38 protein-coding genes and 1 pseudogene are annotated in these 45,130 nt (G+C 71.0%); 12 read left to right on the top strand and 27 right to left on the bottom strand.

What is annotated here, in order from left to right; genetic code table 11:
- Positions 1-497: 497 nt before the first annotated feature.
- From OG875_RS30930 to OG875_RS30885, 10 genes are all read right to left on the bottom strand, one after another.
- A complete protein-coding gene (locus OG875_RS30930) occupies positions 498-758 on the bottom strand; it encodes a hypothetical protein (protein WP_330177539.1) in 261 nt (86 codons plus the stop codon).
- A 710-nt stretch (positions 759-1,468) separates the two neighbouring features.
- Complete coding sequence (locus OG875_RS30925) at positions 1,469-1,903, bottom strand: hypothetical protein (RefSeq protein WP_330177538.1); 435 nt, start codon at positions 1,901-1,903, stop codon at positions 1,469-1,471.
- A gap of 906 nt (positions 1,904-2,809) precedes the next feature.
- A complete protein-coding gene (locus OG875_RS30920; RefSeq protein ID WP_330177963.1) occupies positions 2,810-3,808 on the bottom strand; it encodes an endonuclease/exonuclease/phosphatase family protein in 999 nt (332 codons plus the stop codon).
- 140 nt (positions 3,809-3,948) lie between these two features.
- Complete coding sequence (locus tag OG875_RS30915; RefSeq protein ID WP_330177537.1) at positions 3,949-5,079, bottom strand: sensor histidine kinase; 1,131 nt, start codon at positions 5,077-5,079, stop codon at positions 3,949-3,951.
- Positions 5,072-5,767: a response regulator transcription factor gene (locus OG875_RS30910; RefSeq protein WP_330177536.1), complete on the bottom strand. Its 696-nt coding sequence runs from the start codon at positions 5,765-5,767 to the stop codon at positions 5,072-5,074. The genes OG875_RS30915 and OG875_RS30910 overlap by 8 nt, the downstream gene beginning before the upstream one ends.
- A 17-nt stretch (positions 5,768-5,784) precedes the next feature.
- The gene (locus OG875_RS31095) at positions 5,785-6,126 is read right to left on the bottom strand and encodes a DUF3152 domain-containing protein (RefSeq protein ID WP_443079306.1); all 342 of its coding nucleotides are present in this window, start codon (positions 6,124-6,126) and stop codon (positions 5,785-5,787) included.
- Between the two features lies 1 nt (position 6,127).
- Positions 6,128-6,712 (bottom strand): DUF3152 domain-containing protein, encoded by a 585-nt coding sequence (locus OG875_RS30905; RefSeq protein ID WP_443079230.1) that lies wholly within the window; start codon positions 6,710-6,712, stop codon positions 6,128-6,130.
- A gap of 496 nt (positions 6,713-7,208) precedes the next feature.
- Positions 7,209-7,682, bottom strand: coding sequence for a group II truncated hemoglobin (locus tag OG875_RS30895; RefSeq protein ID WP_330177535.1), 474 nt, complete (start codon positions 7,680-7,682; stop codon positions 7,209-7,211).
- A 690-nt stretch (positions 7,683-8,372) separates the two neighbouring features.
- Positions 8,373-10,232, bottom strand: a complete 1,860-nt coding sequence (locus OG875_RS30890; RefSeq protein WP_330177534.1) for an FG-GAP-like repeat-containing protein — start codon at positions 10,230-10,232, stop codon at positions 8,373-8,375.
- 67 nt (positions 10,233-10,299) lie between these two features.
- A complete protein-coding gene (locus OG875_RS30885) occupies positions 10,300-11,010 on the bottom strand; it encodes a hypothetical protein (protein WP_330177533.1) in 711 nt (236 codons plus the stop codon).
- Positions 11,011-11,418: 408 nt separating this feature from the next.
- Here OG875_RS30885 and OG875_RS30880 point away from each other — a divergent pair, with 408 nt between their 5' ends.
- Positions 11,419-12,516, top strand: a complete 1,098-nt coding sequence (locus OG875_RS30880) for a hypothetical protein (RefSeq protein ID WP_330177532.1) — start codon at positions 11,419-11,421, stop codon at positions 12,514-12,516.
- A gap of 43 nt (positions 12,517-12,559) precedes the next feature.
- Entirely contained in the window at positions 12,560-13,048 is a 489-nt protein-coding gene (locus OG875_RS30875) for a hypothetical protein (protein ID WP_330177531.1), read from the top strand.
- A 47-nt stretch (positions 13,049-13,095) separates the two neighbouring features.
- Here the strand turns inward: OG875_RS30875 and OG875_RS30870 are convergent, their stop codons facing one another.
- Positions 13,096-14,622, bottom strand: a complete 1,527-nt coding sequence (locus OG875_RS30870; RefSeq protein ID WP_330177530.1) for an NHL domain-containing protein — start codon at positions 14,620-14,622, stop codon at positions 13,096-13,098.
- A gap of 520 nt (positions 14,623-15,142) precedes the next feature.
- Positions 15,143-15,925 (bottom strand): TetR/AcrR family transcriptional regulator, encoded by a 783-nt coding sequence (locus OG875_RS30865; protein WP_330177529.1) that lies wholly within the window; start codon positions 15,923-15,925, stop codon positions 15,143-15,145.
- An 89-nt stretch (positions 15,926-16,014) separates the two neighbouring features.
- Between OG875_RS30865 and OG875_RS30860 the strand changes: the two genes are divergently transcribed.
- Positions 16,015-16,968 (top strand): alpha/beta fold hydrolase, encoded by a 954-nt coding sequence (locus tag OG875_RS30860; protein ID WP_330177528.1) that lies wholly within the window; start codon positions 16,015-16,017, stop codon positions 16,966-16,968.
- Between the two features lie 514 nt (positions 16,969-17,482).
- On the opposite strand, the gene OG875_RS30855 is transcribed toward OG875_RS30860, so the two are convergent.
- From OG875_RS30855 to OG875_RS30840, 4 genes are all read right to left on the bottom strand, one after another.
- Entirely contained in the window at positions 17,483-18,010 is a 528-nt protein-coding gene (locus OG875_RS30855) for a hypothetical protein (RefSeq protein WP_330177527.1), read from the bottom strand.
- 364 nt (positions 18,011-18,374) lie between these two features.
- Positions 18,375-18,956 carry a hypothetical protein gene (locus tag OG875_RS30850; protein ID WP_330177526.1) on the bottom strand — a complete coding sequence of 194 codons (582 nt, stop codon included), beginning with the start codon at positions 18,954-18,956 and terminating at the stop codon, positions 18,375-18,377.
- A 116-nt stretch (positions 18,957-19,072) separates the two neighbouring features.
- Complete coding sequence (locus tag OG875_RS30845) at positions 19,073-20,332, bottom strand: hypothetical protein (RefSeq protein WP_330177525.1); 1,260 nt, start codon at positions 20,330-20,332, stop codon at positions 19,073-19,075.
- A 1,198-nt stretch (positions 20,333-21,530) separates the two neighbouring features.
- Complete coding sequence (locus OG875_RS30840) at positions 21,531-21,674, bottom strand: hypothetical protein (protein ID WP_330177524.1); 144 nt, start codon at positions 21,672-21,674, stop codon at positions 21,531-21,533.
- Positions 21,675-21,849: 175 nt separating this feature from the next.
- Between OG875_RS30840 and OG875_RS30835 the strand changes: the two genes are divergently transcribed.
- Positions 21,850-23,703, top strand: coding sequence for a hypothetical protein (locus tag OG875_RS30835; RefSeq protein ID WP_330177523.1), 1,854 nt, complete (start codon positions 21,850-21,852; stop codon positions 23,701-23,703).
- 386 nt (positions 23,704-24,089) lie between these two features.
- Complete coding sequence (locus OG875_RS30830; protein ID WP_330177522.1) at positions 24,090-24,536, top strand: hypothetical protein; 447 nt, start codon at positions 24,090-24,092, stop codon at positions 24,534-24,536.
- A gap of 117 nt (positions 24,537-24,653) precedes the next feature.
- Here the strand turns inward: OG875_RS30830 and OG875_RS30825 are convergent, their stop codons facing one another.
- Complete coding sequence (locus OG875_RS30825; protein WP_330177521.1) at positions 24,654-24,902, bottom strand: hypothetical protein; 249 nt, start codon at positions 24,900-24,902, stop codon at positions 24,654-24,656.
- 377 nt (positions 24,903-25,279) lie between these two features.
- Here OG875_RS30825 and OG875_RS30820 point away from each other — a divergent pair, with 377 nt between their 5' ends.
- A complete protein-coding gene (locus tag OG875_RS30820; protein ID WP_330177520.1) occupies positions 25,280-26,845 on the top strand; it encodes an IPT/TIG domain-containing protein in 1,566 nt (521 codons plus the stop codon).
- A gap of 234 nt (positions 26,846-27,079) precedes the next feature.
- Here OG875_RS30820 and OG875_RS30815 read toward each other — a convergent pair whose 3' ends face one another.
- Complete coding sequence (locus OG875_RS30815; RefSeq protein WP_330177519.1) at positions 27,080-27,487, bottom strand: hypothetical protein; 408 nt, start codon at positions 27,485-27,487, stop codon at positions 27,080-27,082.
- Positions 27,488-27,526: 39 nt separating this feature from the next.
- On the opposite strand from OG875_RS30815, the gene OG875_RS30810 reads away from it, so the two are divergent.
- The 3 genes from OG875_RS30810 (at position 27,527) to OG875_RS30800 (ending at position 29,092) form a co-directional block, all read left to right on the top strand.
- Positions 27,527-27,721, top strand: a complete 195-nt coding sequence (locus tag OG875_RS30810; RefSeq protein WP_330177518.1) for a hypothetical protein — start codon at positions 27,527-27,529, stop codon at positions 27,719-27,721.
- 90 nt (positions 27,722-27,811) lie between these two features.
- Positions 27,812-27,982: a hypothetical protein gene (locus OG875_RS30805; protein WP_330177517.1), complete on the top strand. Its 171-nt coding sequence runs from the start codon at positions 27,812-27,814 to the stop codon at positions 27,980-27,982.
- 297 nt (positions 27,983-28,279) lie between these two features.
- Positions 28,280-29,092, top strand: coding sequence for a phytanoyl-CoA dioxygenase family protein (locus OG875_RS30800; RefSeq protein WP_330177516.1), 813 nt, complete (start codon positions 28,280-28,282; stop codon positions 29,090-29,092).
- Positions 29,093-29,306: 214 nt separating this feature from the next.
- Here OG875_RS30800 and OG875_RS30795 read toward each other — a convergent pair whose 3' ends face one another.
- Complete coding sequence (locus tag OG875_RS30795) at positions 29,307-29,828, bottom strand: HAD domain-containing protein (protein ID WP_330177962.1); 522 nt, start codon at positions 29,826-29,828, stop codon at positions 29,307-29,309.
- A gap of 433 nt (positions 29,829-30,261) precedes the next feature.
- Here OG875_RS30795 and OG875_RS30790 point away from each other — a divergent pair, with 433 nt between their 5' ends.
- Positions 30,262-30,993 carry a DUF7873 family protein gene (locus OG875_RS30790; RefSeq protein ID WP_330177515.1) on the top strand — a complete coding sequence of 244 codons (732 nt, stop codon included), beginning with the start codon at positions 30,262-30,264 and terminating at the stop codon, positions 30,991-30,993.
- 910 nt (positions 30,994-31,903) lie between these two features.
- Here OG875_RS30790 and OG875_RS30785 read toward each other — a convergent pair.
- The 7 genes and pseudogenes from OG875_RS30785 to OG875_RS30755 form a co-directional block, all read right to left on the bottom strand.
- Positions 31,904-32,536, bottom strand: coding sequence for a LysE family transporter (locus tag OG875_RS30785; RefSeq protein ID WP_330177514.1), 633 nt, complete (start codon positions 32,534-32,536; stop codon positions 31,904-31,906).
- A 202-nt stretch (positions 32,537-32,738) separates the two neighbouring features.
- Positions 32,739-32,951 (bottom strand): annotated as a pseudogene (locus OG875_RS30780) (IS5-like element IS4811 family transposase); the annotation flags it as partial.
- Positions 32,933-33,127, bottom strand: a complete 195-nt coding sequence (locus tag OG875_RS30775) for a hypothetical protein (RefSeq protein ID WP_330177513.1) — start codon at positions 33,125-33,127, stop codon at positions 32,933-32,935. The gene OG875_RS30775 and the pseudogene OG875_RS30780, both read right to left, overlap by 19 nt.
- Positions 33,128-33,820: 693 nt before the next feature.
- Positions 33,821-38,275 carry an nSTAND1 domain-containing NTPase gene (locus OG875_RS30770; RefSeq protein WP_330177512.1) on the bottom strand — a complete coding sequence of 1,485 codons (4,455 nt, stop codon included), beginning with the start codon at positions 38,273-38,275 and terminating at the stop codon, positions 33,821-33,823.
- A complete protein-coding gene (locus OG875_RS30765; protein WP_330177511.1) occupies positions 38,272-38,661 on the bottom strand; it encodes a hypothetical protein in 390 nt (129 codons plus the stop codon). Before OG875_RS30765 ends, OG875_RS30770 begins: the two co-directional genes overlap by 4 nt.
- A gap of 55 nt (positions 38,662-38,716) precedes the next feature.
- Positions 38,717-43,045: a serine protease gene (locus OG875_RS30760; RefSeq protein WP_330177510.1), complete on the bottom strand. Its 4,329-nt coding sequence runs from the start codon at positions 43,043-43,045 to the stop codon at positions 38,717-38,719.
- Entirely contained in the window at positions 43,042-43,446 is a 405-nt protein-coding gene (locus tag OG875_RS30755) for a CU044_2847 family protein (protein WP_330177509.1), read from the bottom strand. Before OG875_RS30755 ends, OG875_RS30760 begins: the two co-directional genes overlap by 4 nt.
- A 294-nt stretch (positions 43,447-43,740) precedes the next feature.
- On the opposite strand from OG875_RS30755, the gene OG875_RS30750 reads away from it, so the two are divergent.
- Positions 43,741-43,920 carry a hypothetical protein gene (locus OG875_RS30750; protein ID WP_330177508.1) on the top strand — a complete coding sequence of 60 codons (180 nt, stop codon included), beginning with the start codon at positions 43,741-43,743 and terminating at the stop codon, positions 43,918-43,920.
- A gap of 174 nt (positions 43,921-44,094) precedes the next feature.
- Here OG875_RS30750 and OG875_RS30745 read toward each other — a convergent pair whose 3' ends face one another.
- Entirely contained in the window at positions 44,095-44,220 is a 126-nt protein-coding gene (locus OG875_RS30745; protein ID WP_330177973.1) for a hypothetical protein, read from the bottom strand.
- Between OG875_RS30745 and OG875_RS30740 the strand changes: the two genes are divergently transcribed.
- A complete protein-coding gene (locus tag OG875_RS30740; RefSeq protein ID WP_330177507.1) occupies positions 44,204-44,782 on the top strand; it encodes a dihydrofolate reductase family protein in 579 nt (192 codons plus the stop codon). The genes OG875_RS30745 and OG875_RS30740 overlap by 17 nt on opposite strands.
- Positions 44,783-45,130: the final 348 nt, after the last annotated feature.

Below are 45,130 nucleotides of genomic sequence, written 5' to 3'. Positions count from 1 at the left end.
GTACTATCGCTGCGCGATGTACAAGCGAAGGCATCCGCTTCGCGGATGCCAAGCGGTTCGCTGCGCTCCCCGCGTTCGCTGCGCTCCCGCGCCCCTTGCTTCGCAAGGGCCTGACTCCTGCTTCGGATCTGCTCCCTGCTTCGCAGGGACTGCCCTGCGCCTTCCCGCTTGGTCTCTACGCTGCGCTTCTCGCCCAGTTTCTGCGCTGCGCCTTCCGGCCTGCTCCCTACGCTGCGCTTCGGGACCGATAAAGCCCGTTCCAGGCGAAGCCGGCCCTGCCTGAACCCGGTTGATCGGTACGGAGGCTGAGGAGCGCTGCGCGCTCCTCAGTGGGTCCGCTGCGCTCCCCCACCCCAGCGATCCCTTCCGGCTGCGCCTCCAGAACCACTAAAAAGCCCCTTAGCGGGTGCGCCACGCGGAGCGTGGCGCACCCGCGGGACTGACGACTCGGCAGCAAGAAGGTGGGGTCGTGAACCCGGCCGCAGTCGTACGAGGGCTCACACCTGTTGAGGGTGGCCGCCGTCTCCCTCAACTACGAGCCGGTCGGTTCCGGGCTCCTCGGCTCCTTCCACCACCGTCACGTCGATCTCCCCGTCACCGGTGGTGTCGAACTGGTAGAGGTCCGCCTTGCCGTCGCCGGTCGTGTCCGTCATCCAGACATCGGGCTTTCCGTCACCGTTGGTGTCGGCGCTGAGGACGACATGATGCTCGTCCCCCTGGGTCGGAATCGCTTCTTCGGTACCCTCACTGGTTTCCATGACAGGCCGGTTGCCCCCGGGGCGTGGTTCGAAACCGTATCGTCTCGCAGCCAAGCAAGATGGAGTGATTCAAAATCTATGTCAGATAGGCTCTGGACTGAGGGGTAGGCACCTGATGAAGAGGAAGAGGCTTTTTGCTGTTCCAGTTGTCTCACTTCCGGTTCACGCGGTGCACGCTCCGCCAGGCGGTGACTCGCCGCTTCCAATTTGTAACTTCCCTTGTTTCTCAGGCTATTTGAGATGCGTCTCGTGAGTGTGGGTCCCAGAAGGTGGTGAGAGCGGAAGTGACGGCCGGAGAGTTGCGGTCTGGCCAACCTCCGCCGCAAAGGCGGCCTGGGCAAGGACCCAGACTCGCCGCCCTTGCAGCGCTCGGCACCAACTGGGCGGGACCGCCCCCGGCCGCCGAGGCCGCCCCGGAGCCGCCCGTCCCGCAGACCACGCCGTCGGCAGCCCCGACGAAGCGGCCGGTGCGGGAGCACCACGAGGAGTGTGACGAGGGCGGGAACTGCACCTGCTGGTCCATCAAGCGGTTCGGACCGCCCTCCGAGCGAGAGGGCTACGGGGACGACTTCTGACCGCTGCTCCCCCGCCCCGCGAGGCCCCGGACCCGCCGACAAGGCCCGGGGCCTCGTGCTGACTCGCCATGGGGCTCGATACCTGCGGGTGTCGCCCTCTCCCGAGCATCCAATCCGACATCGTCGCTGCAACGACTAGAAAGTCTCGCAGGAGATCTTCTCGTCCTCCGGCGCAAGCACCGTCTCGCCCAGCCACAGCAGTGGTATCGCGCGCATCGCCCAAGGCGCGATCTCCCGGCCGTCCTTGCACCCGTATGAGGCAACGAAGGAGGATGGAAACGCGAAGAGGAAAGTTGTTGCCAGGGGCACGAGGAATAGCCATCTGACTTCACGGTGGTAGATAGCGGCGACGATCGGCAAGAAGTAGCTTGCTCCCATCGCCGCGACTACATAAATGGTGATCAGAGCTGCGTTTTCGCCGACGAACTTACCTACGACACCGAGCAGCCCGATACCCAAAACCACTACCCCGAGACCCTGCATCGATCCGATGAGGAGCAGTCCCCCAAGGCAGCCCAGACCCGCTCGACTCATGTTGCCCCCCGGCGCCGTCTGACCGTGCTGCTGCACGGCTTGAGCCAGGGAGTCTGCCAGGCATTGCGGTGCTCCGTAGGTGTTACCTCCCATCTCGTAGTACGCACACTCTCGATCCGGGCCTTGTTCCGGGCGAACTCCCGCTCGGCCGCCGACAGCTGCCGGGCCGCACAGCCGCAGTGTCCCCCTTCTTGGCCGCCTGCGCCTTTTTGATCGCTTTGCGTTGCACCTTGCCTGGCCGCTTCCTCGGCTGCGGCCCGCGTGCCACCTTCACGGCCTCTGTACCGGGGCCTGTCCCACGCGCGGATCGTAGAAATGGGCGTTCGGCAGCCGACGCGCTCCACGCCACCAGACACCGGAACGGAGACAAACTCCGGCCCCTTCATACAACCGAGCTGATCGTTGAGGTACTGGCCGCGGAGCTGCTCGTCGGCCCACTGCCGCAGCGCCGCCTCGTGCTGGCCGGCCGGCCCGGTGAGTTCGAGGACGATCTCGTACTGGTGGCCGTGAATCCCGAGCGGTTCTGGGTCTCCGAACGGGAGATCGACCTCGTCTCCTCCTGGTCCTCACCGCCCGGCTGGGCCGTCACCGGCGGCCACGAGGAACCCCCGGGCGGAGCAGGTTCCTCATCAAGGTCGGCGGCCGCTCCGGCATCCGGAGCACCGGGCGCGCGGCGCGATCACCGTTTGTGGCAAGCCGTCTGGTGGCCCGTCAGATATGTGCGGCGCCATCTCACAGCCGGGTTCCGCGCTCCGGTGTGCGGGGCTCCCGCCGTGCGTAATGTCGTGGCCACGTCGCGGAGGGCGGCTCGGCGGAAAGGGCAGCGGACATGTTCCAGCGGACAGGCGGAGCCGTACTCACCGGCAGCGGCGACGCGTCGTGGCGGGGCGGGAGCGACAGAGTTCGCGCCGCAGGGCACGGATGTATGCGTTCCGGCGGCGATCACCAGTCGAGGCTGGCGGCCACCGGCAGGTGGTCGCTGCCGGTGGGCGGGAGCACCCACGAACTCGCCGGCTGTACGCCCCTGACGAAGATCTGGTCGATGCGCGCGAGCGGGAAGGCCGTCGGCCAGGTGAACCCGAAGCCGTCACCGGCCTCCTCCTGCACCGCGCGCACCCGAGAGGTGAGGCCGGTGAAGACGCGGTCGTCCGTGGTGCCGTTCATGTCGCCGAGCACCACCACCCTCGCCAGCTTCTCGTCGGCGACGGCCTCGGCGAGCTTGACCACTCCGGCGTCGCGCGAGTCCGTCCAGAAGCCGCCCCGTGGCATCACCCGGACCGACCCCAGGTGCGCCACGTACACCGCCAGCGGCCCACGGTCGGTGGTCACCGTGGCGCGCAGCGCCCGGGGGGCGTCCGGCGGGATGGCGGCCGCCCGTGTCCGGGCGAGGGAACCGACATCCCCGCGCAGGACGTCGACTGGCCGGGTGTCCGACAGTGGCAGCTTGCTCCACAGCCCGACGGTGCCCCGCACCTCGTGGTACAGGTACGTCCCCGCCAGCTCCCTCTCGTACGTGGCGGCGCCCCGTGCCGTCATCTCCTGGAGCGCCAGCAGGTCCGCCCCCGAGGCGGCGAGGTCCCGCGCGGTGCCGGCCGGGTCGTGGTTGTCGGCGCCGACGTTGTGGCTGACCACGGTCAGATCACCGCCGGGCCGTGACTTGTCGGCGAGCAGCCCGCCGAAGAGGCTCGTCCACGCGTAGGCGGGCAGCAGCAGCGCGACCATCGTCGAGGCGGAACGCCGCCACAGCCCCCGGGCGAGCAACACGGGTACGAGCAGGCCGAGCCACGGCAGGAACGTCTCCACCAGGCTGCCGAGGCCGCCCACGTCGGGTATGCCTCGGTGCGCCAGCATGACCAGGCCGAGGAGCAGGGTCAGCGCGGCCGACACTGGGCCGCGCCGCCAGGGGCCGGGTCGTGCGAGGGCGACTGCCGCCCGGCGTATCCTGGCGCGCCAGGTTGCCCGGCCCCGGGGATGACCGGTTCCGTACGGACCGGTTCCCTCGGTCCTCGCGTCCTCGGTGGCCGCGCCCCGCGCGCCGTCGACTCGCTGCCGCGCGTCCGCGGATTCCCGTAGGGCTTCGCTCACCGGTCGGTCGTCCTGTCGAGAGGTGCCGAGGGGGCGGGCAGGTGAACACGTACGCGCAGTCCGCCCTCGGTGCGTGGAGTGAGCGTGAGGGATCCCTCGTGTGCCTCGGTGATCCGCTGGACGATCGCCAGGCCGAGTCCGACCCCGGCGTCGTTGCCGCCGACGCGCTCGTTGCCCCGGCGGAAGGGCTCGGTGAGCGTGGCGACCAGCCCGGAGGTGAGCGGCTCGCCACTGTTCTCGACGGTGAGCGCCGTCGTCCCGGGGCCGTCGCCAGCGCCGGTCACGATCCGCACGGTGCCGTCGCCCGGCAGGTTGTGCACGATCGCGTTGTGCAGCAGGTTGGTCGTGAGCTGGAGCAGGAGCGCCTGGGATCCGGCGGCCGTGGCGATGTCGCCGGAGGTCTCGACGGTGACGCCGCGCTTCTCCGCGAGCGGGAGCAGCGTCTCGACGGCCTCGTCCACGAGCAGGGACAGATCGACCGGCTCCCGGGTGAAGGTCTGCCGGTCGGCGCGGGCAAGGACGAGCAGTGCCTCGGTGAGGTCGATCGCGCGGGTGTTGACGGTGTGCAGCCGTTCGACGATCCGGCCGAGATCCTGGCCCGGGTCGGCGCGGGCCACGTCGAGCAGGGCCCGCGAGACCGCGAGCGGGGTGCGGAGTTCGTGTGAGGCGTTGGCGGCGAACCGCCGCTGCTCGGCGACGTGCTCCTCCAGTCTGCCGAGCATCGAGTCGAAGGCGTCGGCGAGTTCGCGGAACTCGTCGTTGCGGCCGGGGAGCCGGATCCGGTGGGAGAGCGATCCCGTGGTGGCCGTACGGGTGGCGTCCGCGATCTGGGTCAGCGGCGCCAGCATCCGTCCGGCCAGGAGCCACCCCCCGACCAGCCCGAACACCAGCAGGAACGCCATGACCCCGGCCGCCCTCGGGGCGAAGACGTCCAGCAGCCGGGACCTGACGGGGAAGACGCCCCCGGTCAGGCCGTTCTCGGCTGTGCTGAGCATGGCGCGGTCGGGGACGTAACGCAGGAGGAACACCCACACCGCGGCGAGGAGCATGCCGCCGGCGACCATGAGGAATCCGGCGTAGCTGAGGGTGAGCTTGGTCCGTACGCTCAGTCCGGGTGTCCTAGGCACGGTGTCCTCCCTCGGTTCCGCCGGACCGCCGGATGTCGATGCGGTAGCCGGAGCCGGGCAGCGTGGTGATGATCCACGGTTCGCCCAGGCGCTTGCGCAGGGCCGAGACCGTGATGCGTACGGCGTTGGTGAACGGGTCCGTGTTCTCGTCCCAGGCCCGCTCCAGCAGCTCTTCGGCGCTGACGACCCCGCCCTCGGCGGCGATGAGGACCTCCAGGACGGCAAACTGCTTTCTGGTGAGTGCGACGTAGGCGCCGTCGCGGTGGACCTCTCTGCGGAACGGGTCGACCCGCAGGCCGGCGACTTCCCGTACCGGCGGCCTGCTGTGCGGGCGTCTGCGGTCGAGCGCCCTGAGCCTGAGGACCAGTTCCCGCAGTGCGAACGGCTTGGTGAGGTAGTCGTCGGCGCCGAGGCCGAATCCGGACGCCTTGTCGTCGAGCCGGTCGGCGGCGGTGAGCATGAGGATCGGCAGACCGCTGCCGGAGGCGACGATGTGCCGGGCGATCTCGTCGCCGGAGGGGCCGGGGATGTCGCGGTCGAGGACGGCGATCCCGTAGGTGTTGACGCTCAGCAGTTCCAGGGCGGTGTGGCCGTCACCCGCGACATCCGCCGCGATCGCTTCCAGGCGCAAGCCGTCACGGATGGCCTCGGCCAGGTAGGGCTCGTCCTCGACGATCAGCACGCGCATGATGGCGAGACTACGAGTCACCGCGTATCGGGGGCGTATTGATATCCCCCGGCGGTCGCCGTGCGCGCTCGCCGTGACCCGCCGTCTCGGCCTCCGCGCGGGCCGTCGTGGAACGTGCCGTCCTCGCCGTACGGCCAGGCGTTGGAGACACAGCCGTGCAGCCCCTTGATCTGCTGCATCATCACCGGGGCGGGCCTTCCGGTGCCGGGGCAGGTGCGGTGGCCGTACCCGAGCCAGTGGCCGACCTCGTGGTTGATGATCGGTGCCTGGTACTCGTCGGGCGGTCCCTCGAACTCGGGTGACCCGAGCTGCCAGCGCCGCAGGTTGACCACGACCGTCGGACCGACCCGGCAGTTCAGCTCACCGCCGGTGTCGAGGCCGCCGGTCGCGCAGATGCGGTCGGCGGTGTGCGGTGTGCGGTGTGGCGACGCGGATCACCAGGGTGGCGCTCTCGTCGGCGACTTGCCGGAAGGTGATGTCGCCGCCGTGCGCCCACCCCCGCTCGTCGTCGAGGACGGCGGCGATCCGCTCGGCGGTCTCGTCAGGGCTCACGCCGGTGCCGTCCTCGACCTCGACCCGGTACGGCCTCCCGGCGCCCACGCGCTCCGCACCGGATACGGCGACGGTGAAGGTGCCGGGGCCGGGGCCGGACGGCGGTACGGGCGTCACGGTCAAAGCCGGATCCGTGGAGCCCGGCGCGCGGCTGTCCCGGGGCTCTCCGGTCGACGGGGGGAACAGGCGGTCGGCCGGGCCGGGCGCTTCGCGGCCGAGCGCCAGGTGGACCGAGGCCGAGCCGAGGGCCACAAGCGCGATGACGGCGGTCGTCCCGCCGTGTCGCCGGTGTGCCCGGTGGGCGCGCGGCCTGGCGCGGATCTGTCCGGACGCGGGAAAGGGGTTCCGGGGCCGTACGGAGGTGTCCGTCTGCGACGAAGGGGTGCGGGCCATGTCTCCACTGGACATGGCGGGCTGTTGCGGCGACGTATCCGCTCTTCGATACGCCCGCGACAGACGGCCGTCCGGGGAGGCGCGCCGACCGGAGGCGGAGGGGTGCGCGACGGATCGGCGCGAGGCCCGGATCAGGCGGTTCTGGTCCGGGCCTCGGGGGCTCAGGCCCCCGGGCCGCCTGCTCATCCTCCGCGCGGGTCAGCGGTTCGCCGTCGAGCAGGCCCGCGCCGGACCAGCCGAAGACGACATGCGGCCCGCCCTTGCCGAGCAGAACGACGGCGGCCTGGCCGGTGTTGCCGGCCGAGTCGAAGACGATGGTGCCCGAGTCGTGCATTCTTCGAAGAACGACGGCTTCGGGGTTCTGCGTCGAGAGTTCTGCCTGGGGTCGGGATGCGCGCGATCGCCCGGGTGAAGTCCACCGGCGCCGTCTTCGAACGCGACGCCGGCCAGGGCTCCGCCCGGAGCCCCGCTCCGCCTGAGGGTGTAGTGGCGCAGGTCAGGGGCGGTCTTCGGCCCGGATAAGGCCGTTCCAGCCCCACCGGGGTGTCGGTCCCGGGTCGCCGAGATCCGCCCCCACCGGTTCGGCCGACACGTCCCGGGCGATCTGGGTGCCCCAGTCGAAGTACTCCATGACTCGGCGCCGCAGCAGTTGGTCGGCGGGCAGTTCCCTCTCGACAGCGGCGGTCATCAACTCCATCCAGCGCAGGCGCTGCTCCTCGGTGATCGACAATCCGAGGTGAGCCCGGAGCAGGGCCTGATGGCCCCCGAGGCTGTCGGTGAAGCCGGTGGGGCCGTTGAAGACCTCGGCAAGCCAGATGGCGACGTGTTCGACGTGGGCGGGGGTGAAGTCGACGAAGACCGGCGCAAGCAGTGGGTCGGCCAGAACAGCGTCGTAGAAAGTGCTGCTCAGCCGGCGCAGCGCCTCACTCCCGCCGACGGCGTCCACCAGCGGTCCGGAATGCTCGGTCATGCTGCTCCTCCGGTAACGGTCCCAGGGCGGCCTGCTGCTGACAGCACACCATCATGGCCGCTGCCGACCGCCCGCGATCGATGACACGGCCCTCGCCGACCGCGCCACCACCAACCCGATCCGACCCCGGGGCCCGGGGATTCGGGGTGTGGGCTCTTACCCGGCCGGGAGAGGCTTGGGATCTGTCCAGACGAGTGTGGCCGCGCAGGCGTCGAGTGGGCCTTGAGTGAAATGACAGAACCGCTGGTCACCGGCCTGGGCTAGGCCGACGCCAGCGGGGCGGACACCGTGCTCTCCGACAAGTCCCTCGCACCTGAGAACAGATGGCAGGTGAATACGAGAGGTCGCCCAGTATCAGCTCCCGACACGGCGATGCGGCGAATCCCGGGGCCAGGCCGGCCCCCGCCCCTGCGGCCAGGGCGAAGGCCAGAACTGCGCGTGGAACGGTGTTCCCCGTACCGCGCCATGGGCCGCGACCGCCTCGCCGATCCGGATCGGCATGCGGGCGGATACCTCACCGGCCAGCAGGTGTTGTGGTCGGCCGCCGCCCGCATGCCAGTCGCCTCCCCCTCCCCAACGGGCAACGCCGCCTCAGCCTGCGCGGACGCCACCCCAGCCACGTCATAGGCGCAGGCCGGCGGCTCCGGTGGCGACCTCGCCCTTTGACGTTGCGGTGGGGGCGGTCGGGGGTTATCGGGTCCTGAAGCGGCGGAAGAGGTTTCGGGCCACGTGCACGCCAGGGCCTCCGAAGCCGAGGAGGTCGAGTCGTCCGTCGCCGGTGATGTCGGCGAGGAAGCGAGGGTGACGGTCGACCCGCCAGCCGCCCGCGTCCTCGTGGTACCCGAAGCCGCGGCATACCAGTTGGGCCTGCTCGAACCGGCCGTCGCCGTTGTTGTGCGACACCCAGACGCCTTCGTCGCCGAAGCCGATGATGTCGGGGTTGCCGTCGCCGGTGACGTCGGCGAGGAGCCGAAGGTGCTTCTTGGCCGTCCACCGCTGGGCGGTCCCGAAGTCGTTCAGGACGAGCTTTGCGGGTTCGAATGTGCCGTCGCCGCGCCCGCGGGCGACAACGACGCCCTGAGGTCCGAAGCCGACCATGTCCGGTGTCCCACCATCGGTGGTGCCGACCAGGAACCGGGGGTGTTCCTTCACCGAGGCCCACCCCTGGTCGACGCCGAAGTCGTCGAGGACGTAGTACGGGTCGGCGAACTGCCCTTCCTCGTCCTGGAGTGACACCCAGACGCCGTCGCCGTGGCAGCCGACGAGGTCGAGCCTGCCATTGCCGGTGGTGTCGGCGAGGAAGCGGGGGTGCTTGTCGACCCGCCAGCTCCCCGCCTTCTCGTCGTGGCCGAACGCCCGGAGAACGGGTTCGTCGGGGAGCGGTGCGAATGTCCCTTCCTCGTCCTGGAGTGAGATCCGGAGGCCGTCGTCGTGGCAGCCGACGAGGTCGAGCCTGCCGTCGCCGGTGGTGTCGGCGAGGAAGCGGGCGTGCTTGGCGACCCGCCAGCCGCCCGCCTGTTGGCCGTGGCCGAACGCACCGAGGACGAGTTTGCCGCCCGCGGGCGCGAGCGTCCCGTCCTCCTCCCGGGAGGTGACCCGGACACCCCCGGCGGAAAGCTGGACGACGTCGGGCCTGCCGTCGCCCGCCATGTCCACGATCGTCCACAGGTCCTCGGGGCTCGGGGAGGGCCACGGAGGGTGGAGGACACTTTCGTCCTGGTCGAACGTGCCGTCGCCTCTGCCCAGCGAGGTCACGACGCCCTTCGCGGGTTTGAGGCCCACGATGTCGTTGCGCCCTGTTCCCGTGACGTCGGCGAGGAAACGGTCACCGGGCCCGGCCCACCGGCCCGGCTGCCCGAAGGAAGCGCCGGGCATCTTGGCGTCCTTCCACCCGCCGGCCTCCTGGTCGCTCCCGAACCGGTCGAGGACCAGCAGGACATCGCTGAAGGACGGCGCCGCGTCGGGTGCCGGACGCAAGGCGGTTGAGTTGACCAGCCGCCAGGACCGGCGGCCGTTCCAGTGGCTCAGCTGCGCCCAGCGCAGCACCGCGTCGCTGGTGCGCTCGGGCTGGGCCGGAACGAGCCGCCACCGCTGGCGCTCCGTCTGGTCGTCGTGCTCGCGCAGGACGATCGGGGTGCTGTCCTCGCCCGCCCCACCGTTCTCGCCGTCTTCTTCGGGATCGGGCAGGTCGAGAACGCAGCCGTCGCTCTCGCTCTCGATGAAGTAGAGGCCCGGTTCGCCGTCGACGGGGACGACATGCCAGTGCTGGCCCTTCTTGCCGGCGGTGGCGGCCCACTGTCGGACGCTCTGGTCCGCGGCGGCGGGGTTGTCGAGCACCTTGCCGCCGACCGCGTTGCGGATCACGTAGATGCCGTCGTCCAGTGCGGCATCCACGGGGGCGAGCTGCCACTGCTCCGGCCTCGGGCCGCTTTCGGGGAAGTCGCGGACGACGAGCGCCCCGTCCGCGTTCGGCGTGGCTTTCGTGCCGAGTGTCTTCCCCGTGGCGGCGTTGACGATCTCCAGCTTCAGTTCTTCCGTGGGCACGGGCATCGTGGTGCCTCTTCCAGGGGGTGCGGGCGTGGACTCGGGAGGGATACGGTGCGGTGATGGCCGCGGATCACGTGAAGACGTGGTGGTAGGGGACGTTCCACTCGCTGGGCAGCCGCGGGTAGAAGGTGTTGATGACCGTGCCGGTGAAGTCCCCGCCCCAGTTGTAGGTGAGCCGCACCTCGCTGTCGCCGGTCACCGCGTGGTCCTTGAACCCGAGGATGGCGTCGGGGTGGGTGATGGGCACGAAGGTGATCCCGCCCCACGGCGTCACCGTGACGACCCAGAGCTGGGTGTCCTCGGCCGCGCCGTTCTTCCCGCGCCACTTGTCACCGACCTTGCCGGGAAGGCCGACCTGGACGGTGTCGGCCGTGCTCTTCGGCGCCTCCTGGTGCGCGGTGATCCGCCTGCGCTGCGGCTTCGGCGCCCCGTCGTCACCGCGCCCGCCGTCGGCGTCGACGGGCTTGGGCGTCACCTGGCCGGCGGCGCTTTCGAGGTAGTAGAGCGGCCGTTGGCCGAAGAAGCCGCCGGGGGTGACGTACCAGAGGTGGCCCTGCGCCTCCTTGGTGGCCGGGTCGAGCGCGGTGGCCAGCTTGACCCCCTTGTCGTGGCTTTCCTCCTTCAGCTCGGCAGGCCGCAGGTAGCCGCCGTTGAAGGCGTGGACGAGCATGACCGGGCGGTTCTCGACCAGCGCCGCCACGATCGCGTTGTCGTAGCTGTTCACCGCCACCGGCCCGCCGACCACCAAATTCGACATAGTCGTGCGTTCTTGGGTGTACATCGCGGAAACCTCACCTGTCCTGGATGGGGAGAACAACGCATCGTGAACTCAGTGAAGTGGTTTATCACGGCCTATTGCCGAATGCCAGCCAGTCTCGATCGAAATGAATTCGAAAGCGAATAGGCGACCGAAGAAAATTCGCCCAAAGGCGGCAAATGGCCAGGCGAAAGCACTCGCAGGTGGAAAAGAACAGCATTTATCGATCGAATGATCGATCATCTCTCCGGATACTGTCTCCGACGCCTCGGAAAGCAGTCAGCCAATCGTCATCACCCGATTGAGGGTGGCGCCCGAAGATGTCTTCTCGGGCAATATGGCTCGTGATAGCTTCGATTGTCGGAACCTGCGCAGACACCAGTCTCCAATTTCACCGGGCGCAGTTCGACCGGATCAGTCTGAGGACATACATTGCCTTCCCACGCGTACAACCTGGACCGGGCCAAGCGCCTCCCGCTGACGAAGAAGAACCTGCGGGAACTGAACATCGAGCAGACCTGGCAGTCGGTCCTGGACCACCCCAACCTGGTCTACGTCGACGACTACGGGGTCCGGCACAAGCCCGTCGGGTTCTCCGTGAACAAGTCGCGGTTCGGGTCCTTCCCCGGGACCGCGACCCAGCTCGGCTGGCTCGCCTACATGAACCTCGGGGAGCCGCTGATCGAGGAGCGGCGCAACATCCACCAGCCTCCTCCCGACACGTTCTCCTCGCGCACCTACGTCAACCGCAGCCAGGCGACCCCGATGACCTTCACCGACTCGATCCAGTTCACCGTGTCGAACGAGGTCACCTGGACGCTTCAGGGAGATGCGCAGCTCACCTTCGGCGGCAGCGTCAGCGCGGAACTCCAGTTGCAGCTGCAGAACATGCTCCAGGTGGACCTCGGGACGCAGTTGCAGACGCAGCTCCAGAACGACGTGGCGATCAAGAACACGACCACCGTGACCAACGAGAACAGCAAGGACGACCAGGGGAGCGACAACGCCAACGCCACCGAGGTCGGCACGACGAACGCGGTGGCGAACTCGGCGGCGAACTCGGTGACGACCTCGGCGGCCTTCACGACCACTGGCAGCGCCACCGGCACCGCCGAGCTCAACGCCCAGCTGATGCTGGGCATCATGGGCTCCGTCGGCGGCACGCTGAACACCAGCTGGGCCTCGAACTCGCAGATCTCCGGCGAGGTACCGCCGGGCTCCCGCGTGGAGACCATCGCCACCCAGCGGCGCACCCGCAAGCAGTACTCCTACGAGATCCCGGTGACCTTCTCCGGACTGCTCGCGGTGCGGTACGACGTGCCCGTCGCGGTCCTGTCTCCGCCGCAGAACGGGGACTACCCCGGCCTCGCGGAGCTGGTCGCCCGCGACATCGGCGACCTCGACCTGGCGGGCGGCGGCTTCCGCATGAAGGGCCTGGCCGAAGTCGTGTCCGCCCTGGAGGTCCACCACACGATGTTCGACGTCGAAAGCCTCGCCGACAGCCGGCGAGCTCCGCACAAGCAGCCCTGACCGGCGCGCCACACCCCCACGACGACAACAAGGGACGAGGACCATGGTGTTCGACAACATCTTCAACTCCGCCGGCAGGGGCGCGGGGCTCTTCTCGGTGACCACCAGCGGCGCCAGGCCGGAACCGGGGGCGGGCGTCGACTTCGAGGACGCCGACGACGACACGTACGACGACCGGAGCACCAGCCTCTTCACCAGCGCGATCCACGGCGCCTCCTCCCGCGCGAAAATCGTGCAGGAACAGGCGCCCGAAGCACGGGCCATCCTCGGCTTCCTCGGCTCTTTCATCCAGACCACCCAGACATCGGCCGGGCAGCAGGCCCAGTACGCCCAGGACCCCGGCTCGGTGTCCGCCGCGGCCTCAGCAGGCATGCAGCAGTCGAGCGCGACCGTGACCGAGCACAGCGGACTCCAGAAGGACCAGGACCTGGAAGACCGGCCGAAGAAGAGCGACTACACCAAGGCTCCCAAGGCCCCGGAAACCCCCAAGGCCACCAAACCGGCCGCCGAGGACCCGCCCGCATCCCCGTGACCGGCCCCGTGGGGGCAGGGGCGAAGCCGCCCCTGCCCCCACGTGCGTCAGACGGGAAGCAACTCCCACTGCCGGCCCCGGTGGTCGCCCTCCGCACCGTGCTGCTTGATCGCCACCCGGGCGTTGGTGTCCACGCGCAGAAGCAGACCACTGTTCCGGTTCGCGATCTCGTACACCCGCTGAGAGCCGCTCGCCGAGCCCACCGGGATCAGCCTCCACTGCTGGTGACGCGCCTCACCGCCTTCGTAGGCACGCTGCGCCACGACCGCTCCGGCCCGCTCCTGTGCGTCGACGACCTCCAGGACCCTGCCGCTGCGCACGTTCTCGATCGTGTACAGGACCTCGCCGTCGTCCTGGCCCGCCACGACCAGCCGCCACCGCTGGTGGTCCCGGGGAGCGGGGAGGGCCTGGTGGATCTCGGCCCCGTCCTTGGTCGACTCACGCAGGACTCCCATCCGCAGCCTGCTGCGGACATTCGCCCAGGAGACCACGGTGCCCGACTCGGGCAGCCCGGCCATCCTCGCCGACGGGATTTTCCGGATGCGGTGATTGAGGAGGTCGCCGATGTAGAGGTTCTCCACGCAGTCCACGGCGAGCCCGGTCGGGCTGTTCAGCTGGGCCGAGGCTGCGGGGCCGCCGTCACCGCCGGAGCTCGCGGTGCCGGTGCCGGCGAACGTACTGATCGTCCCGTCCGCCGTGATCTTCCGGACCCGGTGATTCACGGAGTCGCCGATGTAGAGGCTGCCGGTGCTGTCCAGCAGCAGCCCGATCGGCTTGTTCAGCTGGGCCGAGGCGGCCGGCCCGCCGTCACCGCCGAAGCCCGCGGTGCCGGTGCCGGCGAACGTACTGATCTTCCCGTCCGCCGCCACTTTCCGGACCCGGTGGTTGGTGATCTCGGCGATGTAGAGATTGCCGGCGCTGTCCACCACGAGGTCCGACGGGTGGTTCAGCTGGGCGGCGGTGGCGGCGCCGCCGTCACCCTTGAAGCCCGCGGTGCCGGTGCCGGCGAACGTACTGATCCTCCCGTCGGCTGTGATCTTCCGGACCCGATGACTGACGCAATCGGAGAACCAGAGCACCCCGGCACTGTCCACCGCCATCGCGTACGGCCAGTTCAGCTGGGCGGCGGTGGCAGCGCCGCCGTCACCGCTGAAACCCTTGGCGCCCGTGCCGGCGACGGTGCTGATCGTCCCGTCAGTTGTGATCTTCCGGATCCGGTGGTTGCCGCTGTCGGCGATGTAGAGCGTGCCCGCGCCGTCCAGCAGCAGCCCCCGGGGGAAGTGCAACCGGGCCGAAGAGGCAGGGCCGTTGTCACCTCCGTGACCCGCGACCCCGGTCCCCGCGACCGTGCTGATCCTCCCGTCGGTCGTGATCTTCCGGACCCGGTGGTTGTTGCGGTCGGAGAAGTAGAGGGTTCCCGCGCCGTCCACAGCGATTCCGTACGGATGGTTCAACTGAGCCGCAACGGCAGGCTGGTTGTCCCCCGCGAATCCCGCGACCCCGCTCCCCGCCACCGTGCTGATCGCAGGGGCGGCCTGCTCGGGAGCTGCGGCTGGTTCCTGGACAGTGCTCATCGTCATCCTTCGCCATCGACCAACCGCCCACTACAAGCAGTTGTTAGGTAACTCCAGATAGTCACAGGAGTGTGGTGGTCGCAAGCCCACTTCCGGGTTGGCTGACGGGAGTTGACAGTGGTCTCCGCCTCGCCCGCACCCCTGCCGCGCATCCGTCGGCCGACGAACAGGGCCGTGTGAGATGCGGGATCCGGCGGCCGTACCGCCCCCCGGACCGATCGGCACCCGCCGGCGGAGGCAAAGTCAGTGACGCCGTGACCCGTGCGCTTGCCACCAGATCGGATGATCTTCGGCGCACGTAGTGGCGGCGCTCGAAGTCCTTCGGGGGTTGGCTCCCGCTGCCGTTGTGTGTGAAGTCCGGTCAGATCTCGGGGACGGCCGGGCAGAGGCCGCAGGCGCAGTCTGGGTACCTTCCGGGGTGCCGCCGAAACTGCCTGTCGCCACTCTCACAGATGGTCGTTTGTGAGGGGGCGGAGCCTCGCGGGGCTGAGCGCTCGGGGCAGACTCTCCCGATGAGACATCAGGAGGTTGCGGTCGCCCCCGGATTGGCCGCGGGTGGCTCTGCCTCCGCGCGTCCGCACACGGAGGTCGCTCCGGTGCCGGCGCGTTGAAGGAGCCCGGTGAGCACGCGGGTGAGGATGCGGTCGAGGAGCGATTCCGATGAGTCCTCGGTCTCGGGCGGCTGCCCGGTCAAGGCCGCGGCGAGGTGCGGGTGGTGGCCCGCCATGGCGACCTGGGTGAGATATTCCGTCTGGGCCTGCTGCCACTGCGGGATGGTCTGCCCGGCGAGACGTTGGATCACCTCGGCGCGGGTCAGAGTGGAGACGACGGCATTGAGGATCGCGATGGCCTCCAGCTTGGTCCGGGGGCTGACGTCGAGGTCGGCCAGCGCGGCCAGGGCGTGCTCCAGGTAGGTGACCGCGCGCGGCCCCACGGGGGTCCTCGTCGCGGTCGCGTCGAGCAGCCATGGGTGCGCGAGGTAGACGCCCCTGCTCTGCCGGGCCAGGGCGAGCAGGTCGTCGAGCCAGTGTCCGGAGCCGAGTGCGGCGTAGGAGATCTCGCCGTTGACCTGGTCGATCATCAGTTCCAGCAGTTCGTCGCGGGTGGCCACATAGCGGTAGAGGGATGCCGGTCCGGCCCCGAGGGCGAGCGCCACGGCCCGCATGGTGACGGCGGTCAGGCCGTCCGCGTCAGCCAGGGCGATCCCGGCGGCGGCGATGCGGTCGCGGTCGAACGCGGGCGCCGGGCCGCGTCCGGCGCGCTCGGGGCGCAGCCAGATGCTGTGGGTGGTCGGCTCGGTCATGACCCCTCCTGTTCTGCGAACGGCGTATGCAGTATCTTAGGCCGCATGAACTGCGAACATGAATCGCAGTAGATGGAAGGCAGCCGACATTGCCCCGGATACAGCCGCAGCAGGAGTGGACATCGACCCGGTATGCGGACAACGGCGACGTGCAGGTGGCCTTCGACCAGCTGAAGGGCTCCGAGGGCGAACCGCTGCTGCTCATCATGGGCTTGGCCACCGCACGGTTCTGGTGGCCGGCCGGACTGTGCCAGGCATTCGCCGACGCCGGGTTCGCCGTGGCCCGCTACGACCAGCGCGACGCCGGCCAGTCGACCCGGATGCCGGACACCGCCGGCACCAACCCCTTCAAGGCCCTGTTCGCCAAGCGCGGGGACGCCTACACCTCCGAGGACATGACCGACGACGCCATCGCTGTGATGGACGAACTCGGCTGGGAGCGAGCCCACGTCTTCGGCCACTCGCTGGGCGGCGCGATCGCCCAGCGGCTCGCGCTGCGACACCCCGACCGGGTACTCAGCGTCACCTCCTCGGCGGCTCTACCCAGCGACGTCTCCGGCCTGGGGGTCCTGCGCCATCTGCGGTTCGGCCTGCTCGCCAAGCTCGCCCGGACCAAGTTCCCCGAGGGCCGCGAGGGCGACATCGAGGCCGCCCTCACCGTCTGGCGCGGCATCGCCTCCCCCGGCTACCCCTTCGACGAGGCCGCGGCCCGCGCCTGGGTCGAGGCCGACGTGGACAGCGGCCCGCGCGACAACAAGGCGCAGAGCCGCCAGATCGGCGCCCAGTGGCACGGAGCCAGGCTCAAGGACCTGCGCCGACCCACCCTGGTCCTGCACGGCGAGCAGGACCCGATCCTGCGCGTCAGCGCCGGCCGCGCCACCGCCCGGGCCATCGACGGCGCCCGCCTGGTGACCTACCCAGGCGTCGGCCACGACCTCCCCGCCGCCCTGTGGACCGACATCGCCCGCCAGGTCGGCGACATGGCGGTCCGACAGTCGCGGTCAGGCGGTGCGGACGTGTTCGGACAGCCGCTGGGCGAGTGACAGCCGGGTGCACTCCGGCGTCGTGGGCACGGTGGCCCTCTTGCCGGATCGTTGAGGCACCGGACGCGGCAGGTTGCCACCCGTTGTGATCCACTTCCCCCGATCGGCCCGTCTGCCATGCCCGTTGCCCCGGCCCGCCCGAGAGTCGCGACCGCCGGCGAGCGCGAGCGGTTGAAGAAGATGGCCTACGGCCGCAAGACCCCGTACCGGTTACGGCGGCGGGCGGAGATCGTCCTGCACGCGGCACGGGGGCGCTCCCACGCGCGTATCGCCCGCGAGACGAGGCCTGCACCTGGACGACGTTGTCGCGGGCCGGTCACGGAGGTCGGCTTGCACACGTCCGGGCTTCCGATCCCCCCGGGTGCCTGGACTCAGGCTTCCGGGCACGGTACGGGTGCGGACCGCGCCGCGGGCACGCTGGCGGGCTGACCGCGCCGGGGATGTGCGCATGGCCATGAGATGTGCGCATGGCCATGAGGAGGGAATCCATCCCGCAAACTGGGGCTGCCCCGGTTCAGGGGGTGACCATGAGTGCCTCGATCGACCGGTTCTCACCCGTCGTGCCGACCGTGACGCGGCCGCCCGCCACCCAGCCCTGCCAGCCGTAGCCGCTCAGGTGTGCGTTGGCCGCCACGCTTCCGCTCTGGGTCTGGAACTCGACGGCCTCGATCGTGAGGGACCGGCCGGTGGTGCCGATCTCCAGGGTCGCGTTGTCCCCGGCGCAGATCCAGGACTGCCAGCCGATCGTGGAGACGTGCGCACGCGCGCACAGACCGGACATGCCGATCGTGACGAATCGCAGCGCCTCCACGGCCCTGCCCTCGCCCGTGGTTCCCGCCGTCGCTCCGTTGCAGGAGTACGCGTTCTCCCAGCCGATGCCCGCGACGTGCGCCTGGTAGCAGACCACGCGATTGGCCGCGGCCTGCGCCGTGTCCGCGCCCGGCTGCCCCCTCCCGGCGGCCCCGGCGCTCCCGGTCCCCACGAGCGACCAGCCGAGAGCGAGCAGGGCGCCTGCAAGAGCCATCGTCGGTGACTTGCGCATGGGTCATCCCCTCCCGGGGTCGGCACGACTTCGGCAACCAGCGGCAGTGCGTGCCCAAGGATGTGCAACCGCTCTCCCTCCGGTCAACACCGCGTGCACCCCGCAGGCGCCTGGCTTACGGGGCTGACTCTTCCCTCATCGAGGACTCCAAGCTGAAAGGACGGGGCCCTTCGTACGGTCTCGGTGGGCAATCGGAACGTCCGTGCCGGAGGCGCCCTGATCGGCGATGGCTACGCGACGAATATCCATAAATGAGTCGTCGAGCTGCTCGCGGAGCACCAGGAGTACGGCGGCGCCCGCAACGACTCATCGGCCGAACGGGTTGCCGGTCGCCCGGTGCGGGGCGTGGCTGACGGGCCGCGTCCTAGGAAGCCTGTACGCGGCGGAGTTGTCCGGCGGTCGAGCCGGCGAGGCTGTCGAGCGCGCCGCTGAGGGCATCGTCGAAGGGGCTGTCGAAGGCGCCACCGGGCGGTTCCCGTGTGCCGCCGTGCGCGGCCAGATGTGTGGCCACGACCGGGTCGGTGCGCGCCAGGAAGGCCAGATGCCTGACGGCGTGCGCGGCGACGTGGCGGGGATGCAGATCGGGCGGGGCGGGGTGGCCGGGTTTCGGGGAGCGGGCGACGGCGTGCGGGTCGGGCAGCGGGATGCCGGGCAGGTTGGGCGCCGGGTCCGGATGGACGAGGTAGGTCAGGACGATCCGCCCGTCGTCGGTCGCGCGCCAGCTGGTGGAGTGCACCAGGTGGGCGTCGTCGTCTTCCGCCAGGAGTGCGAGACGCCGCGCGGTGTCGTCGGGACGGGCCCGGCCGGCGAGCCCCGTGATCAGCCGGCGGTAGGCGAAGCCCTCGGCCGGGTCGTGCCGCAGCAGCAGGACCTCGACGAGGACGGGAGGCGACGCGTCGTACGCGGCCGGGGCAGGGGCGGTGGTGACAGCGGGGGTGGACGTCATCGTGCGACGGCTCCTGAATCGTCGGGCGGTCGGACGGCCGACCCGGCCCGCCACCTGCCCGGATCTTATTGCACATCATGTGCAACTGCGCGCCGAGCGGCACCCGCACGGTCTCCTCACTCCGGTGACGGCGCCGCCGCGCCCTTCTGGGTACGGTGCCACTCGCTGCCGCCCTGCGTGTCGTGGACGCTCACCCCGCCTGCGGCGAGCGCGTCGCGTAACCGGTCGGCCGCCTCGTACGCGCCCCGCGTCCGTAACTGTCCGCGCAGGCCGATCAGGGGAGGCACGATCCGCTCCAGCGTGGCATCCGGTTCGTCCAGGCCCCGCTGGACCAGCCGTACGCACCGGCGGATCATGCCGCGCAGGACCGTACGCGCCCACTCACCGCCCTGGTCCTCCTCCATGTCGGCGCCCCAGGCGGCGATCACCGCCTCCAGGTCGAGGATGGCGGCCACCATCGCCTCGGCGTCGCGTGCCGCCAGCGCTCTGTCGAAGCGCGACTCGGATGCGGCGACCGCCTCCTGGAGCGTGACCGGGCTACTGGCCGGGGACTCACCGAGGCCGCCGGACGGGTGGCGCGGAACGGGAACCGCACCGGGTGCCGTGCTCCTGGAGCCCTGACCGCTCACCAGATCGCGGAGCTGGTCCAGAGGCAGAACGGTGCCGGCGGGGACCGGGACGCTGACGCCCCGCCGCCGTACGGTCACCACGCCCCTCCCCCACACGCGTGCCAGCGACGTGTCGAGGTCCACGACCAGCCCGGTGTGCTCGTCGATCCCCAGGACGGCGCTCTCGTCGGGAAGTTCACGTTCGAGCACGGCCAGCCGGGGTTCGCCGAGATAGCAGTAGCGGGTGTCGTGCGTGCCGCCCTCGGCGTTGTCGTAGTGCGGGATCACCGCGACCGGCAGACCGAGCGCCCCCAGCAGGTCGAGCCCGTCCAGCCACACCGGCGGATGCCCGGCCTTGTACACCTCGTACACCGGCAGCGCCGCGAAACCGACCGTGCACGCGGCGGCGGACGCCAGCACCGTCACGCCGTACGCCCGGCGCACCCGCTCGCACAGGATCTCCCCCACGCGCTGCGCGTGCCAGCGGCCCAGGGCGTACGACGGGCTGCCGGGGCCGGCGAACACCCAGTCGGCGCGCCGCAGTTGATCGCGTACACCGTCCGCGTCCGTGCCGGTGTCGGGCGCGACCTCAGTGCTCAGCCCGACGCTGTGGCGGAAGTACGCCCGCGCGCCGGCGGAGATGGCGTCCCGGTTGACCTGGAAGCCGTACGGCGTCTCAAGGATCACCGCGTCCGGCTCGGGACCGAGGTGGGCAACCAGCTCACGGTGGAGCGTCACCATCGTGGGGCTCGTCTCGCCGGACCCCATCAGGGCCAGAATTCCCCGCCCAGCGTGCACGCCGACCCCACCCCACACCTGTCCGCCCGCGCGCCGGACCACCCGCAGGATCCCGTATCCGTACCCGCGGCACATCGGGGCCACACCGTGACGGCCGCACAGGCAGGGTCGGTTCGGGTCACCAGCGGCCGGTGGCCGCCCGCAGCGTGGTGTCGTCGGTGAGGGTGCGCGCGGAAGCGATCAGCCCTTCCCCGAAGCGGAATTCCACGGCCCGCGCCCACGACCTCGGCGATGAATTGAGGCTGAGACGCGGGGGTACGGGGCCACCCGATGAACGTCCACGTGCACCCCGACAAGTCCAACGTAAGCCCCGCGCAAGCAGGGATGAGGCGCGGGCCGTACGGTCATCGTCAGGTCCAGCGGGCTCCCCGGTGTCGCGCCGTCGATGGGTGCGACCCCGCCGAGGAGTATCGGCACATCGGGCTCGGTGGCGAGGGCGGGGGCGTCACGCCCAGTGCGGGCAGGCCGACGGCACCGAGAGCGGCGACGGCGGTACGGGCAGTGCGGCGGCGTGGGGCGTCGGGCAGGGCGGACACCTCAGTCGATTCGCCGGCGAACGTGCGATGCCGTTCAGGTGAACCGCCTTCAAGCGCTGGACACATGGCCGTCCTCAAGAGTTGCGCGCGGCAGCGTCTCGCCGCCGCGCCGACCGTCCGCAGGGCCGCGTATCACACCCCCCTTGACCACGACCACGGTCCGACCGGTGCCCGGCCGCGCCCACCGATGGCTGGTCAAGGGCTCCAGCGGCGGTTCCCGTACATTCGCCGCCCCACCATCACGGTCACGACCGCCGATCGCCTTACGGTCACCACCGCCGATCGCCCTGCGATATCCGTCGCCGACAAGGGCGGGACTCTTTCCGGTGAACCCCGAAGGAATCGGCTGTGCGGGAGAACGGATTGCCGTAGACATCGGCGGTGAGCCCTGATCCCCATGCTCCGGGCCATGCGATCCGTGCACCGAGCCGCAGTGCCGACTGCCGCGGTCCCCCGTGGGCCGGCGCCGTCGGCATCCTCACCTTCTGGATCCAGCAATGCCGCTGAAGGCGTGGAAGGCATCGGCCCTCGGAGGTTCGTCGATGCGGGTCAGCGCCCGTGGACAATGCCCGGCCGGCCGCGCCGGTGGGACAGCCGGGCCGGGCACGGCGGGGGTTCGTCCCGGCGGGTGGCTACTCGGGGGTGTGGTCGTGGTTCCGGGTGGTGCGGTGCTTGAGCGTGCCGAGGGCCCGGACGGTGAGGGCGGTCAGGGCGCCGGCCGTCAGGTTGCCCAGGACGTCGTGGAGGAGGAAGTCGTAGAGCGGGGCGAGGTTCATGGGGTGGTTCTCCCGTTGGTCAAGTGCCCTGTGTGCGGGGCGGCTTGAGGGGAACCGTGGCGGGCGGTCTGATTGTCCGTTCGCCATTGAGTATTTCAGCGCAGATCAGAACGTCGCGGGCGCAGGACAACGCCGGACAGCGGCGGACAACCGACAAGACCAGGGAGAATGAACCATGCCGGTAGGACGGCAGAGGACATTGGTCGGCGGGCCGAAGGCCAACGAGCTGGCGGAGTTCCTGCTTCAGCTGGGCTCACGCAGGGACCTGACGACAGCCCGTTCCTTCGCCCAGCAGTTCAACGGAAACAAAAGCCTGTGGGCGGAGTACCTGAACGGCTCGCAGGTCATCCCCTTCCGCCGCCTGCGCCAGGTGGTCGAGTACGTGTGCGGCACGGACGCCAAGAAGCGGGAGCTGGACCTCGCCCACGCCAAAAGGCTCCACGTGCCGGCCATCGCCGAGGAACGGGCCACCCACGCCAGTGGCGGCGTAGGGAAAGCTCAGGTCGCCGACCGCGAAATGATCACGGCCCACCAGCTCCTGACGGACGCCCAGGCGATACTCGCGGACGCTCGCGACGCCGACGAGCGGGCGCGGGCCGTCATCGCGCTGCTGCTGATGATGTGCGCCCACGCGCAGAACTCCGTACACCACCTCACCGAACACAACAGCGCCGGCCACGCCCAGATCCAGCAGCGCCTGGCCGACGCCCGGCTGAACCTGGGGCGCACCGAGCGGGAGCTCAAAGGGGCACGCCGCCGCCTGTCCGTCGCCGAGCGGGCCCGGAAGGCACTGCAACGGGAGGTGGAGGAAGCCCGCCGCGAAACGGAGAGGCTGCGCCGCAGGGCCGTTGGCGCCGCTCTGCGTCTCGGCGAGAACGACGACACTGCGCAGCGGCACCTGTTCCCCGGCAGGCGGGAGACCGTCCTGGGACAGGAGGGGGATCTCGCCCATCAGTACCAGGGGCTGGAGCGCATCGTCGGCGAGGGCGAGAAACTTGCGCATGACCTGAGCATCATCCAGATCCACACCGGGTCCCTCGGACCCTGGTCACGTCTTCGGCGTCCGCTCGCGACCGGGCTGGCTCTGACCGTACTGGCGGCCCTGGTGGCGCCGGTGATCACCGGTTTCGACGGCACGGGCCCGGACGGCGACAAGCCGTCGCCGACGCTTGCGGGAGAACCGGGCACGATGGGAGGGGCCCGCAAGGCCGACCCCTGCCGGCTGCTCGACTCCGCCTCACTGAGCCGCTTCGGCACAACACGGTTGATGACGGACTACGGAGAAATCAACCGGTGCGACGTCGTGGTGGTGAGGAACGGTGTTGAAGTCGCCGAGGCCCAGGTCTACCTGGACGCGGTACCGGCCGAGTTCGAAAGAATCCCCGTCCGCACGGTCGGAAACGTCACGGTCGCCTCGTTCCCGCGGGAAGAGGACGCCTGCGTACGCATCATCGCCACCGCCGACCGGCAACAGATCCAGATCATCGGCAAACAGTGGGACACCCCGGCGCCCAACCTGTGCGAACTGGCCGACGCCGCCACCGACCACGCGGTCGCCGTACTGGACGACGGCCCCGTACCGAGGCGCTCCGAAGAACCGTCGCAGGACTCACTGGCCCGGATCGACGCCTGCGCCCTGCTCGACGCCGCCGCGCTCCGCCATGTCCCCGGCGTCAGCGCGCGCGACAAGCACCCGGGGTTCGGCCGCTGGAAATGCGAATGGTCCAGCGCCGACGGAGGCAGCCGCGTCAAGGTGGAGTACAGCCGGGACGACCTGCTCAAGGACAACGGCGAGCCCGCGGACATCGCCGGAACAACAGGATTCGTCTCCCCCCGGGAAGACGGCCCCGACAGCTGCGTCGTACGGCTCCCGCACCGGACATACACGAACTCCCACGGCAACCCCACCATCGAACACCTCCAGCTGACCGCACACTCCCCACAGCCGTCCGGCCGGCTCTGCGACGCCGCCGAAGCGCTCACAGCCGCCGCCGCCAAGAACATCGCGAAACACATCACGGAGAAATGACAGAACCGCGTGGACAGCGCGCGGTGCAACTGTTCGCCGGACGCACGGAAAGCCGGCGGGATGAACGAGCCGCCGGGACCGGCCCACGACAGACCACTCCGGCAGGTCTCGAACTCCGGCGCCGGTCGTGGAGAAGGTGCGAACCCCCGCCTTCATGAGCAGGTCGTGTCCCTGCCCGCTGCCCGGGAAGTGCGGGACACGGATCTTCCCGCGTTGCCCGGGGCATGGAAACGCACGCCCGGCACGCCCCGGCCCCCGGGATCGGTACGCGGGCGCTCACCGATCCAGCCCTCCGAGCCGTCGGCGGGCGGAACGGAGCCGGGCTGCGGGCCCCGGGGCCCTGGTGGCGCGCAGGGAGGCGCCGCGTCGTCCGAGACGCCGCGCACGTGTTGCGCGCAGGAGCCGTCGACCGTCCGCTCCCCGACGTCGCGGAGCGCGTACGTGCGCTGGAGCGATTCCTCGAACTGCAGCCGGGCGACGAGGAGATCGCCGACGTGGCCGGCACCTGTGCCTTCTTCGCCGTCCCCGTCCTGCGTTACGCCCTGCCGGCCAGCGGCTCCGGAAGGCCCGATGACGCGGTGTCCTGCGGTCATGCAGCGCTCACCGCGACGGGGACGCTGGACCAGAACGTGGTCGACGCCGGATTCCGCTCACAGGAGTACGGGCTCCGGTCCATGCCGGTATCCGGTGACGCCGCAGGAGTGTGGGAAGCAAGCACCGAGACAGGACGGGAACGATTCCGCACCGGACTCGGCCGTACCGCCGGCAGCTCGGGCCGAGGGCGCACGCCCCCGAATCCGGGCCTGATTGTTCTCCGGCCGCATATGAGGTGAGCACCGGACTCGGCCGACCGGGGCCAACGCCAACGCTCAGTCACACCGATCAGGCGGGCCGCCGGGCGGCGGCCCGCTCTGCCCGCAGGAGACTGGGGTCGCGGTCGCGGCGACGGCTCACAACGGCGCGCTCCAGCCGGACGAACCGGCTCTCCGCGCTCGTACGGGACGCGAGGTCCAGGGCGTGAGCCACCCGTGATCAGGAGTCCTGCGGGTGCGGGCGGCACGGGTGGGATCGCGCTCCAGGGCGTCCAGTTCGGCCCTCGCCTCGGCAAGCTGCGTGAGCGCCGCGAGGATGACCTCCCCTGTCGCGTCCGGCAGTTGCAGCCCCTTGTACGCACGGCGGCCGTCGATCGCCGCGCACACCGCGCGCAGGCGGGCCGCGTCGAGCTCGTCGACCCCCCGGGGACCTGGTCAAGCACCCCGAGGAGAAGGGACAGAAGCGAACATTCCTGGGTCATGTTCTGGTCAGTTATGGACCAACTGTGAAGTTTCGGTGCGTGGGTGAAATGTCACTGACATGATGTCAGGGACTTGTCATTACCGGTCATTCCGGGGTGTTCGGGTCACCGGCTGTCGTGGCGGGGCTGCCCGTCGCGGTGGTGCATGAGAGAGCCTGCTCCACGGCGGGGGGTGGTTGCCGCCGCGGAGCGGCTCGTCCTGTGTGACCGCACCTCCGCCGGTCCTTGGGGCCTGCCGGTTCCCGCCGCCGGGGTGCGGACGAGGAAGAGGGGGAGATCTCCATGTCCTTGACTGCTGCGTTACCCCGGCCGCGCCACCGGTGGCGGCATCGGCTGCTGGCGGTGGCCGCGACGTCCGCGCTGGCTGCGGGCGGCCTCACGGTTCTGGCGACACCGGCGTCGGCGGCCGGGGTGTGCGCCGAACCCGTCGTGACGGGAGCGACCACCACGATCACCTGCTCGGCAGGCGGCACGGGAAGCGCCACGGTGCCTGACAACGTCTCCAGCGCCGTGGTGACCCTCGACGGCGCCGGCGGTGGAAACGCCAACGACGGCGCCCCCGGCGGCAAGGGCGCCCACGTCGTCGCGACCATACCCGTCGCCCCGGGCCAGACCTTCAACGTCGTCGTCGGCCTGCGGGGCGCGAGTGCCGCGACGAACGGAGCGGCTGCCAGTGGTGGCGGACTCGTCGCCGTGACGACCGGTGCGTCCGCGCCTCTGCTGACGGCGGGCTCGGGCGGCGGCGCGGGCGGTACGGGCTTCGGCTCGCCGGCCTTCCCCGGCACCCCGGGCGGGGACAGCGGCAGTGCGGGTCCCAACGGCGCGGGCCAGGCCCCCACCTGGGGAGGCGGCGGCGGCGGTGCGGGCACCGCGACGGCCGGCGGCGCCGCGGGCGCGGCCGGAACCGGAACCCGCACGGGCGCGTCCGGGTCTCCCGGCGGCTTCCCCAACGCCCCGGGCGGCGCCGTCGCCCAGTCCGGACCGATACCGGCCGGATTCGGCGGGCGCGGCGGCGCCGGCTACGGAGGCGGCGGCAGAGGCGGCGGCGGTGGCGCGACCGCCACCAACGCGACCGGCGGTGCCGGCGGCGGAGGTGGCGGCGGCTCAAGTCTGGTCTCGGGCACCGTCCCCGGCTCACCGGTCACCCTCAACGACGGCGCCAACGCCGGCAACGGCAGCGTCGTGTTCGTGTTCACCCGGGAAGCTCCCACCATCACCTCCGTCAGCCCGGGCAGCGGCCCCGCGGAAGGAGGCACCGCCGTCACCGTCACCGGCACCGGCCTGGAGGGCGCGGACATCACCTTCGGCCCCGGCAACCCGGCCACCGACGTCACCTGCACCGACACCACCTGCACCGTGACCGCGCCGCCCGGCACGGGAACCGTCGACGTCCAGGCCACCACACCCGGCGGCACCAGTGCCGTCACCAGTGCCGGCCAGTACACCTACGTCGTCCCGGCCGCCGACATCGACGTCGACCTGAACGCGCAGCCCCACCTGGGCATCCTCGTCCCCTACCTCACCTACACCCTGAGCGCGGCGAACACCGGCCCCGGCGAGGTCACCTCGGCCACCGTCACCGCCGCCCTGCCCGCAGGCGCGACCGCCACCAACCTCTCCCCGGGATGCACCGTCACCGGCTCCACCGTCACCTGCGCCTACGGCACCATCGCCAACGGCACCCACACCGACAAGACCTTCCGCGTCCCGCTGAGCCTGCTCTCCCTGGGCCACGTCACCGTCACCGGCACCCGCACCGCCAGCACACCCAACGACCCCAACCCCGCCAACGACACCGCCAAAGCAACCTGCACCGTCATCTCCATCGTCCTGGTCACCTGCCCCTGACCGAGCACGCGGCATCCCAGCACTCCACCGGACACGGAACCCCTCAGAAGTAGTCCGGTACTGGACGGGATGCCGCACGGTGAAGCCGCGGGGTGCGGTGCCGGGAGAGATCCCGGCACCGCACCCCGCAGTCCACGCCCGCCCGTCCCGGGCCGGGCGGCGAAGGAGACCTCCGGGCACGGACCCCCGACGACGTGACCGCCGTCTGCCACCGGACGCGCGCACGCCGACCGTTCACCGACCAGGCGGGCACCCGTACGACGGCCCGGCTACTCCCCGCCTCGCCGGGCAGCCGCCCGCTCTGCCCGCTCTGCCCGCAGCCGACCCGGGTTCCGGTCGCCGCGGCGACTCACGACAGCCGCGCTCCAGCCGGACGAACCGGCTCTCCGCACTCGTACGGGACGCGAGGCCCAGGGTGCGGGCGACCCGTTCCCAGGAGATTCTGCGGGTGCGGGCGGCACGGGTGAGATCCCTCTCCAGCGCCTCCAGTTCGGCCCTCGCCTCGGCAAGCTGCGTGAGCGCCGCGAGGATGTCCTCCCCTGTCGCGTCCGGCAGTTGCAGCCCCTTGTACGCACGGCGGCCGTCGATCGCCGCGCACACCGCGCGCAGGCGGGCCGCGTCGATCGTCGCCGGGATCCGCACCGGCTCCCCGCCGATCAGCGCCGTCCACGTCGCGGCCTCATGGAGGAGCTGGACGCCGCGGGTGCTCCGGGCGAGGTGCGTACGGCGCGGTTCGTTTGGTGGGCGCTGGTGACCGTGCCCGGCGCCGTCGAGGAGACCGACGCGGACACCGCCCGGCTGCGCGCCGGGGACTGCACCGGTGCGGGCACCGTGGATGAGAACGGCGACCTGGTCCCGCTCGGCGGGGCCGCGTAGCTGGCGTCGTACCGCAGCGCCTACGCCGGGCCGGCCGAAGCCTCGCTGCGCAGTCTGCCCCACCGGCGCCGTACGCAGATCGACGGCGCGATGCGCTCCACCATCGCGAAGGACTCCTACGGTCACGGGTCGACGGCGCCCCGGGCGCGGGAACGGGACTACCGCGAGATCACCCTCCCCGAAGCCAAATCGATCGTCGTGTATTTCGTCAGCGCCCCGGCCGCGCTCACCGTCACCGCCGTCCGGCTGATCACCCTCTGAACACCGGTACCACCCGAGCAACAGCGGAGACCGGTGCACAAAGGTCGGGCCCCTACCCGGCCTCGGGGAACATCGGTACAGCGCTGGCGCTGAGAACGATCATGGTCGGATGGCACACCGGCCGGGGGCTCCGCCTGGGTACGCGGAGAGATCGCCGGGCGGGTGCCGGAGCAGGCTGCGGTCCGCCTCGTGCCGGTGGAGTTTCTGACCGATGAGCAGGCGCTCCGGTGATCACCCGACAAAAGCGGTGCGGAGAATGTCGGGTGACCGGGGTCGGCGTCACCGCACGATGGGGACATGGATGACACGACCTTGATTTCCCGCTTTCTCCGCGACGGCTTCGTGAAGCTGGAGGGCGCCGTCGCGCCGCGCGTGGCCGCGGACTGCGCGCGGCTGCTGTGGCGGGAGACGGGCCGCGCCCCGGATGACCCGTCGACGTGGACACAGCCCGTCCACTGGGTGGGCGGCATGGCGCAGGGGCCGTTCGCTGCCGCACCCAACTCCCCGTCGCTGCAGCGCGCGTACGACCTGCTCGTCGGCGCGGGGCGCTGGGAGCCGCGCTACTCGCTGGGCACGTTCCCGCTGCGCTTCCCGCACGAGGAGGAGCCGGAAGACGCGGGCTGGCACATCGAGGGGAGCTATCTGCCGGAGGGTGAGAGCTGGTACTTCACGAATCTGCGCTCCCAGGGCCGGGCGCTGCTGATGCTGTTCCTGTTCAGCGAGGTGGGTGAGGAGGACGCGCCGACCCGGATCCGGGTCGGTTCACACCTCGACGTGCCGAAGGTGCTGGAGAAGTACGGGGAGGACGGGGCGAGCGGGCTGACTCTCGCCCCCGATCTGGTGGCGGCGTCCGACCACCGGCCGCTCGCCCTTGCGACCGGGTCCCCGGGCGACGTCTTCCTGTGCCATCCGTTCCTGGTGCACGCGGCGCAACCGCACCACGGGGTGCGCCCACGCTTTATGGCGCAGCCGCCGCTGCTGCCGGCCGCACCGTACGAACTGGAGCGGGCCGACGGCGCGTACTCACCCGTGGAGATCGCGATCCGCCGCGGCCTGGGACAGGACACCCCCGGCCCGAACGCAGACGGCACCGACCGCGGCGCCGGATAGACGTGCTTCACGACCATCGCCGGCAAGGGGGCTCGTGAGGAGGGAAAGGAAATGGAGGTCAGAGCGGGGGCGGTCCGCGCCGCCGCGGAGCCGGCTTGTACGCCGGGCTCCATCCTCCAGGGGGAGAACTCCCCCACCGGGCGCGGCACGGGCAACTGCCCACCGCAACTTCGTCGCCATCCAGTCCGCGAGGCCTCCTCCGGGCAATGGGGAGTCAGACGGGCTGTCGCAGCCACAAGTCGAGAGCGGCATAGTCGCTGTCCGTCAGGCCATGACGGGGATCGACACGATGGAGCAAGGCTTGCCCCTGATGATGGGCGGCGACCCAGGCCCGATCGATGTCGGTGACCTCGTCGTCGACCCAGATGAACGGGCGTCCCGCCGCCCATTCGACAAGTGCGCGGGTCTTCCAGTGCAGTCCGATCCGCTCATCCTGGTCGTCGATGTCGGACGGCTCCGGCCAGACCACCACTGCCAGCTGCGGCAGACCGATGCGGGGCGCGATGCACTCGTTCGCGTCAGCCATCCATGTCGTCGCCCAGACCATCTCGCACGAGAGCTCCGTCAGCCGGGGTCCGTGTGCGGGATTGATCCTGGTCAGAAGCGGATTCGCGTCGGCGCCAAGTGGTTCGGCACCCGTCGCAGAGGTCTGATACACCTGGGACACCGCCCCGAACGGGATGAGTGGTCCATCGACATCGAGAAACAGCAGCGGACGCTGCACCGAGCCAGTCACCGAAGCACGATAGCGATAGATCGCACCGAGGACTGCCTCGATGACCAAGGCCCTGCGGGAATGGGTCCCCCGGAGACACGGAGGACCTGGTGGTCATCTCCGAGTGCTCCCCGCGCGTGCGGGGATGGACCTGGTGTGCCGATCGGGATGGTCGGTGGCCGCGGGCGCTCCCCGCTGGAAGGGGGTGCCTGTCCTGCGGGCACAAGATCGGGAAAGAACCTGTTGCTGTGTCCGGAAAAGTTCACCGTGTCGCGACAGCGGGCACGGCGCGCCTCGACGTGTTGGGGGACCACCGAGGTACGTCCGGCAGGAGCCGTGACCCTCCGTCTTGCGATGCGCCGCACGGGTCGCCGGAGGGGCGGCCGCCTGCGGGTCGGCGACCGTTCGCGTTTAATCGGATGTGCGTGCGACGCAGGGTTGTTAGGTTCGCCGTGTGCCGAAGCTGAATCAGATCATCGCTGTCGAAAAGGGCGTCAAGTCCAAGGCCCTCCAGGAGCTTACCCAGGCTCACCAGGACGTGCAGAAGCCCGCCCTGCTGGCCGGCATCTCCCGGACCTACCAGCCCAAGGACGAGGAGGGTGAGCAGCTGCCGCCCGAGTCCACGCGGGTGCAGATCAAGGCCGAGGACGCTCTGCGGGCGACCGCCGGGACACTGACGCGGCTCTTCGACGTGACTGCGACGAAGGACTGGGCGAACCGGTCCGCGGTCGCGGACGTGGTGGTCGACGGTACGGTGCTGTTGACCCAGGTGCCCGTGCCGTACCTGTTGTTCCTGGAGAAGCAACTCACGGACCTGCACACCTTCGTGCGCAAGCTGCCGGTGCTCGACGCCTCCGAGTCGTGGAACCTGGATCCCTCGACCGACTCGTGGAAGACGGACCCGGTGCGGACCATCCGCACGAAGAAGGTTCCGCGCAATCACGTGAAGGCCGAGGCCACGGAGAAGCACCCGGCGCAGGTCGAGGTGTACTACGAGGACGTCCCGGTCGGTTACTGGACCACGGTGAAGTTCTCCGGCGCGCTGCCCGCCCGGCGGGTCAACGAGCTCCTCGACCGCGTCGAGAAGCTCCAGCAGTCCGTCAAGTTCGCCCGCGAGGAAGCGAACAACACCGAGGTCACCGACCAGCGGGTCGGCGACGCGGTATTCGGCTACCTCTTCCGGTAGCCCCCACATACGCCCTCCGTCGCGAGCGGAGGGTGCGCGATGAGCGCAAGCTGAAACTGATGTTGAAGCTGATGAGGGGTGTCAGTTGGGGGTTCGAATCCCTCTCCCCGCACCACGTGCGGGGGTGGCCCAAGCCTGGCAGAGGCGGCCCCGTGAAACTCAGATTCTCGCTCCAGTCTCAGTATTCGCCGCCGAACACCGGATCGACCGAGCGCGGGCGAAAATCGACGGATGGGGGTTCAAGTCCCCCCGGCGCCTCTCTCGTGGCGCTGTAGTTCAAAGGCAGAACACGTCGATCTCAACATGACCTGCGGTTCTTAAACGCCGCCGGTGTGCGCAAATGGGTGGCAAGCTGGAGCCCGGGAGCTGGACATGCTCTCGGGCTCCGTCACGTTCCGGCCCGCGGGCGCGGGAAGCGCAGGGGGGCAGGCGGCAGGTTCTGCCCACTGCGGCCGGACCACTCAACCCGGTGAGCGTTCCCGGTCGCAGGTCAGGCCGCACGGGGCATCTCCCCGTCTCGTGCTTCGCCTAGTGCACCGGGTCGCGATGCTCCACGCAGATGCGGAGATGGTTCGCTTCGTCGGCTTGGGGGCCGGGGCGCTCCTGATCTGGTCGGGTGCGGGGCGCGCGGAACGGGGGTGGTGGTCATCGTGGCCTCGGGATTCTCCCGCCGGACCCGGCGGGGACGGTGACAGGTCCGGCTCACACCCGGAAGGTGGCGGCTCCTTCTGCGCAGGTCACCCCGCCTCCGGGCCCCGGCCGCATGCTGATGGGCGCGGCAGGCGGTGGAGTGGACGCTCGTGCCTGTTTCTGAAGGCTGTGCCATGAAGACGACGGAGGCCGCTGGTCAGTCTTGCTGGCCAGCGGCCTCGGGAATTCGCTGAGTGGTGTTCTCAGCGGTCGAGTCGCGTCAGGACGGTGAGATGACGAGGTGAATGGCGAGTGCGGTAATCAGGCTGCTGGAGACCACGGTGGTAATGAGCCGACCGCGGCTGCCAGTCAACGTTCGGCCCAGCAGTGCTCCGCCGCCGGCGAGCAACAACTGCCAGCTGGTGGAAGCCGCGAACGCGGCGAAGACGAATAGGGCCTGCTCCACGTGGGTGGCAGCAGTTGCGATGTCACTGCCGAGCACGAGTGCCGCGAAGTAAATCACGGTCATGGGGTTCATCATCGTGATCGTCAGCAATGCCGCGTAGGCCCGAACAGGCGTGAGAGGCGTCTTATCGGTTCGGATCGCCGTCCGCCGCTTGCGGAACTGGCGGATGGCCGTGGCACCCATCCAGAGGGCCAGCACGATGAGCACCGAGGCGGAAGCCCATCGCAGAGGAAGCAGGACTGGCTCGATGAGGGGAGCAATCGTGGAGCCCCCGGTCACGGCGATCAATGCGTAAAGGCCGTCAGCGGTTGCGACACCCAGTGCGGCGAACACACCAATTCTCAGAGACGTCCGGGCTGTCAGAGCCACCAGGTATGTCGCGACCGCTCCCACTGGCATGGCAATGCCGTAACCCGCGAGGAGCCCCGCGATCAGTACGGTGATCACGAGCGAGGGAAGCTAGGCCTTCGCAGTCGGCCCGGCTGCTGCTGGACTCGCACCGACCGGGCGGTGGAAGTCAGCGGCAGGAAGGCGATAGTCGTGGTCATGGGCGGATCCTGTCGGCAACGCGGACGCACGGGCAAATCATTTTTGGGTGCGGACCGGGCCGGGCTCACTGCGAACGATGACGTGAGGGGCGTCCCGCTCCACGGCTGAGGCGGCGAGTCATGAGTGTGATGGCGTCCCAGGTGATCAGCGTCTCGGAGTGCTGGATGAGCCGTTCGTAGTCCCGGGCATGGCGGCGGGCGTTCATCATCCAGGCCAGGGACCGTTGAACGACCCAGCGGCGGGGCAGGACGATGAAGCCGGAGGTGTCCTTGGGCCGGCTGACGGTCTTGATCGTCAGGTTGAGGTGGCGTTGGCCCAGGCCACGATCAGAGCCTCGACGACCCTCAGGTCGAAGGCGTCCACCGCCACACACAGTGCGGAGGCGCCGAACTCGTCGACCGTTTCGGCGTCGGCGCCCGCTGCCAGCAGCGCGTCCACCGCCCGCGCGTCCCCGCTCCGCACCGCTGCTATGAGTGGCTCCACAACCATGCCTCCCCCGTTCCTGCCTCGCGGCGCGCGGTCGGCGAGTCCGGTAGCGACGTGGCTCAGGGGAGCGTAGTCGGCCTCGGCCTGTGCGGTCCCACTGCGGCATCGACGCGGGCGGGTGGCCAGTGTGCCGAAGCGTGAGCGCACTTCACCTGGTGAATCCCGCCAACTGACGTGTCCAGTGCGCGACACGAGGTCGCTCCAGGTAGGTGAGTCCAGTCATGTGAAGGGGGTAGCGACAGGCTGACCTTCGGGCCGGCGTCGAGGGCCCGCCCCCGCTCCCCTGCGTCACTGGTAACGGCGGGGTGTGAAGCGGCGCGTTCGAACCCGAGGGCACCTCGGCCATCGGGGAGCAACGGGCGAAGGAAAGGCTGAACGGGCGAACGCGGGTGAACCCCTGATGATGCCTCGTGACTTCGAGACTGCGTCGATGGCGTGTCGGCGGCGGTCACAGGACCCGGTGCTGTGCGGCACCAAGCGACTCCGGAGGGCACGTCCCGGCGTACTTCGAAGCCGAGCTCACCGACGTGGAACTCGATTGCCTGCTGCTCATCGGTGACGCGCATCCCGATCGTGGTCGCCTGTGTGATGCGGGCGGTCCTGCTCATCTTCTGCCTCCTCCTTGGCGCTCACCAGGTAAGAACAGGAACAGGCCGGAAATCTCGTCGCCGGCTGTGAACCGACGGCGGCTGGTACTCAGTCGGTTTCGGCACAGGGTTTCCGGGTTCCCGGGTCGGCGGGCAGCAGGTCCACTTCGCCGGGGGTGAGTTGTCGGTCGCCGATGATGGCGCACAGTTCGCGGTACCAGCGGTCGGGCGCCAGGTGGAGTGGTCCGCCGATGCCGTCGGGGCCGATGTGGAGGACGGTGCCGCCGTCCGCGGAGGCGCCCATGAAGGCGTGCCGGCCGTCGAGTGCGCTGTCGCGGGGGCCGGTGAAGGAGTAGAAGGTCTCGTAGCCGGGCCGGCCCATGCGGTAGACGCGTACGGCGTTGTTCGCCGCGAGGAGGTAGCGGCCTCCGCCGTCCAGGAATCCGGCGGCGTACGGCGTGGAGTCCGACTCGGCGATGCTGCGCAGGGGGCCGATCTCCTTGTGGGGCGGGTCGCCGTTCCGCCAGAGTTCGAGCACCGAGCCCCGGCGCAGGATGGCGACGTATGTTCCGGTGGCGTCGAAGTGGGAGGCGAGGATGTCGTCGCCGGTCTTCACGGTCTCGGTGGTGCGTCCGGTGGTGATGTCGACGATGTGGATGCCGGGCCGGTCCAGGACGACGACGGCAACCCGGTTCCTCGCCGGGTAGGGGCCGATCATCAGGTCCGAGTCCTTCGCGCCTCCGGCCCGGGAGCGGACGGCCGCCGCGTCGAAACGTGTGAGCCGTCGGCCGGTGTGTGGGTCCCACTGTTCGACGACGGTTCCCGAGACGGTGACGAGGTTGCCGGAGTGGTCGAAGAAGTAGGTGAAGTCGTACGCCGGCCGTTCGGCACCGCCGTCGCCGCCGCCGCCGATGTCCGCGATCGAGGGCGCGGAGCCGGACAGGCGTGGGGGCGGGACGGTGGTGACGGTCGTGGTGCGGCGCAGGGTGGTGGTGTCGCGGACGGTGACGATGTTCGCGCCCTCGCGGTCGGCGACGAGCCGTCCGGTGCGGTCGAGGGCGAGGGGTTCGCTGCGTTCGGGCACCCAGTGGGGCCTGCGGCGCGGCACGTCGGCGACGGCGCGGGGGGCGGCTTTGCGCGCGTGGTGCCGCTGTATGCGGGAGCCGTCCGCCAGGACGCTGATGGTGTACGTGCCGTCGCGGGTGAGGAGTTGCTGGGCGACGTCGAGGAACCAGTGGCCGGGGCGCAGTCGGACGTAGCCGATCATCGACTCGTCGTGGCGGAGGTAGTAGAGCCGGCCGTCCCTCTCCACGAGCCAGGGGCTGCTCCTGGCCAGGGAGGAGGTCGAGGCGGGCAGGCCGTTGCGGGAGAGGACCGTGCCGTCGCGCATGTCGACGACGCTGAGGCCCTTGGGGGAGCTGAGGGCGACGCGGAGGCCGGAACGGTCGACGGACTGCGCCCCGCAGGTGCTCGACGTGAAGTCCGCGTTCTTCTCGCGGTAGGCGATGCCCTCCCGTGAGCCGTCGGTGACCCGGTGGACGGTGATCTCGGTGGTGTCGCCCCGCACATGGCACAGGACGGCGCGGGTCCGGTCGCCGGAGACGCGGATCTGGTCGGCGTCGGCGCGCAGTACGAGCCGGCTCCTGCCCGTCACGAGGTCGAGTGCGAGGAGGCTGCCCTTCTCGCCCTCCCCGAAGGCGCGGAACCGCTTGTAGACGGGGACCAGCAGCGTCCGGTTGTCGGGGGCCGGCCACATGCGGAACTCCAGGCCCTTCGGCGCGGGGAGATTTCCCGCGAGGGCGCCGTGCGGGCCGCTGTCCAGGTTCCACCGGACGATGCGTTCGCGGACGTGCGCGACGATCATCGTGCCGTCGAGGGACATCGCGGGGGTGACGGTGTCGCTCCAGTTGGTGCCGATGCCGGGGGCGTCGGGGAGCCGGTGCAGGGGCCCGGCGGGGTGTTTCGCGTCGGGGCGTACGGCGAACCACACGGCCCTGCCGTCGTGTTGCACGTAGGCGGCGCGTGACCCGTCGGCGGACACCATCACGTACTGGACCTTGTCGGTGGACGGCACGCGCACGGTGCGTACCGGTCCGGTCAGGGCGGCCACGAACAGGGTGACCCCGGAGCGCTTGGACGTCGCGAGGACCACGTCGCCGTCGTGGCTCCGGTCGAAGGCGGTGTCGCCGAGTTCGCCGGAGAGCACCCGGTCGTAGTCCGTGTACTGGAGGTACTGGCGCAGCAGTTCGTTCTCGGCCTCCTGTGTGGGTGATCTGTGGTAGGCGGCGAGGGAGAGCAGTGCGGCGCGGGCGGGGTCGGTGCCGGTCGCCTCCTGGGCGGCCTGGGCGAGGGCGCGGGAGGCGCCGAAGGCGGCGCGTTCCCGGCTGTTGTGGCGTTCGGCGAGGGAGAGGCCGCCGAGTACCAGGGCGGACGTCAGGACCGTGACCAGAACGGTGAACAGGGCCCGGCGACGGCGGACCTTCGCGCGGCGGTGGGTGCGGCCGGCCGTCAGGTAGTCCCGCTCGGCCGCGGTCAGCACGGCGGCGCGTTCCGGGAGCCACTGGTCGGCGCCGGCCGCCGTCGCGGTGGTCGGCAGGTGTTCGGGGGCCCGGTCCGCTTCCTGCCAGCGGTCCTTCTCGTGTCGTACGGTCTCCCGCCAGCCGAGGAAGGACCGGTCCTCGGCCACCCATGCGGCGAGTCTGTCCCACGCGCCGATCAGCGCCTCGTGGGTGAGTTCCACGGTCTCGGTGCCGTCGGCGCCGCGGTCGGTGACGAGGAGCCGGGTGTGCGCGGCGAGGTGTTGGGCGACGCGCCACCGGTCCTCGCCGAGGTCGGCGCGCCGGGCGAGCCGTCGGGTGCCCGCGGCGGCGCCGAGGAGCAGCCGGACGAGGTGGGTGAACAGCAGGCGGGCGGTCGCCTCGTCGCCGGGTGGTACGTGTGCGGCCCACACCCGGTCGGCGTGGTTGCCGAGGGCGCCGGTGACGCCGCCGAGTTCGTCGTACGCGTGGTGGGTGAGCACTCCGTCCGTCTGCCGCTGCCACAGGAGATCGAGGGTGAGGGCGAGGAGGGGCAGGGCGCCGGGTTCGGTGCCGGTGTCGGTGAGGATGCGTTCGGCGAGGTGGGGCTCGTAGGAGACGCCGGGGAGGGTGTCGACGGGGGTGGTGACGATGTCGCGCAGGCCGTCCCGGCCGAGGGGGGCGAGGGCGTGCAGGTGGCGGGCGGCGACGGGTCCGAGGTGGGGGTGGCCGAGGACGGGTTCGAGGAAGTCGGCGCGCAGGGTGGTGAGGACGCGAACGGCGGACGGCAGGGCGTCGGGGGCGAACAGTACGTCGGCCAGGTCGCGCACGGCGTCCGGGTGTTGCGGAAGCAGTTCCTCCAACTGGTCAACGATCAGGAGGAGTTGGCGGGCGCCCTGGAGCCGGAGCAGGCGGTCGGCCGGGGCGGTGAGGCCGTGGCGGCGCAGCTCGTCGGAGAGTTCGGGGAGGCGGGCGAGCCGTCGGGTCTCGGGGAGGTCGGGTTCCAGGTGCGGGAGCAGCGCGGAGGCGAGGGCCGCGAGGGGGCTGCTGCCGGACGCGGGGCGCATGACGACGACGCGGGCGCCGCGTGCCCGCAGTCGGGGGGCCACGCCGGCCAGGGCCAGTGACGATTTGCCGGAGCCCGAGGGGCCCACGAGGGTGACCCACCGGTGTTCGCCGAGTGTGCGGGCGATCCGCTCGCTCTCGTGCCGCCTGCCGTGGAAGAGGTGCGCGTCGGCCTCCTCGTAGGCGGCGAGTCCGCGGAACGGCGAGGCGGGTGCCACGAGGGCGCGCAGTTCGGGTCGGGCGGCCACGAGGGCGCGGGTGGGGATCAGGTAACTGACGTGGGGCTGCCCGGATTCGGCCACCGTGACCATGCCGACCACGCCGGACAGCCGCTCGTCCCACACGGGGCCGCCGCTGAAGCCCCGCGACACCGGGTAGCCCTCACCGACGAGATCCGCCTGTACCCAGCCGTCGGCCTGCCGACCCCGCAGGACCCCCGCGTGCCACACCCCACCCGGACGACCGGCCGGCAACCCGAACGCACGCACCCGGTGCCCCCACAGCGCGCCCGTCGCGTCGGTGGCGGACGCGGCGGACGGTCCGCCCGCGACCGTCGACCTGTCCACGACCATCGGTCCGTCCGCGTCGACCAGCCGCACCGGACCGGCGCCGGGCAACGGAGCCGGGAACCGCAGCACGGCGACATCCGCCGTGCCGGAAGTCACTGCGGACGCCGCGCCCGATGCCGTACCGTCCGGCCCCCGCGGTGGCACCCACACGTCGACGGCGGCGTCCGTACGGGGCGTGTGGGGCACGAGAGGCAGGTCGGCCGAGACGCGGGCGCCGGGTTCCGGTGGTGTGCCGGCCGGCGTACCGAGGGCCGCGGAGACCACGTGCGCGCAGGTCAGGGCAAGTGTGTCGGACACCAGAAAGCCCACGCCGACGGGTCGCCCGGACGTGTCCAGGATGCGCAGCAGCGCGCCGTCCAGGGGCTTCGGGCCGCCTGCCGCCGGTCGCTGTTCCGGTCCCCGGGCCGGCGTCATCGTGCCGTCCGGTCCGGCGGGCGTCGCCAGGTCGGGGTCACCGTGCAGCCGGGCCGCCCGGTCGTACGGGAGATCACCGGGCCCGCGTCGGCGACAAGGGTCCGGCCCAACGCCACGCCGATGGTGCCGGGGCCGTCGGGCATGTCGCGGACGGCGGTCAGGAAGTCCTCCGGGACGTGCCGGATACCGGCGGGCATGTTGTTCGGCGTCCGGGTCGCCCGCGTCACGACCCGCCCCGGACTCGCCGCCCCGACCAGTCTGTCGACCACTTCCCCGGTCCGCGTCCGGGTCTCGTCCCGCCGTCCGCGCGGCGCGGCAGCGTCGGCATCCCCGGCGTGGCCGACGCCACGGACCACGGGCGCGGTCGGTTCGACCGGGTACGTCATGTGTTCTCCCCTCGCCCGGACTCCGTGGTCCGCCCGTACCGGTCAACATCCTTCGCTACGGGCACAGTTGCCGGGTCCGTGCCTCCGCGGGGAGGTCGTCGCGTTCGTCCGCCGTGAACGCGCGGTCGCCGATGACGTGGCACAACTCCCGTCTCCACAGCTCCGGATCGAGGACGAGGGCCCGGCCGGGCTCCTCCGGCGTGCCCTGGAGTACGGTCCTCCCGTCCTCGGACACGTCCAGGAACGACTGGTCCCCCGTCGTGGCGGTCGCATCGGCGAACAGATACACGTCGTCGTAGCCGCGCCGGCCCAACCGGTGGACGCGTACGGCGTTGTCGTCGGCGATCAGGAAGCGGTCGTCGCCGAGGAACACGGCGCGGTACGGGGTGAGATCGCTGTCGCCGACGCCGCTCAGCGGGCCGATCACCCTGCGGGCGGGGTCTTCGCGGCGCCGTACCTCCAGTCCCGTATCGCGGCGCATGAGCGCGAAGTAGTGGGCGCCGGGGCCGAATTGGACGGAGAGGATGTCGCCCTCGGTGCGTACGACGTCCGTGACGCGTCCGTCGGTGAAGTCGACGACACGGATGCCGGGCCGGCCCCGCACGATCACGGAGACCTTGTTCCGGTCCGGGTACGGGGCGATCGTCAGGAGCGCGTCCGGGGCGCCGTCGGGGCGCAGCGTGCCGGCGTCGAAGCGGGCGGTCTGCCGGCCCGTGCGCGGGTCCCACTGCTGGAGGACGGTGCCGGAGACGGTCAGCAGGTGGCCGGTGTGGTCGAAGTAGTAGCGGAATTCGTACTCCTGGTCGTGCCAGGTGAGCGCCCCGCTGATGTCCGGGTCCCGGACCGTGCGGGTGCCGGGCCGGGTCTTCGGCGGCTGGACCGTGGTCACGGTGGCGACCTTCCGCAGCGTCGACGTGTCGCGGACGACGACCGTGTCGCGGGCCTCGCGGTCGGCGAGGAGTCCGCCGGTGCCGTCGAAGACGGGCAGGTCGGTCTCGGCGGGTACCCAGTACGGCTTGGCGCGCGCCGCCCGTGCGAGGATCCGCCCGCTTCGTTTCGGGTCGGCCGGGCGCAGTTCCGTGCGGGAGCCGTCCTGGAGGACGGTGATCGTGCGCGTGCCGTCGGCGGAGAGCCGGCGCTGGGCGGCCTTCGGCTGCCGCTCGCGGGGAGTCAGGCGCACGCGGGTGATCATCGACCCCTGGCGGCCGGTGTAGAAGAGCCTGCCGCGCGACTCGGAGAGGAAGGGGGCGGGTGTGAATCGCAGGTCGGCGAGTTCCGGCAGGGGGACGCCGGAGATCGCCTCGCCCCTGTCCAGGTCCACGACGCGCACCTCGGAGCCCCAGCGCAGTGCGACGCGCCGCCCGGTCGTGTCGACGGCCACCACGGTGCACAGGTCCGTGCGGTACTCGTCTTCTTGCTCCCGGTAGGGGCGGCCGACGGCGGCGCCGTCGGAGGTCCGGTGGCGGCTGACGACGGACTGCTCGCCCTCCTCGCGGCAGACGACCGCGGTGCGGCGGTCCCCGGACAGGAGGATCTCCTGGGACCCGGGCAGGACTCGCGTGGCGCGGCCGGTGCGCATGTCCACGGACTTCAGGGCCTGCGCGCCCGATGCCGTGTAGACGTTCGTCAGCAGGGTACGGCCGTCCGGGCCGAACCACAGGGCGGTGTTCATGGCGGACGGTGCCGGCACGGCACCGGCGAGGGTGGCGCGGTCGAGGTTCCACCACACGAGGCGGCCCCGGACGCGGGCGGCGAGCATGCGGCCGTCCGCCGAGATCGCGGGGCGCACCAGGGGATCCCGGCTGACGCCGCGGCCCGGCGCGTCGGGCAGTCGGCGCACCGGGCCGAGGAGTCCGGCGGCATCGGTGTCCACGTCGAACCACACGGCTTCGCCGTCCGTCTGGATGTACGCGCCGCGTGTGCCGTCCGCGGACACCGCGACGTCCGCGACCTGCCCGGTCGAGGGGACCTGGGCGCTGCGGACCCGCCCGGAGGCGGCGCCGGTGTAGAGGACGGCCCGGCCCAGTTGCGAGGTGGCCAGCACGACGTCGCCGTTCGCGCCGGCGGCGAAGTCCCTGACCGTGCCCAGTACGCCGGACAGCATCCGGTCGTAGTTCTGATGGCGCAGGTACTGCCGCAGGAGTACGTTGCGGGCCTCCTGTGTCGGCGCCGTGCGGTGGGCGGCGATCGCCTTCAGCACGCCGAGGGCGGGTTCGGTGCGCGCGTCGTCCTCCGCGGCCACCGCGAGGGCGCGGGAGGCGGCTTCGGCCGCGCGTTCCCGGCTCTCCTGCCGTGCGGCGCCGAGCAGTGACAGTGCGACCAGGGCCAGGGACACGACGAGAACGACGGCCGAGAGCGCGGTCCGGCGGCGGCGGGACTTCGTGCGGCGGTGGGCACGGCCGGCGTTCAGGTAGTGCCGTTCGGCGTCGGTCAGTTCGTCGCCGCGTTCGCCGAGCCACTGTTCGGAGCGGGCGGCCTGGAGGGGTGTCGGGAGCAGCTGCGAGGGGCGTTCGGCGTGCTCCCAGCGGTCCTTGTCCTGTTGCAGAGCGGCCCGCCATTCCAGGAAGGCACGGTCCGCGGTGGTCCAGTCGGCGAGTTGCTCCCAGTCGCTGATCAGTGCCTCGTGCGCGAGTTCCACGGTCTCGGTGCCCTCGGCGTCGCGGCCGGTCGTCAACAGCCGTGTTCCGGCGAGGCGTTGTGCGATCCGCCATTCCTCGGGGCGCAGTTCGGTACGCGGTACGACCCGCCGCACGGGTGCGGGCATGCCGGCCGGGACCCGGACGAGCCGGGTGAACAGCCGCCGGGCCGCCTCCTCGTCCCCGGGTGGCACGCACGCGTCCCAGACCTGGTCGGCGTGTTCGCCCAACGCGCCGGTGACACCGCCGAGTTCCTCGTACGCCCGGTGTGTCAGGAGCCCGCCGCGCTGTCGCCGCCACAGCAGGTCGAGGGTGAGGGCGAGGAGCGGCAGGGCGCTCGGTCCCGGGCCGGTGTCGGCGAGGATGCGCTCGGCGAGATGGGGTTCGTAGGACACGCCGGGAACGGCCTCGACGGGTGCGGTCACGATCTCGCGCAGGCGTTCCGGGGCCGGCGGGGCGAGTGCGTGCAGGTGTCCGGCGATCTCGGGGCCGAGCCGGGGATGGGCGAGGACCGGCTCCAGGAAGTCCGCGCGCAGCGTGATCAGTACGCGGACGGTGTCGGGCAGGGTGTCGCCCGTGAGCAGGTCGGCCAGTTCGTCGACGGCGGCCGGTTCCAGCCCGAGGACCTCCTCGAACTGGTCGACCACGACGAGGATTCGGCTGCCGCGCCGCAGGTGGAGCAGCCGGGCCACGACGTCCGCGGGACCGTGGCGGCGCAGCACGTCGAGGAGTTCCGTGATCCGCTCGGGGCGCTCCGTCTCGGGCAGTTCGGGTTCCAGGAGCGGCAGCGCCGCCGCCGCGAAGGCGGTGAGCGGACGGGTGCCGGGCGTCGGCCGTACCACCAGCACCTGGGCGCCTTCCGCGCGGAGCCGGGGTGCCACACCGGCCAGGGCCAGCGACGACTTGCCGGATCCCGAGGGGCCCACGAGGGTGACCCGGGGCGCGGCGGAGAGTGCCCGCGCCACTTCGTCGGTTTCGGCCCGCCTGCCGTGGAAGAGGGCGGCGTCCGTTTCCTGGAACGCGGAGAGGGCCCGGAACGGCGACGGGGGCAGGGTGATCGTGCGCAGTTCGGGCCGGGCGGTGAGGAGCCCGCCGGTGGGGATGAGGTAACTGACGGGCGGCTGCCCGGACTCGGCCACCGTGACCATGCCCACCACGCCCGACAGCCGCTCGTCCCACACGGGGCCGCCGCTGAAGCCCCGCGACACCGGGTAGCCCTCGCCGACGAGATCGGCCTGTACCCAGCCGTCGGCCTGCCGACCCCGCAGGATCCCCGCGTGCCACACCCCACCCGGACGACCGGCCGGCAACCCGAACGCCCGTACGCGGTGCCCCCACAGCTCGTCCGCGTCGACCAGGCGCACCGGTGCCGCTCCCGGAAGCCGTGTCTCCAGGTGAAGTACGGCGACATCGGCGGGCGCGGGTGGCGTCGAGGGCCCGTCGGGTGCCCGGGGCGGTACCCAGTGGTCGACCCTGGCCATGGTCGCGGGTGCGGCGCCGTCGCGCGGCCGGGCGGGTACGAGGGGGAGGTCGACCTGGATGCGGGCGGACGCGGGAGGCGCCGCCTGTCCTGTCGTACCCAGGGCCGCGTGGACCACGTGCGCGCAGGTCAGGGCGAGCGTGTCGGAGACCAGGAAGGCGACGCCGACGGGCTGCCCTCGGCTGTCCCGGACCCGCAGGACGGCCGTGTCGAGCGACTGCGGGCCGTGGGCCACCGGACGCTCGGGCGGTAACGCGGGCTCCGTCATCCCGTCGCGTCCGCCGCCGGTTCGCCGGACGAGGGATTGCGCCAGGTCAGGGTGACCTTGAAGTTGGCCTGTCCGGTGGTCCGGGAGATCACCACGTCCGCCTCGGCCGACAGGGACAGGCCGAACTCGATGCCGATCTCGTCGGGTTGCCGAGCCATGTCGCGGAATCCGTCGACGAAGTCCTCGGCGACCGGCCGGATTCCGGCCAGCATGTCGTTCAGCGACCGGGTCGCCCGCGCCACGACCTGCCCGGGACGCGCGACCTGTACCAGCCCGTCCTCGACCTCGTCGATCTGGACCTTGACGATGCCGGTGGCGTCCGACGGGGCGGACTCCGTCCCCTCGCCTCCCGTTCTCGCGCCGCTCGCCCCGGACACGGGCAACTCGACCAGGTACGCCATGCTTTCCCCCTTCGCGACACCTGCGGTGACGGCTCCGTACCCTACCGATTCCACGGCATGCCGGGACCGAACCGTCTCGAATCGTCCCCATACGGAGTCGGCTCCACCGGGCAGGAGGGCAGGTGCTCCTGGCTCCGCTCGTGCCCGCCCGGGAGGGTGCGGGGCTCGGGCGGGCTCGGCATCGGGGTCGGCATCGGTGTGGTCCAGGTGGACAGTGGCCGGTGAGCAGTGACCGATGGGCGGATGCGGCGTTGATCACCGTGATCCACTTCGCCCCCTCGAAAGGAGCCAGCGATGCGTCATCGCTTCGCCGCCCTCGTATGCGCAACGGTCGCTCTGGCGGCTGTGTACACCGTCCCGGCCCAGGCAGCGGCCAACCCCTCCCCCCTGGCTCCCGCCGAGTCCCTGATCACGGAAGCGCTCACGATCGAGGGCCCCCTGATCAACAACCTTTCCCTGCCCCAGCTGCGGTAGGGCCGTGCCGGTACCGTGCCCCGGTTGTCGTCGGCGGGGCGGCCCGGTCGCGCGGGGCACCGGGGTGGCGGGGTCGGCCCGTTGTCGGGGACGGTGGCAACGGGTCGCGCCGGGGCGACCGTGATCGCCGCCGCTGCCGACCGCGTGGGAGGCCGACGATCGGGCCCGCGGCGGCTACGGTTCCGGGACCCTCGCCCGCGGCAGGGCCCGCAGGGTCGCTTCCGCCTTGAGCGGCATCTCGTCGTCATCCGCGTCGGGGTCGGAATCGGAGTCCAGGAGCATCATGTCTGCCAGGTACACATTCGATGTGTTCTCAAGCCTCGACGGCTTCGGTGCCGCCGGCGGCGACTGGACCGGCTACTGGGGCAAGCAAGGTCCCGAGCTCCTCGACCACCGTCTCGCCCAGTACGGCGAGGAGCAGCGGATGGTCTTCGGGGCCAACACGTACCGGGCGTTCGCGCGGATGCTGGCCGACAGCACCGAAGAATCCGATGTACGCGACCCCTGGGTCACCCGTATGAGGAGCCTGCCGGCGACGGTGGTGTCGACCACCTTGAAGGGGACGCTCGACTGGCCGGACGCGACCCTTGCGGACGGGGATGCCGTGGATGCTGTCAGGCGGCTCAAGGAGGAGTCGGAGGTTCCGTTGCGCTCGCACGGCAGTCTGTCGATGAACCGCGCGCTGATGGCCGCCGGGCTGGTCGACCGCGTCCAGGTGACGCTCTTCCCCGTGATCACCGGTCGGAGCGGGCTCGATTCGATCTTCCGGGGTGCGGCCGACTTCGACCTGGAGCTGATCGGGCACCGGACGCTCGACGGCCACATCCAGGAGCTCGTCTACCGCCCCACGCTGCACGCCTGAGCCTGCCGTTCAACGTTGATGGCCGGCCGCCGACATCGTCGAGGGGACTTCGCGGCATGTCCCGGCGCGACGAGGGGCGACACCGGCCACGAGGCGCGACAGGGGGCGAAGCCTCGCCGGTCGCGAGGAATCCGCCCACGTGATGACGGGTGGCGATCGGCGTTTCTTCGAGCCGGGCGGGCGGCCGGGGGCGGCCGGTGGGCTTTGGCACACCGGCCGGAGAACCCACTCTCGTCCGGAGGTTCCTGACCCCGCGCCGGGCCGTTCGCGGGTGAGCCGACCGGGGAGCTGTACCGGCAGGCCGCCCGGGAGGTGCGGCCGGCCTCCGGCGCGGCCACGATCGAGGAC

This window comes from Streptomyces sp. NBC_01498 (assembly GCF_036327775.1).
Classification (GTDB): domain Bacteria; phylum Actinomycetota; class Actinomycetes; order Streptomycetales; family Streptomycetaceae; genus Streptomyces.
Note: the sequence above shows the minus strand (reverse complement) of the source record. Positions and strands in the feature narration are given on the sequence as shown.

Excerpts from the sequence above, each read along its gene's own strand:
- OG875_RS30875 (WP_330177531.1), top strand. The coding sequence starts at position 12,560 with ATGGTGTTCGACAACATCTTCAACTCCGCCGGCAGGGGCGCGGGGCTC.
- OG875_RS30870 (WP_330177530.1), bottom strand. The coding sequence starts at position 14,622 with ATGAGCACTGTCCAGGAACCAGCCGCAGCTCCCGAGCAGGCCGCCCCT.
- OG875_RS30905 (WP_443079230.1), bottom strand. The coding sequence starts at position 6,712 with ATGGCCCGCACCCCTTCGTCGCAGACGGACACCTCCGTACGGCCCCGG.
- OG875_RS30910 (WP_330177536.1), bottom strand. The coding sequence starts at position 5,767 with ATGCGCGTGCTGATCGTCGAGGACGAGCCCTACCTGGCCGAGGCCATC.
- OG875_RS30865 (WP_330177529.1), bottom strand. The coding sequence starts at position 15,925 with ATGACCGAGCCGACCACCCACAGCATCTGGCTGCGCCCCGAGCGCGCC.
- OG875_RS30840 (WP_330177524.1), bottom strand. The coding sequence starts at position 21,674 with ATGAACCTCGCCCCGCTCTACGACTTCCTCCTCCACGACGTCCTGGGC.
- OG875_RS30930 (WP_330177539.1), bottom strand. The coding sequence starts at position 758 with ATGGAAACCAGTGAGGGTACCGAAGAAGCGATTCCGACCCAGGGGGAC.
- OG875_RS30775 (WP_330177513.1), bottom strand. The coding sequence starts at position 33,127 with ATGGTTGTGGAGCCACTCATAGCAGCGGTGCGGAGCGGGGACGCGCGG.
- OG875_RS30765 (WP_330177511.1), bottom strand. The coding sequence starts at position 38,661 with ATGACGTACCCGGTCGAACCGACCGCGCCCGTGGTCCGTGGCGTCGGC.
- OG875_RS30845 (WP_330177525.1), bottom strand. The coding sequence starts at position 20,332 with ATGGGGTCCGGCGAGACGAGCCCCACGATGGTGACGCTCCACCGTGAG.
- OG875_RS30760 (WP_330177510.1), bottom strand. The coding sequence starts at position 43,045 with ATGACGGAGCCCGCGTTACCGCCCGAGCGTCCGGTGGCCCACGGCCCG.
- OG875_RS30770 (WP_330177512.1), bottom strand. The coding sequence starts at position 38,275 with ATGACGCCGGCCCGGGGACCGGAACAGCGACCGGCGGCAGGCGGCCCG.
- OG875_RS30835 (WP_330177523.1), top strand. The coding sequence starts at position 21,850 with ATGCCGGTAGGACGGCAGAGGACATTGGTCGGCGGGCCGAAGGCCAAC.
- OG875_RS30850 (WP_330177526.1), bottom strand. The coding sequence starts at position 18,956 with ATGACGTCCACCCCCGCTGTCACCACCGCCCCTGCCCCGGCCGCGTAC.
- OG875_RS30890 (WP_330177534.1), bottom strand. The coding sequence starts at position 10,232 with ATGCCCGTGCCCACGGAAGAACTGAAGCTGGAGATCGTCAACGCCGCC.
- OG875_RS30810 (WP_330177518.1), top strand. The coding sequence starts at position 27,527 with ATGGAGGAGCTGGACGCCGCGGGTGCTCCGGGCGAGGTGCGTACGGCG.
- OG875_RS30820 (WP_330177520.1), top strand. The coding sequence starts at position 25,280 with ATGTCCTTGACTGCTGCGTTACCCCGGCCGCGCCACCGGTGGCGGCAT.
- OG875_RS30800 (WP_330177516.1), top strand. The coding sequence starts at position 28,280 with ATGGATGACACGACCTTGATTTCCCGCTTTCTCCGCGACGGCTTCGTG.
- OG875_RS30855 (WP_330177527.1), bottom strand. The coding sequence starts at position 18,010 with ATGCGCAAGTCACCGACGATGGCTCTTGCAGGCGCCCTGCTCGCTCTC.
- OG875_RS30885 (WP_330177533.1), bottom strand. The coding sequence starts at position 11,010 with ATGTACACCCAAGAACGCACGACTATGTCGAATTTGGTGGTCGGCGGG.
- OG875_RS30805 (WP_330177517.1), top strand. The coding sequence starts at position 27,812 with ATGCGCTCCACCATCGCGAAGGACTCCTACGGTCACGGGTCGACGGCG.
- OG875_RS30750 (WP_330177508.1), top strand. The coding sequence starts at position 43,741 with ATGCGTCATCGCTTCGCCGCCCTCGTATGCGCAACGGTCGCTCTGGCG.
- OG875_RS30895 (WP_330177535.1), bottom strand. The coding sequence starts at position 7,682 with ATGACCGAGCATTCCGGACCGCTGGTGGACGCCGTCGGCGGGAGTGAG.
- OG875_RS30740 (WP_330177507.1), top strand. The coding sequence starts at position 44,204 with ATGTCTGCCAGGTACACATTCGATGTGTTCTCAAGCCTCGACGGCTTC.
- OG875_RS30755 (WP_330177509.1), bottom strand. The coding sequence starts at position 43,446 with ATGGCGTACCTGGTCGAGTTGCCCGTGTCCGGGGCGAGCGGCGCGAGA.